This window comes from Pseudarthrobacter sp. NPDC092424 (assembly GCF_044754925.1).
Lineage (GTDB): Bacteria > Actinomycetota > Actinomycetes > Actinomycetales > Micrococcaceae > Arthrobacter.
The window spans coordinates 1-56673 of record NZ_JBIVQC010000004.1 but is presented as its reverse complement, the minus strand read 5'-3'; the positions used below and the strand labels follow the sequence as shown (position 1 = coordinate 56673).

The following is a 56673-nucleotide window of genomic DNA, read 5'->3' as shown; positions in this document are numbered from 1 at the left end:
TCCTCGCCGCATCGCCGCTCGCGGCCATCCACCCCGCGGTGCCGCTGGTGGTTTATGGGATCCTCGCATTCATCTCCCTGCTCATCATCACGGCCACGCCGTTTACTGCGATTCCGCGGCGCCTGCGGGGCGCGTACGAGCACCTCATGGGCATCGACCTGATCGAGCAGGACCCCGAAGACGGCCACGACCGCAGCTACCTGGAACGCACCCCGCCCGCGGCGCCCAAGAAGAAGCGGCGCCGGATGTTCGGCAAGGATGAAGAGCCCGACGCCGGACTCGAGGGTTACGTTGGCGACGAGGCCTTTGAACACGCAGTCATTGACGACGACGAGCCACAACCGCCCAAGCCGGCTCCCGGCGTGCGGCGGCCCACCCAGGCGGAGATCGCCGTCGAAAAGATCAAGGCCGCGCAGGGCCTGGGCGCCGGGGCCCCGGCAGACGGGAACGCCACCGAAGCCATCCCCATGATCACCCCGGGGATGGCTGCGGCGGGGGCGGCCCCTGCCGCCCCGCGGGTGCCCGCGAACCCAGTCAGCCCCGCACCGCCGCCCACGCCCATCCCGCAGCGGACGGAGCAGCTCTCCCTGGCCGGCGACGTCACCTACACCCTGCCGGCCTCGGACTTCCTGACCCCGGGGTCCATTCCGAAGGAACGCACGGAAGCCAATGACGCCGTCGTCGCCGCGCTGACGGATACCCTCCAGCAGTTCAACGTGGACGCCACCGTCACGGGCTTCAGCCGCGGCCCCACCGTGACCCGCTACGAGATCGAGCTGGCGCCAGGCACCAAGGTGGAGCGGGTCACCGCCCTGTCCAAGAACATCTCCTACGCAGTCGCCTCCAGCGACGTGCGGATCCTGAGCCCCATTCCCGGCAAGTCCGCCATCGGCATCGAGATTCCCAACACGGACCGCGAAACCGTGTCCCTGGGCGACGTCCTACGTAGCCAGAACGCCCGGCGCACCGACCACCCCATGGTGATGGGCGTGGGCAAGGACGTGGAGGGCGGCTACGTGGTGGCCAACCTTGCGAAAATGCCCCACCTGCTGGTGGCAGGCGCCACCGGTGCCGGTAAGTCTTCCTTCGTGAACTCCATGATCACCTCGATCCTGATGCGGGCAACCCCGGACGAAGTGCGCATGGTCATGGTGGACCCCAAGCGCGTGGAACTGACAGCCTACGAGGGCGTCCCGCATCTCATCACCCCGATCATCACCAACCCCAAGAAAGCCGCCGAAGCGCTGCAGTGGGTGGTCCGTGAAATGGACGCACGCTACGACGACCTGGCCAACTACGGCTTCAAGCACATCGACGACTTCAACAAGGCAGTCCGCGCCGGCAAGGTCCAGCCGCCGCCGGACTCCAAACGCGTCATCCGGCCCTACCCTTACCTGCTGGTGATCGTGGACGAACTCGCGGACCTGATGATGGTGGCGCCCCGCGACGTGGAAGACTCGATTGTCCGCATCACCCAGTTGGCGCGCGCCGCCGGCATCCACCTGGTCCTTGCCACCCAGCGGCCTTCCGTGGATGTCGTCACGGGCCTCATCAAGGCGAACGTGCCGTCCCGCATGGCCTTCGCCACGTCCTCGGTGACGGACTCCCGCGTGGTACTCGACCAGCCCGGCGCTGAAAAGCTGATCGGCCAGGGTGACGCGCTCTTCCTGCCGATGGGCGCCTCCAAGGCCATGCGTGTCCAGGGCGCGTGGGTAACCGAGTCAGAGATCCATAAGGTGGTGGAACACGTCAAGGGGCAGCTGCAGGCCAGCTACCGTGACGACGTCGCCGCGGAGGCCCCCAAGAAGCAGATCGACGATGACATCGGGGACGACCTCGAGGTGCTGCTCCAGGCAACTGAGCTCGTGGTCACCACGCAGTTCGGCTCCACTTCGATGCTCCAGCGCAAGCTGCGCGTAGGCTTCGCCAAGGCCGGCCGGCTCATGGACCTGCTGGAGTCCCGTGGGGTGGTTGGGCCGTCCGAAGGGTCCAAGGCCCGTGACGTCCTGGTCAAGCCGGACGACCTTGCCCCCGTCCTGGCCGCGATGAAGGGACAGGAAGCACCGGCAACGCCCGACTCCCAGACGGCGGCGCTCAGCGACAACGCCAACGCCAACATCCCCCAGGGAGGCTATGCCGAAGACCTGGTCGCGGCCGACCTGGACCAGCGGAAACAAAATGTCGAGTATTACGATGGCTCCGATTCGGCGCCGGGAGGCTACGGGGAGGACGACGACGGCTCCGAGGACGCCTGGTCCCTCACCGGGCGTTAGCCCAGGGACGGTAGCCTAGAAACGTGACTAGCACTGATGCAACCGCCGCCGGCCGTGGCCGTGCCGGGGTCTGGAACCTTCCCAACGTCCTGACCATGCTCCGCATCGCGCTGGTGCCCTTCTTCGTCTGGTTCCTCATCGCTGACGCTCCCGGGCCCGACAGCGAGGCGGGACCCTGGCGTTGGGCGGCGGTGGCCGCGTTCGCCGTCGCGATTTACACGGACAAGCTCGACGGCGACATTGCCAGGAGCCGCAACCTCGTCACCGACTTCGGCAAGATAGCCGACCCCATCGCCGACAAGCTGCTCATCGGATCGGCGCTGGTCATGCTGTCGGTGCTCGGCGAACTGCCGTGGTGGGCCACGCTGGTGATCCTGGTCCGGGAGTGGGGTATTACCGGGCTGCGGTTCTTCGTCATCCGGTATGGAGTCATCCCGGCATCGCGCGGCGGCAAGCTCAAGACCGTGGTCCAGACAGCCGCGATCTTCCTGTACCTGCTGCCGCTGGGCGTTATCGCGCCCTGGCTGGGGTGGGTAGCCTTTGCCGTGATGATGGCGGCCGTTGCCATCACCGTGTGGACCGGCGTCGAATACGTTGTCCAGGCGCTTCGCCTGCGCGCCGAAGGCAGGCGGCACGCCCAGGCGGCCAAGGAACAGGAGCCCACTTGAGCAACCTCCATCACCTCGCGGCGCAGGCCGTGGAAAACGCGATTGCTGCCGGCCGGACCGTCGCCACCGCCGAATCGCTGACCGCTGGAATGCTTGCCGCGGTGCTGGCGGACACCCCGGGTGCTTCCGGGATGCTGCAGGGCGGCGTGGTGGCATACCAGAATGCCGTCAAGGAGACGCTCCTGGGCGTTTCCGGCGAGCTGCTGGCCGGTGCAGGGTCCGTGGATCCGGACGTTGCGGCCGCCATGGCGGCAGGCGTCCGGGAATCCCTCCGCGCGGACATCGGTATCTCCACCACGGGCGTGGCCGGGCCGGAGGAGCATGACGGCAAGCCGGTGGGCCGGGTGTATGTGGGAGTCGCCACCGCGTCAGGCAGTGTGGCGTTTGAATATTCGTTCACCGGCAGCCGCGCCGACATCCGGGGCCAGGCCTGCGCCGCCGCGCTGGAACGGCTGCTTGAGGCCCTGGCCGGCTGAGCCGCGGCATGTTGCGGCCGATGGCTGCGCGGCAGAAGTTACCGGGAGTCAAGTAGCCGGGAACAAAAGCCGGTACCGATTAGTTATTACATTGTGTCGCTTCCCGGGATGGGAGGCGCCTAGGATGAAATGACCACGACGGTTCGCTGCGGCGGACCCGACCAATGAGGGAGCAAGGCGATACAGATGGTAAAGCAGCCCGTATCCGTAAACGGCGTTGTCCGCTGGAAGGATGTGGGCCTCGCCGATCAGGGCAAGAGCGAACAGAAGGAGCGCAAGATGGTTGTACTTCGTCACGAAATCGGTGATGTCCTGCGCGATGTCCGCCAGCGTCAGGGGCGTACGCTCCGTGAAGTTTCGCACAGTGCCCGTGTCTCTCTGGGTTACCTCAGTGAAGTTGAACGCGGCCAGAAGGAAGCATCATCCGAGCTGCTGTCCTCAATCTGCACGGCCCTGGACGTTCCGTTGTCCAGCATGCTCCGGGAAGTCAGCGACCGCGTTGCAGTGGCCGAAGGCGTCACCGTGCCGGACACCGTCCCGCAGGAATTCTCCCAGCGGTACGGCCGCGACCTGAACGCGGAACTCACCGACGAACTCGCTACCGGTCTGCTGTCCGGCGCCCGCTAGGGCTGCCGGCAGGCAGGGACGGTACCAAAGCCCCCGGCGCTGCCGGGGGCTTTGGCGTGTCGAATTGCACGCATTTCCTACTGCGTGCCTGATCCGCCCGAATCCTGGGCTCCGGCGTCGCGGGGGAATCCGTCGCCTTCATAGGTGGAGTTCAGCCTGGCAATGTAGCGGGCCAGTTCCTGCAGGTCAGAGACCGGCCAGGAACCCAGACGCTCGCGGAACACCTGTTGCCGGGCGTCCTGGACCTGGCGCATCTTTTCTTCGCCTTTTGCGGTCAGCCGGATGGACTGGGCGCGGCCGTCCTGGGGATCCGCTTCCTTGGATACGAGCCCGATGCTTTCGAGGAACGCGATCTGCCGGCTGACGGACGGTTTGCCCACGCCGATGTTCATGGCCAGGTCCGTGAGCCGGATCGGGCCCTCGCGGCGGATCACCGTCAACAGTCCGTAGGCCGCCGGTTCCATGTCCGGATGCACCTGGCGGGAGAGCTGGTTGGAGATGGCCCTGGCCCGCCGCCAGAAAAGGCTGAGCTGGTGTTCAACACTTTGGAGGACCTCGTCCACCGTCGCCTCGCCCGCGGCGGAATCCGGCGAGGAACCCGTTTGCGGGGCATCAGGGGAGTTGCTCATGGCAACAAGTCTAGGCTCCGGGAACATGAGAGGATTTACCGGTGCGAATCAGCGACTACTGGCGGCTAATGGATGACGAGTTCGGTGCGGGCTACTCCCGGGTGCTGAGCAGCACCCTGGTCCTCGCCGGAGTGGGCGGGCGCACCGCGGACCAGGCGCTGGCGGCCGGAGTGGAACCGCGCAGGGTGTGGCTCGCCGTGTGCGACGTCCAGGACGTCCCCGACGAGCGCCGCCTGGGGAGGGACATCACACCGCGCCGCGACTGACACGCCCGCCCGGTTCTTCGAATACCTGTTCGGATAAAGCTATGCTGGGAACAGCGGGTTATCCACATAGCCGATCCCATCCGGGCTGAATGTCAGTGGTTCCCCTTAGCGTCAGAGATGACCAACAAACGGCCGCTGAGGCCACCATCGAGAAAGCATTAGAGGTGTCAACCATGGCCGCAGCCCCGGATCGCGAAAAAGCGCTGGAAGCAGCTCTCGCCCAGATTGATAAGCAGTTCGGCAAAGGTTCGGTCATGCGGCTGGGCGATGAGGTGCGCGCACCCATCGAAGTCATCCCCACAGGCTCCATCGCACTGGATGTTGCGCTGGGAATTGGCGGCCTGCCCCGCGGACGCGTCATCGAGATCTACGGACCGGAATCGTCCGGTAAGACCACCGTGGCGCTGCACGCCGTGGCCAACGCCCAGCGCCAGGGAGGCATCGCAGCGTTCATCGATGCCGAACACGCATTGGACCCCGAGTACGCCGCCAAGCTGGGCGTGGACACGGATGCGCTCCTGGTCTCCCAGCCGGACACCGGTGAGCAGGCCCTGGAAATCATGGACATGCTGGTGGGCTCCGGCTCCCTGGACGTTATCGTGATCGACTCCGTGGCCGCCCTGGTGCCCCGGGCCGAAATCGAGGGCGACATGGGCGACAGCCACGTCGGCCTCCAGGCCCGCCTCATGAGCCAGGCGCTGCGTAAGATCACCGGCCGCCTAAGCCAGACCAAGACCACCGCCATCTTCATCAACCAGCTGCGCGAAAAGATTGGCGTGTTCTTCGGGTCCCCCGAGACCACCACCGGTGGTAAGGCCCTGAAGTTCTACGCTTCCATTCGTATCGACGTCCGCCGTATCCAGACGCTCAAGGAGGGCGCTGACTCCGTCGGTAACCGCACCAAGGCCAAGATCGTCAAGAACAAGATGGCCCCGCCCTTCAAGATCGCCGAGTTCGACATCATCTACGGTCAGGGCATTTCCCGCGAGGGCGGCATCATCGACATGGGCGTGGAACACGGCATTATCAAGAAGTCCGGTTCCTGGTTCACGTACGACGGCGACCAGCTGGGCCAGGGCATGGAGAATTCCCGCCGGTTCCTGCGGGACAACCCGGAACTGGCCGCGGAGCTCGAACGGCTCATCAAGGAAAAGCTTGGGGTCGGCGTCAAGCCAGCCGAGGCGGACGCCAAGGACTCGCCCAAGCTGAAGGCCGTTGACGGGTTCTAGTCCTTGAATGGGAACGGTGACCCCGCGCCGGGATCCAGCAACGCCGAGCCGGACCCCGTTTCAGTGGCCCAAACCATCGTCTATCGGCAACTGACAGCGTCGGCCAAGAGCAGGCTGCAGTTGGCGCGGAAGCTGGCGGAGCGCAACATTCCGGAACACGTGGCGGAGGCGGTCCTGGACAGGTTCCAGGCCGCCGGACTGATCGACGACGCCGAGTTCGCCGCCATGTGGGTTCGGAGCAGGGCGCAGTCACGCAAGCTCGCCCGGGGTGCGCTGCGGCGTGAGCTGGCGGACAAGGGCATCGACCAGGAAGCTGCCGATGCCGCGCTGGCCCAGGTTTCCGACTCCGATGAGGAGGATGCCGCCCGGGCCCTGGTGGAGCGAAAGCTCCGACCCGGCGTGGACCTGCACGACAGAACCGTGCGGGACAAGAACACCCGGCGCCTCGCCTCCATGCTTGCCCGGAAGGGCTACCAGCCCTCCCAGGCATTCAGGATTGTCAACGAGGTCCTCGAAGCCGCAGGAGCCCCGGACCCCGATTAAGGACCACAAACACGTACTTGTAACAGCCGGTACCCTTAACAGGTGAGTTTGACCATTCCTTCCTCCTTTTCCGGTGCCCAGCCCTCCGAAGAGGCCGTGGCCCTGCCGCACGATGCCGCGCCCAGGCCACGCACCTACCAGGTGCGCACGTTCGGCTGCCAGATGAACGTGCACGACTCCGAGCGCATGGCGGGCATGCTCGAGGATGCTGGCTACGTAGCTGCTGACGACGAGCAGGCGGACGTGGTGGTATTCAATACCTGCGCGGTCCGGGAAAACGCCGACAACAAGCTGTACGGCAACCTCGGGATCCTGGCGCCGATCAAGGCCGCCAATCCCGGCATGCAGATCGCGGTGGGGGGATGCCTGGCCCAGAAGGACCGCGAAACCATTCTCAAAAAGGCGCCCTGGGTGGACGCCGTCTTCGGCACCCACAACGTCGGCGCCCTGCCCGCGCTGCTGGACCGTGCCCGGCATAATAACGAGGCGCAGCTGGAGATCCTGGAATCCCTGGACGTCTTCCCGTCCACGCTTCCCACCAAGCGCGACTCGGTCTACTCCGGCTGGGTCTCCATCTCCGTGGGCTGCAACAACACGTGCACTTTCTGCATCGTCCCGGCCCTTCGCGGCAAGGAAAAAGACCGCCGTCCCGGGGACATCCTCGCGGAGATCCAGGCACTTGTGGACGACGGCGCCATTGAAGTCACTCTGCTGGGCCAGAACGTGAACTCCTACGGCGTGGAATTCGGCGACCGGCTGGCATTCTCCAAGCTCCTGCGCGCCTGCGGGGAGATCGATGGCCTGGAACGCGTCCGCTTCACCAGCCCGCACCCCGCAGCTTTCACCGACGACGTGATCGATGCGATGGCGGAAACACCCAATGTCATGCCGCAGCTGCACATGCCGTTGCAGTCCGGCTCCGACAGCATCCTGCGGGCGATGAAACGGTCCTACCGGTCGGCCAAATTTCTGGGGATCCTGGACAAAGTCCGGGAAAGGATCCCGCACGCGGCCATCTCAACCGACATCATCGTCGGATTCCCCGGGGAGACCGAGGAGGACTTCCAGGCCACCCTGGACGTCGTGGAGCAGTCACGTTTCGCAACGGCCTTCACTTTCCAGTACTCCAAGCGCCCGGGCACTCCGGCAGCCGGCCTGCCCGACCAGCTGCCGAAGGCCGTTGTGCAGGAGCGGTTCGAACGGCTCACCGCCCTGCAGGACCGGATCGCCGCCGAGGAGAACCGGAAGCAGTTGGGCCGACGGGTGGAAGTCATGGTCACCGCCCAGTCCGGCCGTAAGGCGGAGGAAACCCACCGGCTGTCCGGCCGGTCCCAGGACCAGCGCCTGGTGCATTTCTCCGTTCCGGACGGTGCGCCCGCGCCACGCCCGGGAGATCTCGTCACGGTCACCATCACCGAGGCCGCCGCCTTCCACCTGGTGGCGGACCCCACGCCGGAGGATTACAGCCTCCGGCGCTCACGGGCCGGCGACGCCTGGGACAGGTCGCAGGCAGACTCCTGCGGCGTCCCTGCGCCGGGTGCAGGCGCCGGCCGTAAGGGCGTCTCCCTGGGAATGCCCTCACTGCCGCTGCGCACTCCCTGACAGGTGCGCACCCCGCCAGTCATCGCCGTCGTCGGTCCCACCGGCTCCGGAAAGTCCGATCTCGCTGTCAGCCTCGCCCTGCGCCTGGGCGGGGAAGTCATCAATGCGGACGCCATGCAGTTCTACCGCGGCATGGACATCGGCACGGCAAAAATCACGGCGGCGGAGCGGCGCGGAGTCCCGCACCACCTCCTGGACACCCTGGACATTACCCAGGAGGCCAGCGTCTCCGACTTCCAGGTGCAGGCCAGGGAACTGATCGCGGACATCCACGGCCGCGGCCGGCGCGCCATCCTCGCCGGCGGCTCCGGCCTGTATGTCCGCGCAGCCCTGGACGTTCTGGAATTCCCGGGGACGGACCCCGCGGTCCGGACCAGGCTCGAGGCCGAACTGGCTGCCCGCGGCAGCTCTGCCATGCTCGAAAAGCTGCGTGCTGTGGATCCTGTCTCCGCGGGCCGGCTTTCGGACGCCCGCCGCATTATCCGTGCCCTTGAGGTGCACGAGTTCACGGGCCGGCCGTTCAGCTCGTTCATGCCACGGCGGGAGTACTTCCAGCCCGCAGTTCAGGTGGGACTGGAGGTGGATCGCGTGCTGCTCAGGGAACGACTGGCAACCCGGGTACACGCCATGGTGGACCGGGGGCTGCTGGAGGAGGTCCGGCGGCTGGACGCCCTGGGGCTGCGCAACGGGAAGACCGCTTCCCGTGCCCTCGGGTACTCGCAGTTCCTGAAGGTGATTGACGGCGTGGCCACCGTGGAACACGCTGCCGAGGAAACGATCGTGGCCACCCGCCAGTTCGCCCGCCGACAGCTCACGTGGTTCCGCGCAGACCCGCGCATCCAGTGGATGGGGTGGCAGGACCCGGACCTGGTGGAGAAGGCGGCAGCGCGCTGCATCTAGCGGGGAAGCAGCCTCTCCTTGACCCGCACTGAGTGGTTTCAGCCGGGCAGCCCACGGCCGGTACGCTTGGAACCATGGAAAACACCCCCGCCCAGCCCATCGAAACCGTCCTCGGCACGCTGGGCGGATTGCGCTTTTCCAAGGGGCATGGGACCGGCAATGACTTCGTTTTGGTGGCCGATCCGGAAGGCCTCCAGGAACTTACCGCAGAGCAGGCAGCTGCGCTGTGCGACCGGCACCGCGGCGTTGGCGGCGACGGCCTGATCCGCGCCGTACCGTCGCGGTTCCTTCCGGAGGGCCGCGACCTGATGGCCACCACGCCGGAGGCCGAATGGTTCATGGACTACCGCAACGGTGACGGCTCGCTCTCGGAAATGTGCGGAAACGGGGTGCGCGTCTTCGTCCACTTCCTGCGGACGGAGGGCCTGATCGACCTGCCCGACGGCGGGTCGCTCACCATTGGCACCCGGGGAGGCGTGAAGACCGTGGTCCGGACCGGCGACGACTACGCCGTGGACATGGGCCCCTGGTCCTTCATCTTCCCGGGCGAAGCCAGCGCGCGGTCCATGGATTCCCTGGTCACGGCAGATGGGCTGGAGGTGCCCCGCCCTGCGCTGTCCGTCAGCATGGGCAACCCACACACCGTGGTGGCCCTCGCCGAACTCGACGAACTGGCCGGAACCAGGCTCTTCACCGCACCTTCAGTGGATCCCCTCCCGGCAAACGGCACCAACGTGGAATTCGTCGTTCCTGCCGAACCGCTGGTGCACGCCGGCGTCGGTTCGGTAACCATGCGCGTGCATGAACGCGGTGTGGGGGAGACACAGTCCTGCGGGACCGGCGCCTGCGCGGCTGCTGTTGCCATCCGGCACTGGGCCGGTGCCGAGGCGCCGGACGAGTGGCAGGTGCACGTGCCGGGAGGCACCGTGGGCGTTAAGTTCTTTCCGGGCGCCGGCGGCCACGAACACGTCGAGCTCAGCGGGCCGGCTGTCATTGTGGCAACAGGGACGCTTTCCTGACTTTCAGGATGCGGAACGACTTTGCGGTTGCTTCGCGGGTAACCGTGAACGAGTCATCCAGTTCCGCCGCCAGCCAGCGCTGCAGCGAATCTGATCCGAGGTTCTTCTGGACTACCAGCCAGGCGGTCCCGCCCGGGGCCAGGCGCGGCAGCCACAGCTTCAGCAGCGAATGCAGTTCGTCCTTGCCGATCCGGATGGGCGGGTTGGACCATATGGTGTCGAAGCGAAGTTCCGGGTCCACTTCCTCCGGGGTGGACGCAGTGACGTTGTCCAATCCCAAGGCTTCGGCATTTTCATTGGTCAGGATGATGCAGCGTTCATTGACGTCCACCGCGTACACCCGCGCGTGCGGTGCCCGCAGCGCCAGGGTCAGGGCAACCGGACCCCAGCCGCAGCCGATGTCCAATAAGTTTCCGGTGGGCGCCGGCGCAGGAACATTGGCCAGGAGGACGGCCGTTCCCTTGTCGATTCCGTCCGGGCTGAAGATGCCGCTTGAGGCGTGGAGCCTGCGCGTTTCCCCGGCGAGTTCCACCGTCAGCGGCTTCCTGGTGAACGGGCCGGCGGGTGACGCGCTGAAATAGTGTGCAGACTCCATAACTGGCCAGAGTAGTTCCCCTTGCAGCGTAAAGGGAAACCCGGGGAAAGCCCCTCTGCTACCCTTGAAGGCATGTTCCTGATCTTCGAGTAGCCGGCGCGGGCTCCGCCCTCCCCGGACCATGTCCCACCAGCGATGCAGGTGCCCCCACCTTCCGCTCGTGCACCGGACCGGCGTCCACCGTCCCGTCCGGCAGCCGGACAATACTCGAAAGACAGCTTCAGGCTGGTTTTCCGCGCTGTTCCCGGCCCTTCAATCTCTGCTCAATCACGGCCGCCCCTCCGGCGGCTTTCCTGCCGTCTGCCCGATCGGGCGGCCGCAAAGACCAGGAGTACTGCATGTCCGCAGGCCGTCAGCCCAGCGCGAATACTTCACCACTTCAGACCAATCAGCATTATTCTGGAACTGCCGAATCTTCAAAGGAGACCATGACCAGCCAGCCCAACACCGGATCCGATCCCGCCGCCCAGGACATGAGTCCGCAGGAAATTCAGGCCGTGATCGACCGGATCCTTTCCAAGGACGTTCCTGCCGGGACCAGCATGCCGGACAACGGCCGCGGCGATGGCGGGGCCGTGCTTGGCAAGGCCCAGGCGATCTCCCGCCTGGACGAAGAGCACAGCGAGTACGACGGCGACCAGCAGGACCTCGAAGAACGGCGCGCACTGCGCCGCACTGCGGGCCTTTCCACCGAACTCGAGGACGTCACCGAGGTCGAATACCGGCAGCTCCGCCTGGAGCGGGTGGTCCTGGCCGGCCTTTGGTCGGAGGGCACCCTCGCGGACGCCGAGAATTCGCTGCGCGAACTGGCTGCCCTCGCCGAAACCGCCGGCTCCGAGGTCCTCGACGGCCTGGTCCAGCGGCGGGCCAAGCCTGATCCGGGCACATTCCTGGGCTCCGGAAAGGCGCAGGAGCTCAAGGACATCGTGATGGCCACCGGCGCGGACACCGTGGTGGTGGACGCTGAGTTGGCCCCGTCGCAGCGACGTGGACTTGAGGACATCGTCAAGGTCAAGGTCATTGACCGTACGGCGCTGATCCTGGACATCTTCGCCCAGCACGCCAAGAGCCGCGAAGGCAAGGCGCAGGTGGAACTCGCCCAGCTCGAATACCTTCTGCCGCGCCTGCGCGGCTGGGGCGAGTCGATGTCCCGCCAGGCCGGTGGCCAGGTGGGCGGCGCTGCGGCCGGTATGGGTTCCCGCGGTCCCGGTGAGACGAAGATCGAACTGGACCGCCGGCGGATCCGCACCCGCATGGCCAAACTGCGGCGTGAAATCGCCGCGATGAAGCCTGCGCGCGAGACCAAGCGCGCCAACCGCCGTCGTAATGCCGTCCCGTCAGTGGCCATTGCCGGGTACACGAACGCCGGAAAGTCGTCGCTGCTGAACCGGTTGACGGACGCCGGCGTCCTGGTGGAGAACGCCCTGTTCGCCACATTGGATCCCACGGTGCGCAAGGCCGAAACAGCTGACGGGCTGGGCTATACACTGGCGGACACAGTGGGCTTTGTCCGCTCGCTGCCCACCCAGCTGGTGGAAGCATTCCGCTCCACGCTGGAAGAGGTGGCGGACGCTGACCTGATCCTGCACGTGGTGGATGTTTCGCACCCCGACCCCGAGGGGCAGATCGCCGCCGTTCGCAAGGTCTTCAGCGAGGTTGACGCCCGCAAGGTGCCCGAAATCATTGTCCTGAACAAGGCGGACGCAGCGGACCCGTTCGTGGTGGAGCGGCTCAAGCAGCGCGAACCGCGGCATGTGGTGGTCTCGGCCCGCACCGGCGAAGGCATTGCTGAACTGCTCAAGGCCATCAGCGATTCGATTCCCCGGCCCAGCGTCAAGCTCGAGCTGCTCATTCCCTACAACCGGGGCGACCTGATCAGCAAGCTGCACGAATCCGATGCCGAAATCATCAGCGTGGACCACATAGAATCGGGAACACGCGCCGTGGTGATGGTCCGCGAAGGCCTCGCGGCCGAGCTGGAACCGTTCGTCACAAATGACTGACGCCGCGCCCGGCGCCACGAAGACGGCGGGCGGACAGTTCGTGACCGAACTGCTGGACCGCGCCGTCGAGGCCATGGGGGGACAAAGCAGGCCTGGCCAGCACGAGATGGCCAGGCAGGTGGCCCAGGCCATCGAAACGGGGACGCACCTTCTTGTCCAGGCAGGAACGGGCACGGGCAAGTCCCTGGCTTACCTGATCCCGCTCATTGCGCACGCCCTGGAAAGCAACAAGCCCGCCCTCGTGTCCACCGCCACCCTGGCGCTGCAGACACAGATCGTGGGAAGGGACCTGCCGCGGCTGCTGAAGGCGATCACACCGGCGCTGGAGCGGCCCGTCAAGGTGTCGCTCGTCAAGGGACGGTCCAACTACGTCTGCCGGCATAAGCTTGAGGGCGGGTTCCCGTCCGAGGAGCCCACGGAAGGCCAGCTGTTCTCGCTGGGCGAGGACACCAGTGTGCCGCACTTCGCCGCGGCCGTGGGCGGACCGTCCTCGCAGTTGGGCAAGGAAGTGGTCCGGCTGCGCGAATGGGCGGCCAAAACCGCCACGGGGGACCGTGATGAACTGCTGCCCGGGGTCACGGACCGCGCCTGGCGCCAGGTGTCCGTCACGTCCATGGAATGCCTCGGCGCGCAGAAGTGTCCGCTGGCCGAGGAGTGCTTCAGCGAGCTTGCACGGCACGATGCGGCCTCCGCGGACATCGTGGTGACCAATCACGCCATGCTGGCCGTGAGCGCCTTCGAGGGCCTGGCAGTCCTTCCCGAGTACGACGTGGTGGTGGTGGACGAGGCCCACGAACTGCAGGACAGGGTGACCGGCGCCGTGTCCGGACAGCTGTCCGTGGCCATGGTCCATGCCGCTGCCTCCGGGGCGCGCAAGCACACCGCCATCACGGTGGACGCGCTGAACGCCGCTGCGGCCAACCTTGAGGCTGCCCTGGCCGGCGCGCCCGGAGGGCTGCTTCCCAACGGCCTCAATGACGAGCAGCTGGACTGCGTGGACCAGCTCCGTGAGGCCTGCCGCGCCGCGCTGTCCGACTCCAAGGGCGACGGCAGCCAGTCGGCCGACGGCGGGCGCCAGCTTGCGAGGTCCCGCCTGATGCTCATCCTGGAACTGTGCGAGCGGCTCCTGGCTGCACGCGAAAACCGGGAGGTGGTCTGGTTTTCCCGGGCAAGCACCTTTGACCCGGGACAGGGCTACTCCCAGCCGGACGATTCGGCGCCGGTACTGATCAACGTGGCGCCGCTTTCGGTGGCCGGCAAGCTACGCGAGGGCCTGTTTGCGGACCATACGGTGGTTCTCACCTCAGCCACACTTGCCATCGGTTCAGCGTTTGAGCCTGCCGCCGGAGGCCTGGGGCTGGTGGGCCAGGGAGCACCAAGCTGGACCGGCGTGGACGTGGGCTCACCCTTTGACTACCCCAGGCAAGGGATCCTTTACGTGGCGGGCCACCTGCCAAAGCCCGGGCGCGGTGTGTCCCCGGAGGCGCTGGACGAACTCGAGGCCCTGATCCGCGCCTCCGGCGGCGGCGCCCTGTGCCTTTTCTCCTCCCGGCGTGCGGCCGAGGAAGCAGCCGATGCCTTGAGGCCCAAGCTGGGAATGACCGTCCTCTGCCAGGGCGAATCCACGATGACGGCCCTGGTGAAGCAGTTCGCGGACGAACCCGATACCTGCCTGTTCGGCACCATGTCGCTGTGGCAGGGCGTAGACGTGCCAGGCGGTTCCTGCCGCCTGGTTGTCATCGACAGGATTCCTTTTCCACGGCCGGACGATCCGCTCATGACGGCACGGTCCCGGGCTGTGGCGCAGGCAGGCGGGAACGGGTTCATGGCGGTCTCGGCCACGCACGCGGCCATCCGCCTGGCACAGGGGGCCGGGCGACTGATCCGGTCTACGAACGACAAGGGCGTGGTGGCAGTCCTGGACTCCCGGCTGGCCACTGAACGCTATGCCGGTTTCCTGCGCGCAGCCCTGCCGCCGTTCTGGCCCACTACCGACCGCAAGACGGCGGTGGCAGCGCTCGAACGGCTGGCCCGGTAAGGCTGGCCGCGGAGCGCCCCTTTAGAGGGCACGCATCCTAGAGGGAACGCAGGACGGACACCACTTTGCCCATGATGGTGGCGTGGTCGCCAAGGATTGGCTCGTACTGGGTGTTCTGTGGCAGCAGCCAGGTGTGGCCGTCGCGCTGCCGGAAGGTCTTGACGGTGGCTTCATCGTCCAGGAGGGCCGCCACGATATCCCCGTTGGCCGCGTCTGCCTGGCGTCGAACCACTACCCAGTCGCCATCGCATATGGCCGCATCCACCATGGAGTCGCCGGCGACCTTCAGCATGAACAGCTCGCCCTGGCCCACCAGTTGGCGGGGGAGGGGCATGACGTCCTCCACCACCTGCTCCGCAAGGATGGGCCCGCCGGCGGCGATCCGGCCCACCAAAGGGACCATGGCCGTGTCCAGCGCGGTAGGCAGTTCGGTGACAGAAGCGGAAATGGAGCCCGGCGCCGGGCTTTCAGCGGACGGGGCTCCGCTGCCGGGCGCGCCGCCCAGCGTCAGCGGCATCAGCACTTCCATGGCGCGGGGCCGTTTGGGATCCCGGCGGAGGTAGCCCAGCTTTTCGAGCTGTGAGAGCTGGTGCGTCACGCTGGAGAGGCTGGCCAGCCCTACCGTGTCCCCGATCTCGCGCATTGAGGGCGGATAACCGTTGTCGTTGACGGAGCGCTGGATGGTTTCGAGGATCTTCTTCTGCCGGGCGGTCAGGCCCTTGGCGGCCTTCTTTGCCTGCGGGAGTGCCCTGCCTCCGGCCGCTGCTGCTGCCATGTTTGCCAATGCCCTTCGGTTGCCACCGGTCCGCTTGCTCTGGCTCCGGCCGTGATGGTCCCGCCCAAATTGTCAGACCCGGCTGATCAACTTTCCGCGTGGTTGTTCTTGTCTTCAAAGCTAGGCCAGCCACAGGGCTTTTTCAAACATTTGTTCTAGCGAGTCTCGACATTGTTCGTTGATAAGTGCTAAAACTGAATCAGTAAAGTTCGAATATGTGTTCTAGTCACTGCAATCGTCGTTCGAAGATCATCTTCGAAGTTGGGAAGGATGCGGCGGCCGGGAACATTCCGGGCAGCACAGTACGGTCCAGGAGGGCTCAGTCCATGTCAGCTATTTCCGCTCATCACTTGTCAGTTTCCGCGCGGCACGCCTCTGCTTCAGCAGGCCGGGCGCAGGCGCCCCTGCCGCCGCTGAGGCTTACGCGCCGGGGCCGGGTAGTGCTGATCGGCATCCCGCTGATCCTGCTTGCTGCGCTGTTGCTGTCCATGGCCGGATTCTTCAATTCGCCCGCCAAGGCCTCAGACTCGGCAGCGGACCTCGTGGCCACGCCGACGGTCACCGTGACGGTCCAGCCGGGCCAGTCCCTGTGGAGCATCGCCGGCAGCCTGGCCCCGGACCGCGACGCCAGGGACGTGGTGGCGGACATCGTCCAGCTGAACAACCTTTCCGGCGGGCCTGTCATCCCGGGCCAGCAGCTGTTCGTTCCGGCAGGATGACGGGATCCCCGGTGCAGGGCAGCAGGGCCGGCTTATTGTCACATTTTCCGGTCCCCGGCACGGGCACTAAACTGTTCAGGTGAATGACCAGCTAGAACGACTGAACCGGCTTCCGCTCCGCGAGAACCTCCGCGGCCTCACTCCGTACGGGGCCCCGCAGCTGGATGTTCCCATTCTCCTGAATGTCAACGAGAACACCCATGGCGTTCCTGCGGATGTGCAGGCGGCCATCACCGCGGCCGTTGCCCGGGCCGCCACAGGGCTGAACCGGTACCCGGACCGGGAATTCAACGGACTCCGCACGGCACTGGCCGACTACCTCGGCCACGGGCTGGACGCCTCAAACATCTGGGCCGCCAACGGCTCCAACGAAGTTCTCCAGCAGATCCTGCAGGCCTTCGGCGGCCCCGGCCGCACCGCGCTGGGCTTTCCCCCCACCTACTCGATGTATCCGCTGCTGGCCAGTGGTACGGACACCCGCTACATCGCGGGACAGCGCGCGGACGACTACGGCCTCACTGCCGAGTCCGCTGCCCGGCAGGTGAAGGAACTGCAGCCCAACATCGTCTTCCTCTGCTCGCCGAACAACCCCACCGGTACCGGCCTTGGACTCGACGTCGTGGAGGAGGTGTACCGTGCCGGCGAGGACAGCCAAACCATCGTGATCGTGGACGAGGCGTACCACGAGTTTGCCCACGACGGGACGCCGAGTGCTCTGACGCTGCTGCCCGGCCGTGAGCGGTTGATCGTATCCCGCACCATGAGCAAGGCGTTTGCCCTGGCAGGGGCGCGCCTCGGCTACATGGCTGCAGCTCCGGAAGTCACGGATGCCCTGCGCCTGGTCCGCCTTCCCTACCACCTCTCCGCCGTGACGCAGGCGACGGCACTGGCTGCACTGGAACACCGCGCAGCGCTGATGGCGGACGTCGAAGACATCAAGAAGCAGCGGGACCGGATCGTTACTGAACTGCGCCGCATGGGCCTCAAGCCGGCCGCGTCGGACTCCAACTACGTCTTCTTCGGCGGTCTCGACCATCCGCACCAGGTCTGGCAGGAGCTTCTTGCGGCGGGTGTCCTGATCCGCGACGTCGGAATCCCCGGCCACCTGCGCGTCACGGCAGGAACTGAGACTGAAACCACAGCTTTCCTGGAGTCGCTGGAAAGCATCCTCACCCGGCAGGCAGCGCTACCGGCCTAGACTTGGAAGAGCGGCGCCCCGCGCCCTGACCACCTATCTTCCCCAAAGGACACTTTGACCATGAGTTCCACCGGATCGAATGCAGCCGTCTCCCGGACCGCCCGCATGGAGCGTGCCACCAGTGAGTCGTCCGTACTCGTGGAGATCAACCTCGACGGCACCGGCGTTTCGGACATCGACACATCCGTGCCCTTCTACGACCACATGCTGACTGCGCTGTGCAAGCACTCGCTGATCGACATGACGGTCAAAGCCACCGGAGACATCCACATCGATGTTCACCACACGGTGGAAGACGTAGCCATCACGTTCGGCGAGGTCCTCCGTACCGCACTCGGGAACAAGGCCGGCATCCGCCGGTTCGGCGAAGCGACCGTGCCCCTGGACGAGGCACTGGCCCATGCCGTGGTTGACGTTTCCGGGCGGCCTTACCTGGTGCACGGGGGCGAGCCGGCTGGCCAGGAATACCACCTCATCGGCGGCCACTTCACCGGGTCGTTGACCCGCCACGTCTTCGAAGCGATTACTCTGCACGCAGGGATCTGCCTGCACATGAACGTCATCGCGGGCCGCGACCCCCACCACATCGTCGAGGCACAGTTCAAGGCGTTCGCCCGCGCACTTCGCGCTGCTGTGGAGCCGGATCCCCGCGTCGAGGGCATTCCTTCCACCAAGGGCGCCCTGTGAGCGGCCAGGTCCTGAAGGACGGCGCCATCCTGGACCCGTCGGCGTCACGGAAGCTGCACTCCCCGGAGGGAAAACCCACGGTCACGGTCCTGGATTACGGCTCGGGCAATGTCCGCTCCGCCGTCCGGGCCCTGGAACGGGCGGGCGCCGAGGTCACCCTCAGCGCCAGGCCTGAGGACGTCCTGAACGCCGACGGCCTGGTGGTTCCGGGCGTAGGCGCCTTCGAAACCGTCATGCGCGAGCTCAAGGCCGTGGACGGAATCCGTCTGATTGGCCGCCGTGTTGCCGGCGGTCGTCCCGTCCTGGGAATCTGTGTGGGGCTCCAGGTCCTGTTCGAAGCCGGGGTCGAACACGGTACTGAGGCCGAAGGCATGGGTGAATGGCCCGGCAAGGTGGAGCACCTGCCGGCGGACGTGGTCCCGCATATGGGCTGGAACACCGTCAAGGTTCCCGAGGGATCCCGGCTCTTCGCCGGCGTCGAAAATGAGCGCTTCTATTTTGTGCACTCCTACGGCGTGCAGGAATGGAACTTCGACGTCGTCCAGCCGCGCATGGCCGCACCACTGGTGACCTGGTCCGAGCACGGCGCACCGTTCATTGCCGCCGTGGAAAACGGACCCCTTTGCGCCACCCAGTTCCACCCGGAAAAATCCGGCGACGCAGGTGCCCGGCTGCTGCGCAACTGGGTGGAAGCCCTCCGCAGGCCCGCGGACTCCGGGACCGGCAGCAGCGCTGCGCCCGCGGCCGGCGGCGCCTAGATGTGGTCCATCGTCCTGATGGGGCTTGCCGGCCTCCTGGTGGGCGGGGCCCTGGCATTCCGCCAGCAGGGGAAGCCGCTCTGGACGCAAGTCTCCTTCTACGTTTTGGCGGGCATGGCTTTGCTCGCCGCCTACCTGTTGACGCTGCCGGCCGCCTGGCCCGCAACCGCCCCGCCTACCTGACTAAGGATGAACATGACCACCGCTAACGATTTGCCGGTCCTCGAACTGCTGCCCGCCGTCGACGTCGTCAACGGGCAGGCCGTGCGCCTGGTCCAGGGCGAGGCGGGCAGCGAAACCAGTTACGGCACGCCGCTCGAAGCGGCCCTGAACTGGCAGGAGCAGGGCGCCGAATGGGTGCACCTGGTGGACCTCGACGCCGCCTTCGGCCGCGGCTCCAACGCTGATCTCCTGCGTGAAGTGGTGGGCCGGCTGGACATCAAGGTTGAGCTCTCCGGCGGCCTCCGGGATGACGAAACACTCGAAGCCGCCCTCGGCCTCGGCGTGGCGCGCGTCAACCTCGGCACCGCGGCGCTGGAGAACCCCGAGTGGACCGGCCGCGCCATCGAGCGCTTCGGCGACAAAATCGCCGTCGGCCTTGACGTCCGCGGCACCACCCTTGCCGGCCGCGGCTGGACCAAGGAAGGCGGGGACCTCTGGGACGTCCTGGGCCGCCTCGAAGAGGCCGGCTGCGCCCGCTACGTGGTCACCGACGTGACCAAGGACGGCACCCTCCAGGGTCCCAACGTCGAACTGCTGCGCCAGATGGTGGAAAAGACCGGCAAGCCCGTGGTGGCATCCGGCGGCATCTCCAGCCTGGACGACCTCAAGGTCCTGCGCTCCCTCGTGCCGCTCGGCGTCGAAGGGGCCATCGTTGGCAAGGCGCTGTACGCGGGCGCTTTCACCCTGCCCGAGGCGCTCGACGTCGCCGGACGGCGTTGACCCCAGCCATGTCCAGTGACGGTTCCGGAGCCCCGGCCCCACGCCACCTGCCCGGCCATATCGCGGCCGCGCTGGCAGGTGCCGGCGGCACGGCCGATTCGGCCGGACGCCCCTGGGCGGGCCGCAGCCTCGCGGGGGATGACGCCAAAATCCATAACTTCGAGGACGACGACGGAGCGGCCGACGCCGGGTACCTCGCCGCCGTCGGCCGGTTGCGTGAGGGGAGCGGAGACGAAGCAGCGGTGGTGCGCTCCCTGGCCACGGCGCGCGTCTTCATTCCAATCGTCGCCCAACTCGCCGATGAGGCGGACGGCGGCCATGGCCTCCAGGCGGACAAACAGGCCGACATGGCCCTGGTGACACTTAAGGCGCCGGACGGACGGGCCGCCCTGCCGGCATTCACCTCGGCCGCTGCCCTCACCGCATGGCACCCGGACGCCCGGCCTGTCGCGGTGTACGCGGCCCGCGCTGCGTTGTCCGCCGTCGCCGAAGGTGCCGAACTGATGGTGCTGGACCCGGGCTCTCCGGTGACCTTCGTCATCCGCCGGCCGGCTGTGTGGGCTCTGGCGCAGCAGCACGAGTGGGTGCCCAGCTACGCTGATCCGGCCCTCGCACCGGAACTGGGGCACGCTGCCTCCGCCTTCCCGGCCGTCCGGAGCATTGAGCTGCTGCCCGGCGGGGGCGTGGCCAGCCGGACGGCGGACGGTGCAGTCCTTGCCGGGGGCGGCCCGGGCCCGGAGCTGCAGGTGGTCCTGTACCTCGAAGATGGCCTGGATGCAGGCGCCCTGCAGCAGCTCGTGGCGTCCCTCCAGCAGGAGTGGTCCCGGAATGTATTGTTTGGGGAACGGGTCGATTCGATGGAGATCAAGCTGAGGCGGGCCCTCAACTAGCGGCAGTGCGGGGCGGAGATCCTCCCGGCCTGCCGCGGCAGACCGTAAGGAAACCTTCGTGAATTTCGCCCTCTACCGGCACCTGCTGGCGGTGCGCCCCATCCGGCGCCTCCTGTTGGTGGGCATGGTGGCCCGCGTCCCCCACTCGGCTGCGGGAGTCCTGCTCACCCTGCACATCGTGCTCTCGCTCGGAGAAGGGTACGCCGCCGCCGGGGCAGCGGCGGCCGTCATGACCATCGGCATCGCGGTTGGCGCTCCGTGGCGCGGACGGCGCGTGGACACCGTGGGCCTGCGCCGCGCCCTCATTCCGTCGGTGGTGTCTGAGGCTGTGGTCTGGTCAGCGGTCCCGCACGTGAGCTATCAGTGGCTGCTGCCGCTGGTCTTCGCAGGTGGCCTGCTCACTCTGCCGATCTTCAGCGTGGTGCGCCAGTCCCTGGGCGTCCTGGCCGACGGCGAACAGCGCCGCACCGCCTTCGCTTTGGATGCCATCAGCACCGAAGTGGTTTTCATGATCGGCCCGGCCGCCGGCGCCATTATTGCCACCAGCGGCTTCACTGTTGCTGGCCTGACGGCGGTAGGGATTTCCACCTCGCTGGCTGGGTTGTTCCTGATCTGGTTCAATCCGCCCACCCGCAGTGCAGAGCCAACGGCGGAGCGCGCAGGGGAGCTGCTGCACGCTGCCGAAATCGCGGTGGTGTCTGCCGCGCCGGCCCACGTGCAGGAGGCCGCGGCGGAGCTGGTGCCGGCTGGCGCCGAAAGCGACGATGCCGCCGCGGGCGGCGGACCGGGACGCCGTCGTGCGTTCCGCACCAGGGTGGCGCACAACTTCGCCTGGTTCACCGCTTCCGTGGCTGCGCTGTTTGCCGTGGCTGCCGGGACGGGAATGGTGCTCAGCGGAACGGACGTGGGAATCGTCGCGGCGCTGGAAACCGGAGGACGGCAAAGCGAAATCGGGATCGTCTTCCTGTTCTGGTGCGCCGCGTCGGTGGTGGGCGGGTTGATCTATGGCGCCATGCACCGTCCCGTCTCGCCGACGCTGCTGCTGCTGGGCATGGCCGCGCTCACGGTTCCTATGGGTTTCGCCACGGATACCTGGACGCTGGCCCTGGCCTCAATCCTGCCGGGCCTCCTGTGCGCTCCGGTGCTGTCGTCAGCCTCCGAGAAGGTGGCGGACCTGGTGTCCGAGGAACGTCGGGGCGAGGCGATGGGCTGGTATGGGTCGGCACTGACGGCGGGCGTGGCGCTGGGTGCTCCATTGGCCGGTGTGTTCATCGACGGCCGTGGGCCTTCCGGCGGCTTCACGGCCGTCGGTATTGCCGGGGTGGTGCTGTGTGTGGCGGGGCTGATCCTGCAGCAGGTGCGCCGCCGCCGGACAACCGCCCCCAACTGACCCCGCCAGGAGTTTGGTCCACTTAGAGGCCTTAAAGCGCTTTCTCAAGCCCTCTAAGTGGACGAAAACTGGGGGGAGTCGGGGGTACTTCGGGGGTGTTGGGCTAGTTGACGGCGCCGGTGTACTTTTCGCCCGGACCCTTCCCCGGGGCATCGGGGATCAGCGATTCTTCCCGGAATGCCAGCTGGAGCGAGCGGAGGCCGTCGCGCAACGGGCCGGCGTGCTGCGAGCCGATTTCCGGTGCGGCGGCGGTGACCAGTCCGGCGAGGGCCGTAATGAGCTTCCGGGCCTCGTCCAGGTCCTTGAGTTCCTCGGCGTTGTCCTCGGCGGCCAGGCCCAGCTTGACGGCGGCGGCGCTCATGAGGTGGACGGCCGCGGTGGTGATGACCTCGATGGCCGGGACCTCGGAAATGTCGCGGATCTCCTGCGAGACGTCGGCGGCCGCGCCCACGGGCTCGAAAACGTGTGAATTACTGTCTGGGGTGCTCATACTGGTAAGCTTGACACAGACCGACTGGATGTCGTTATTTCAGGACAACAGGTTCCCACCGGCGCTTCGCAGCACTGGCGGGGATTTTTTCTGTAGAATGGCATGCAGTTTGCAAGCGGAGTTCTCTCCCACCCGCGTCGGCCGTTGTTTCGGATGTCCAGCAGGATCATCCCGGAACGCAAGGTTGCCGGGTACCTGGTTGGGCATGGTCAACGGCTTACGCCGTGGACCTGCACGCAGTTCCTTAGGGGACCTGTTCCGATCTTTAGAGGCCTTCGATTGCTCCGGCAGTCGGGGGCCTTCTCCTTTTGCCGGATCCCACAACAACACAGGAGCTTTAACATTAGCGAGCCAAGAATCAATGAGCGTATCCGCGTCCCCGAGGTGCGGCTGGTCGGCCCTGCAGGTGAACAGGTAGGCATCGTCCGTATTGAGGATGCCCTGCGTCTGGCTGCCGAGTCCGACCTTGATCTCGTTGAAGTTGCACCTCAGGCCAAGCCTCCGGTGTGCAAGCTGATGGACTTCGGCAAGTACAAGTACGAGGCCGCGGTTAAGGCACGCGAAGCCCGGAAGAACCAGACCAACACTGTTCTGAAGGAAATCCGCTTTCGCCTGAAGATCGACACCCACGACTACGAGACCAAGCGCGGCCACGCACTGCGCTTCCTCGGCGCCGGGGACAAGGTCAAGGCCATGATCCAGTTCCGCGGCCGTGAGCAGCAGCGCCCCGAAATGGGCATCCGCCTGCTCCAGCGTTTCGCGGACGATGTTGCCGAGGTGGGCGTGGTTGAGTCCAGCCCGCGCATCGACGGCCGCAACATGGTCATGGTGGTCGGTCCGCTGAAGAACAAGGCGGAAGCCAAGGCTGAAGCACGCCGCGCCACGCAGCGGGCTGAGGCGAAGGCCCAGAACGAAGCCAAGGCTTCGGGCCGGGTTGACGTTTCGGGCGACGACCAGGCACCCATGACGCAGTCGCTCGCGGACCTGCTCCCGGAGGGCTTCACCGTATCCACGGAACCCGAAGCTCCCCAGGCTGAACCGCAGGAGCCGGCTGCCGCCGTCGAACCTGCCGCGGTTGTTGAGGAAGCCCCTAAGGAAAAGGAAGCTCCCGAGGAGGCGGCACCAAAGCCGGCAGCATCCAAGGCTGCTCCGAAGCAGGAAGCACCGAAGGCCGCCGCGCCCAAGGCTGCTCCGGCTCCGAAGGCCGCTCCCAAGGAAGCTGCCAAGCCGGCGGAAAAGGCTGCGGCTCCCAAGCCAGCGGCTGCTGCGCCGAAGCCTGCTGCTGTCCCTGCGCCGCCCAAGCCGGTGGCCAGGCCCGCCGCGCCCAAGCCCGCCGCACGCCCTGCTCCCAAGGCAGCGCCGAAGCCGGCCGGTAAGAAGACCACGTAGTTCACAGCTGTGGGAAGCTCCGGCTTCCGGCAGTCAGCAACCAGCATGCCACCCCCGCCGGGGAGGCTGCGCGATAGAACTGCAGGCACCGCCTGCGGACACGTAAGGAGATCGGTTCCCATGCCGAAGATGAAGACCCACAGTGGTGCTAAGAAGCGCTTCAAGCTGACCGGCAGCGGCAAGCTGCGCCGCCAGCAGGCCAACCGCCGCCACTACCTGGAGCACAAGTCCAGCCGCCTGACCCGTCGCCTCGCCGGCGACAAGATCGTCTTCAAGGGCGACGCCAAGGTCATCCGGAAGATGCTCGGCATCTAATTTCCAAGTTCTTTGACTGAACACCACCTGGTGTCGGTCACCTGCCAAACAGCCTTCTCAGGCCGCCGGACCTCCGGCAGTAGATGCTTGGGATCAGAATTTTCGAAGGAGTACGCACGTGGCACGTGTGAAGAGGGCGGTCAACGCCCACAAGAAGCGCCGGGTTATCCTTGAACGCGCAAAGGGCTACCGTGGACAGCGTTCACGCCTGTACCGCAAGGCCAAAGAGCAGCTGCTGCACTCGTTTGTGTACAGCTACGGCGACCGCAAGAAGAAGAAGGGCGACTTCCGCCGCCTTTGGATCCAGCGCATCAACGCGGCTTCCCGCGCCAACGGCCTGACCTACAACCGCCTCATCCAGGGCCTGAAGGCCGCTGAGGTCGAGGTTGACCGCCGCATGCTGGCAGAGCTGGCCGTCTCCGACGCCAACGCTTTCGCTGCCCTGGTCAAGGTTGCCAAGGACTCCCTGCCTTCTGACACCTCCGCCAAGAAGGTTGTTGCCTAGCAACAGGCTCTTCCCCCGCCGATGGGGGCGTTCGGGAACCTCTGGTGCCAGCCACTAGAGTTTCCTATATGAACGACACCGGGCGCCCGCAAGATTTTCCACTCTCCAACCCCCGAGCTGATCGGGTACGGGAGGTGGCAAAACTTGCCGGGCGCCCGGTGCGTTTAAAGCGCGGGCAGTTCCTGGCGGAAGGCCCGCAGGCGGTGCGCGAGGCCCTGAAGCTGCACCAGGAGCGGCTGTCGGCGGGCGCGCCCGGCGTTGTCACGGAGGTGTTCGCCAGCGAGGCCTGCCTGGACCGGTTTCCGGAATTCGAGCAACTCGCGGAGGGCACCAACGCGCGCCTTGCCACGGACGAGGTCCTGGCAGCCATGGCGGACACCGTGAACCCGCAGGGGATCATCGCGGTGTGCCGCTTCGTGGACGTCCCGCTCCAGGACGTGCTCGACGGCGGTCCACGCCTGATTGCCGTGCTTTGCCAGGTGCGGGACCCCGGAAACGCCGGTACCGTGCTCCGCGCCGCTGACTCCGCCGGTGCCGACGCCGTAATGCTCACCGCGTCCAGTGTTGACATCTACAACCCCAAGGCAGTCCGCTCCACTGCGGGCTCGCTGTTCCACCTGCCGGTGGTCCTGGGCGTGGATCCCGCCGAACTCGCGGCTGCGTGCCGGGAGCGGGGGATCGGTATCCTCGCCGCGGACGGATACGGGCAGCTCAACCTTGATGCGCTCCAGGACGAGTCTGCCCGCCGCCGGCTGACCGGCAACGGGCCGGAATCCGCTGTGGACCTTGCGGCGCCGACGGCGTGGCTGTTCGGGAACGAGGCGCAGGGGCTGTCCGAAGAGGAGCTCGCCCTGGCTGACCATCGCGTGGCAGTTCCCGTGTACGGCGCGGCGGAGAGCCTTAACCTCGGTACGGCGGCTACCGTGTGCCTCTACGCCAGCGCCCGCTCACAGCAGGGCTGACCCAGGGGCTGCTGGACGGTTGACTAGGGGGCCAGCGGCCTCTTGCGTTCCAGCAGTCCGCTAAGGAGTGCGACGCCGAAGCCCAGGACGGCGAGGACGGCGCCTACGAGCGCCGGGGCAACGTAGCCCCAGCCGAGTGCGATGACCACGCCGCCAAGGAAGGCGCCCAGGGCGTTGGCCACATTCAGCGCCGCGTGGTTGAGCGAGGACGCCAGCGACGGGGCATCCGGGGAGGCATCCAGGAGCCGGGTCTGGAGTGCCGGGACCAGCATGGACCCGGTGGCTCCCACGACGAACACCATTACCAGCGCCGACCACTGCCAGTGAACGGCCACAGCGTAGACCACCAGGGCCACGGCGATGCCCGGCAGGACCCGGTACAGCGTCCCCATGACGGACCTGTCGGCGAACCTCCCGCCCAGGAGGGTACCGGCCACCATGCCCACCCCGTACAGGGCAACCACGACAGGGATCATGGTCTGGGGCATGCCGGCCACGGCAGTCATGGTGTGCGCAATGTAGGTGTAGGTGGCGAAGAACCCGCCGAAGCCCACAATGCCGATCAGGATGGCCAGCCACACCTGGAGCCGCTTCAGGGCGCCGAGCTCCCGCCGGATGCTGGCGTCAGGGTGAGCGGCCTCGAACGGCACAAACCTTGCAATGAGTGCCAGCGTCAGCAGGCCGATCAAGCCCACCAGGATGAACAGCAGGCGCCAGCCGTAAGTCTGGCCAAGCCAGGTGGCGAACGGGACCCCAACCACGTTGGAAATACTCAGCCCGGCCATCACCATGGAGATGGCCCAGCCGCGCCTCGTGGGCGGAACCAGGGACGCCGCAATAACGGCAGCCACCCCGAAAAAGGCTCCGTGCGGCAGGCCCGCGGCGAACCTGGACAGCAGCATGGTCCCGTAATCGGGCGCCACGTACGAGCTGAGGTTGGCCAGGCTGAAGAACAGCATCAGTCCCAGGGCCAGGTATTTCCGGGGCAGCCTGGCGCCCACCGCGGCCAGCAGGGGAGCGCCCACCACCACGCCCAGGGCGTAGGCGGAAATGAGATGCCCGGCCTCGGGCGTGGAAATGCCCAGTCCGGCCTCCACTTCTTTCAGCAGGCCCATCATCGTGAACTCGGTAACGCCGATTCCCGCGCCGCCCATGGCGAGGGCAATGATGGCCATAGTGAGGTTGAAGGACCGGGCGGAAACTGCCGTGGACTTTTCCAGGACGCTGCTCATATGCCTGCTTTTCGGTGGTGGCGGACGGACCGGGCCAGGTCGGGACTAAACGGGTAACCACGCGCCCCGAGGGGCTATTCCCCGGAGGGCAAGGCGCCGGCTTCCCTATTGTCCCCCATACACTGGAACGATGACCGGGCAGACGCAGGCAGACGTAGTGATCCAGGTAGTGGGCGGCGCCGTCGTGGACAGCCTGGCAAGGCCGACCGCGCTGTTGGCGGCCCGCCGCAGCGCGCCGGAAGCGTTGGCCGGACTGTGGGAATTTCCGGGCGGAAAAGTCGAACCCGGCGAGGAAGCGGCGGCGGCGTTGGTCCGGGAGCTCCGGGAAGAACTCGGCGTGGAGGTACGGCTGGGCGAAGAGCTTCGCTCGGGCCAGCCGCAGGGCTGGCCGCTGAACCGGCGGGCCAGCATGCGGGTGTGGTTTGCCCAGGTGACCGCCGGCGAACCGCAACCGCTGGAGGACCACGACGAACTGCGCTGGGTGTCCCTGGCTGATCCTGAAGCCGTGCTGGCGCTGCCGTGGATCCCTGCCGACTATCCGATCGTCCAGGCTCTGCTTGACTCTGCCTGCTGAGACTGAAAGAGCCCGGATCCTAGAAGAGCGCTGACTGCACGCCGGCAGCCGGGGAACCATCCCGTGCGATCCCACCCGGCTGCGCCTCCCGTGGCATGGCCTGCTGTGGGATGCTGCCGTCCGGGTATCGGGCCTCCTCGCCGCGGGGGTCATCCACATCGCGGTGGCTGAAACCCGAGCCCGACTGGAACCCGTGCCGGGCCTTGAAATAGCGCACCTTTCCGGCCAGCCACATCCGGTACTCCTTGGAAGCGTAGGACCCCTGCCCGTAGAGGCGCCGGTACTTGCCCGCCAGGTGCGGATGGTTGGCGGCGAGCCATCCCATGAACCATTCACGCGTCCCAGGTTTCAGGTAGAGCGCCCCGGCGGTGACACCGGTGGCACCCGCTGCAGCGAGGGAAGCAAACAGGGAGTCGAGAGCTTCGTCGCTGTCCGAGAGCCAGGGCAGGATGGGCATGGCCATGACGCCGCAGGGCAGCCCCGCCTCGCGAAGCCGTGAGACGAGCTTCAGGCGTGCCCGCGGCCCCGGGGTTCCCGGCTCGACAGCCTCAGACAGGGTCTCGTCGGTCATGGCCAGCGAGATGCCAAGGCCAACGGGGACCTGCGCTGCCGCACTCTTCAGGAGCGGGATATCCCGGGCAAGCAGCGTCCCCTTGGTGAGGATGGACAGGGGAGTGCCCGAATCGGCCAGCGCCGAGATGATCCCGGGCATCAGCCGGTAGCGGCCCTCGGCCCGCTGATAGGGATCCGTATTGGTTCCCAGGGCAACCTGCTGGCGTGCCCACGACGGCTTGGCGAGTTCTTTGCGGAGCACTTCCGCGGCGTTGACCTTGACCACCACCTGGCTGTCGAAGTCCAGGCCGGCATCGAAGTCCAGGTAAGTGTGTGTCTTCCGGGCAAAGCAGTACACGCACGCGTGGCTGCAGCCCCGGTACGGGTTGATGGTCCATTCGAACGGCATCCGGGAACCGGCGGGCACCTTGTTGAGCACCGATTTGGCGGTGACCTCGTGGAAGGTGACCCCGGCGAACTCGGGTGTGGTGACGGACCGGACCAGCCCTGCCAGGGGAAGGAGTGCCGGCGCGGCAGCGGGAGCCTTTCCGGGTTCCTCCAGCAAAGCCTGCGCGTCCCATCTCATGGCTCTATTCGAAAACATGTTCGAATCAATGTCAAGGACGGCGCGCTGGCGAAACTGCTGCCGTTTCAGCCGTCGACGCCCGGCCGGCCCGGTACCAGCTCCCAGCTGACCGTGACCGCTGCCTCTTCCCGGTTCAGTCCAGGCTCCAGCGGAATGCCTTCGGCCGCGGACATGCGCTGGAGGCCCGCAAGCGGAACCGGGCCTCCCGCAGCCGGCTGTTCCGCTACGGAGACCACCCTGCCCAGTGTGGCGCCTGCGAGGGCGGCGAGCTGGCCGGCCGACCGGACGGCATCCTCCCAGGCCGCAGCCCGTGCCCGCTCCCGGAGTACGGCTGCGTCCTCCACGCAGAGCTGCAGGCTGTTGAGCCGAATGTTGTCGCCGCCGGCGGCAACGGCGGCTGCAAGTATGGCCGGGACTGACTGCAGATCACGCAGCCGTGCCGCCAGTGTTGCCGTGGCGACATACCCCGCCACTTCCTGGCTGCCGCCGTCGCGCCACGCAAGGTCGGCGCGGACAGTGAGCCCGTTGCTTTGCAGATCGCCGTCCGCCGCACCGGCACCGCGCAGCGCGCCGGAAACGGCTGCCAGCGATGCTTCCGCGGCAGAGAAGGCGGCGTCCACCGAGCCGCTGCGGCACTCGACACCCAGGGCGACAGCCGCCAGGTCCGGCGGGCCCTCTGCCCAGCCGTGTCCGGAGACCGTGATGGTTCCGGGCCGCATGGCGCGGGGCCCGCTCATGAGGGTCCCTTCCGTGCGGGGTAGCCGCCCGCGGCCAGTCCCGCCCGCCGCTCAAACGGGTTGGCCGTCCCGGGATTTCCTGTGCGCAGGACGGACCAGCCGGCCGCCGCGAAGTACAGGGGCAGGAACGGGAGGCCAAGGCACCACGCGTATTGCGTGCAGTGCTTCTCCTCGTGCCCCAGCAGGGCGGGCATGGACAGCAGGTCCGGGGCCGGCCCGCGGTACAGCACCACATTCCCCAGCGCGAAGGCGCGGGCGTGCGGCAGCCGCCACCGGTAGCCGCCCGCCAGGAGCAACCCCCGCGGGCCCCGCCGCAGGCGCGTTTGGGCCAGAAGCGCGACGGCGACCCCGGCCGCGGTGCTTCCGTTCAAGAGGTTCGCGGCCTGCCTCAGCCGCTGGGCCGCCGTCGGACGCGTCACCGGCCCGTGGAACTGCTGCGCTGTCATGAGGCCATGGTAGCCGGGGCGTTCTACTAGACTGGAGGGCAGTGGCTGCCGGTTTTCCGGTGGGCCCTGACCTGGTCATTGAATGCGCTGAACCTTGGGCGCCTTCATCCATGACCTGCCAGTGACGGACGCGCCGGCGGGAAACCGTGCAGGCTGACCGCTCGCCGGCAGCCAACGAACTCGTAGCTAAGAACAGTAGATGACTGAAACTTTGCCCGGCGCCGCCCCGAACCCCACGGATGAAGCCGCCATCAACGCCGCTGTAGACCAGGCCGTCGCCGCCATTGCCGGTGCGGCCACCCTTGAGGAGCTGAAGGCGGTGAGGCTGGCGCACGCCGGGGAGAAGTCCCCGCTGAGCCTGGCCAACCGCGGGATCGGCAAACTGCCCAAGGAGCAGAAGGCCGTGGCCGGGAAGCTCATGGGCGCCTCCCGCGGCCGGGTCAACAAGGCGCTCGCGGACCGCACCGCCGAGCTGGAGGCAGAAAACGACGCCCGCATCCTGCTCGAGGAGACCGTGGACGTGACCGCGGCCCCGCGCCGCCGCCGTGCCGGCGCGCGGCACCCGCTCTCCACCCTGCAGGACCGCGTGGCGGACATCTTCGTGGGCATGGGCTGGGAAATTGCCGAAGGCCCCGAGGTGGAATCCGAATGGTTCAACTTCGATGCCCTGAACTTCAAGCCGGACCACCCGGCCCGCGAAATGCAGGACACCTTCTTCGTGGAGCCGCCCGAGGCCCACCTGCTGATGCGCACCCACACCTCCCCGGTGCAGGTCCGTTCCATGCTGGAGCGCGAGGTGCCCATCTACGTGCTGTGCCCCGGCAAGGTGTTCCGCACCGACGAACTCGATGCCACCCACACGCCGGTGTTCCACCAGTTCGAGGGCCTGGCCATCGACAAGGACCTCAGCATGGCCGACCTCCGCGGCACGCTGGAGCACTTCGCCCGGCAGATGTTCGGCGATGAAGCCCAGATCCGGCTGCGTCCGAACTACTTCCCCTTCACGGAACCGTCCGCCGAACTGGATATCTTCCATCCGGGCGCCAAGGGCGGACCGCGCTGGATCGAATGGGGCGGCTGCGGCATGGTCAACCCCAACGTGCTCCGCGCCGCGGGGATCGACCCGGACGTCTATTCAGGTTTTGCCTTTGGCATGGGCATCGAGCGCACCCTCATGTTCCGCAATGAGGTGGGGGACATGCGCGACATGATCGAGGGCGATGTACGTTTCAGCGAGCACTTCGGGATGGAGATCTAACAGTGCGTATCCCACTTTCCTGGCTGCGTGAATTCGCAGAGGTACCGGCCGGAGCAACGGCCGAAGACGTCATGGCCGAACTGGTCAAGGTCGGGTTCGAAGAAGAGGACGTGCACCGTCCCACCGATGCCCTGCAGGGCCCCGTCGTGGTGGGCCAGGTCCTCAGCCTGGTCAAGGAACCGCAGAGCAACGGCAAGACCATCAACTGGTGCCAGGTCCGGGTTGTCCCGGAGGGGCAGGAGCAGAAGCTAACCGGCGAGGGCATCGACCCCTCCGGGGTGCAGGGCATCATCTGCGGCGCCCACAACTTCGTGGAAGGCGACAAGGTGGTGGTCACCCTGCCGGGTGCCGTGCTGCCCGGGGACTTCCGCATCTCCGCCCGCAAGACCTACGGCCACCTTTCGGCCGGCATGATCGCTTCCGTCCGCGAACTGGGCATCGGCGAGGACCACGACGGCATCCTGGTGCTGTCCCGCATCGGCCTTGACCCCGAGGTGGGCACCGACGCCATGGAGCTCCTGGGCCTCTATGACCAGGCTGCCGAAATCAACGTCACACCGGACCGCGGCTACGCGTTCTCCATCCGCGGTGTGGCACGCGAATACGCGCACGCCACCGGGACCACCTTCACGGACCCCGCATCACGCGTCAACGCTCCCGGGGAGCTGTCCGGCGGATACGGCGTCAAGCTCAACGACGACGCCCCCATCTACGGTAAGCCCGGCTGCGACCGCTTCGTGGCGCGCACCGTCCGCGGCGTGGACGCCAACCGGCCTACCCCGCAGTGGATGGTTTCCCGGCTCCGGCTCGCCGGCATCCGGTCCATCTCGCTTCCGGTGGACATCTCCAACTACGTCATGCTCGAGCTGGGCCAGCCCACGCACTGCTACGACCTCGACACGCTTGCCGGCGACATCGTGGTGCGCCGCGCCGCCGCCGGCGAGAAGATCACTACCCTGGACGGCAAGGAACGCACCCTTGACGCCGAGGACCTGCTGATCACCGATGACTCGGGTGCCATCGGCATTGCGGGAGTCATGGGCGGGGCAGCGACCGAGGTGGGCGACTCGACGTCGAACATCCTGGTGGAGGCCGCGCACTTTGACGAGGTATCCATCGCCCGGTCCCGACGCCGGCACAAGCTGCCGTCCGAAGCCTCCAAGCGCTTCGAACGCGGCGTGGACTGGCAGGTTGCCGGTATCGCCGCGCAGCGCGTGGTGGACCTCCTGGTGGAACTTGCCGGAGGCACGGCGGATGAAGCGGGCACCGACGTCGGAACCGCTCCGGACGCGGTCACCATCGATCTCCCTGCGGACTTCGCTGCCGCCCGGATCGGCATCGACTTCACCGAAGAGCAGATCGTCACCTCGCTCGAGGACCTGGGCGCCGCGGTGGAGGAGCGCGACGGCGGCTGGACGGTGACTGCCCCGAGCTGGCGCCACGACCTGGAGACCAAGGAAGACCTTTCCGAGGAGATCGCCCGGCTGGTGGGCTACGACAAGATCCCCGCCACCCTGCCCGTGGCACCTCCCGGCCGCGGCCTGACCCGCGTGCAGCAGCAGCGCCGCCGGCTTATCCAGGCGCTCGCCGACGCCGGGCTCACCGAGGTGCTGTCCTACCCGTTCGTGTCCAGGGCTGCCAACGAGACTTTCGGCGTGCCGGAACAGGGAGCAGAGCGCAGGGCGGTCAAGCTGGCCAACCCGATCAGCGAGGAGCAGGGCTTCCTGCGCACCTCGATCCTGCCCGGGCTGATCGAGGTGGCCAAGCGCAACCACTCCCGCGGCTTCCGCGACCTGGCACTCTTCGAATCCGGCCTGGTGTTCCTGCCGTCCGGGACCGTGGGCACCGCGTCCATTCCGCCGCTGGGCGCCAGGCCCTCCGATGAGGTGCTGGATGAACTGTACGACGGCGTCCCGGACCAGCCCTTCCACGTCGCCGCTGTGCTGACGGGACATGATTCGCCCGCTGCCGCGGCGCACGCTCCCCGGCTGTGGGATTGGGCTGACGCGCTGGACATCGCCCGGCTGGCCGGGGATGTCCTGGGCGTGGAGCTCGTTGTCAGCCAGGGCAGCCACCAGGCGTTCCACCCTGGCCGCACTGCCCGGTTGTCCCTTCGGACGGGCGAAACTGTGGGTTACGCCGGTGAACTCCACCCCAAGCTGCTGGCCGCCGCGGACATGCCCGCGCGCTCCGTGGCGCTTGAGTTCAACGCGGACGCACTGTTCGATGCGGCCCCGGACGTGATCGTGGCCCGCCACCTGTCCACGTTCCCGGTGGCAACCCAGGACGTTGCGTTGGTGGTTCCTGCGGAGGTGCCGGCGGACGAGGTCCTGGCGGCGCTGCGGGAGGGCGCCGGGGAACTCCTGGAAGACGTTGCGCTGTTCGACGTCTACGCCGGCAAGGGCATTGAAGAGGGCAGGAAATCGCTCGCCTTCGGGCTGCGCTTCCGCGCCAACGACCGCACGCTGACCGCGGATGAGGCGTCGGCTGCCCGCGAAGGCGCCGTGGCGCTGGCTGCGGAACGGTTCGGTGCCGTCCAGCGGTAGCGGGTTCCGCTGACGGTCCAGGAAGGGCGGGGCAACGTGTCACAGCTGGTGGTGCGTGCTGTCCCGCCCTTTCTGTTGCCTGGGGACGGGGGCTCCTATGGGGAACTGGACCCGGCCGAGGTGCAGCGGGCCGGCGCCATGGAACCGGCGGCCGCCACCAGGTTCCTGGCGTCACGGCTGGCCCAGCGCAGGTTCGCGGCAGGGTTGCTGGGCCTGCCGTCCGGTGCGCTGGCGGTGTTGTACAGCTGCCCGCGCTGCGGTGACGGCCCGGAGGTGGGGCACGGCCGGCCCGGGTACGCCTACCGCGGCAGCAGGCTTCCGCTCGCCCTGAGCTTGTCCAGGGCCGGCGGCTGGACACTGCTGGCTGCCGTGCCGGAGGCCGGGGACGCGGTTCGGCTCGGCGTCGATATCGAGGACCCTGCGCGGGCCGGTTTTCCCGGCTTCGCGGACGTTGCCCTCACGGCGGCCGAACAACGCGGACTGCACGGGCTCGCTGCCGGAGAGGTGCCCGCCGCACAGACGCGGTTGTGGGCACGCAAGGAAGCCTGGCTCAAGATGACGGGGGAGGGCCTCCGGACCCCGCCGGCGGAACTCGACGTGCGCGCCCTGCCTGGCCTCAGGGACCTTGACCCCGGCGAAAGCGGGCTGCCCGCCCATCTGGCGGCCGCCGTCGCGATTTCCGGCTAGGTGCCGGATTTCCGGTCAGCTTGCCCGGGCAGGCGGAAAGGGAGGGAGGGCTTCCTCATACAGCCAGGGATGAAGCAGCGCCTCCGAGTCGATCGCTGCCGCCCCGTCCGCGGCAAGGATGAAGTCGTGCGTGGACACGGAACCGAGCCGGTGCGTGTTGGTCCAGCTGTTCAGCAGGTTGAAGAAGGCGTCGTCGCCCAGGGCAACGCGGACGGCATGGAGAGCCAGTGCCCCGCGCTTGTACACCCGGTCGTCGAACATGTGTGCCGGTCCGGGATCGCCCACCAGGATGTCCTGCGCCTCGGCCTGAAGGCGCCGCCAGGCGGCCCGGGCGCGATCCTCGACGGGCATCACCCCGGATTCCTCGGACCAGATCCATTCGGCATAGCAGGCAAAGCCCTCGTGCAGCCAGATGTCCTGCCAGGTTGCGGCCGTAAGGGAGTTGCCAAACCACTGGTGCGAGAGCTCGTGGGCAACCAGCCGCTGCGACTCCCAGTCCTGCTCCAGATGGTTGGGGCCAAGAATGGCCAGGCCCTGCGCTTCAAGCGGGATCTCCAGTTCATCGTCAGTGACCACCACGGTGTACCCCGGGAAGGGGTAGGGGCCGAAGCAGGCAGTGAAGGTGCGCATCATGGCCGGCTGCAGGGCCAGCCCGGCCCGCGCCCGGTCTGCGAGGGCGGGCGGCACGGCCACGTGCTGGGGGACCTGGCCGGGGTGCCTCCCGGTGTCGAGCTCAAGCAGTCCGTAGCGGCCGATCTGGACGGTGGCCAGGTAGGGTGCCATCGGCTCGGCTTGCTCGTAGACCCAGGTTTCACGGCTGGACCGCGTGGTCCGCGAAAGCAGGGTGCCGTTACAGACGGCCCGGTAGTTCGCATCCGTGGTGATGCTGAACCGGTAGCTGGCCTTGTCCCGCGGGTGGTCGTTGCAGGGGAACCAGGACGGGGCACCATTGGGCTGTCCGGCCACGAGCGCGCCGTCGGTCAGCTCTTCCCAGCCCACTTCGCCCCAGAGGCCCCGGCGGGGCGCGGGGTTGCCCTCGTACCGGATCTCCAGGGTGAACCGCTGGCCGGGCTGCAGGGGTGCCGGGGCTGAGACCACCAGCTGGCCGGCCCGCTGGCTGAAGCGGACGGCCTTCCGCCCGTCCAGTTGGACCTTGGTGGCGCGCAGGCCAACGAAGTCAAGGACAACGGCCGACGCCGGCACCTGGGCCACCCCGTGCAGCACCGCCGTGCCGCCGAGCCGGTTGCTGGCAACCCGGTAGTCCAGGTCCAGTTCGTAGCGCTCCACACGGTAGGCGTTCGTGCCGGCTCCAGGCATGTAGGGATCAGGAGCGGCGCCGCTGGACGCGGACACGCTGCCGGGGGCGGCTGGCACTCGAGAACTCATTGGGACCTTCGGTTGCTGGGCAGCGGTGCTGCGGGACCTTCCCACGGACTGACGGGGTTGCCCATCCAGTACGTCGCGGCGGGGACGGATTCGCCGCGCATCACCAGGGATGCGGGTCCCACCGTTCCACCGGCGCCCACACTGGCCTGGGGCAGGATGACTCCGTGCGGGCCCATGGTGGCCCCGTCTTCGAGCGTAACAGCGTCAATGCTCATGACCCTGTCGTGGAACAGGTGCGTCTGCAGCACGCAGCCCCGGTTCACGGTGGCGTTCCGGCCGAGCGTCACCAGGTCCGCCTCTGGGAGCCAGTAGCTCTCGCACCACGTGCCGCTGCCGATCTTCGCGCCCAGCGCCCGCAGCCACCACACCAGTGCCGGGGTGCCCGAGGCGGCGCGGGCGAACCAGGGTGCGCTGACCAGTTCGATGAAGCTGTCGACCACTTCGTTCCGCCAAATGAACGAGCTCCAGAGGGGATGCTCGCCAGGTTGGATGCGTCCCACCAGGATCCACTTGGCGGCGACCGCCGACGCCGCTGCCACCAGGCCGGCCAGCAGGATCACCACTCCGCTGAGCAGCGCAGCCACGCCGTAATTGAACGTTGCAGCGAGCCAGTCGAAGGCCAGCATGGTGCCCGCGGCTATTCCTGCCGTGAGCATGACCGGAACAAACCTGCACAGCTCCCAGAGGGCCCGGGCAACCTTGAGCCTCGGGGGCGGCTGGAAGGTGCGGGCGTCATCGGAGGCGATGGCCGTGCGGCGCAGCCGGACCGGCGGGCTGCCCAGCCAGGACGTGCCCGACTTGGCCTTGGCCGGTGTTGCCGACAAGACTGCCACCAGCGAGTTCTTGGGGACGTTGCGCCCCGCTGCGGTCATGCCTGAGTTACCCAGGAAAGACCGTTTTCCGATCTTCGCAGGCGCCACCCGGAGCCAGCCGCCGTCCAGTTCGTAGGACGCCACCATCGTGTCGTCTGCGAGGAAGGCCCCTTCGCCCACCGTGGTCATCTTTGGGATCAGCAGCACGGTGGAAGCTTCGACGTTCTTGCCGATCCTGGCACCGAGAAGCCGAAGCCAGACCGGCGTAAAGAGGCTGGCGTAGATGGGGAAGAGCACGTCCCTGGCCAGATCCAGGACGCGTTCGGTGGCCCAGACCTGCCAGCCCACCCTGCTGCGGACCCGGTGGTACCCCTCCGTGATACCGATGCTGAGCAGCCTTGTCACGGCCAGGACCAGCAGGGCGTTGGCCGCAAACCACACGAAGGCGGCAGGCGCGAGGGCAGGCAGGAGCCTGGGAAGCGCGTCGTTCAGTGATGCACTTCCCTGGATAAAGAGGTATGCCACCCAGACCGCCGCTGCCCCCGAGATGTAGGGGATCAGGGAGAGCGCGGCGGAGGCCAGGGCGAAGCCGCCGATCCAGGCCTTTTCCGCTACGCGCCCTAGGACGGGCGCGTCGGGAACCGCATGCTTGGCCTTGCCCTGCCGGGCGGCGGGGGAACCGGCCACCTGGTGCCCGGCCTTCACCTTGCCCGACACTGCCGAGCCCGGCTCGACGTGCGCACCCGCACCTATGGCGGTTCCAGGCATGAGCGTGCTGCGCGCGCCCACCGAGGCGCCGGCGCCGATGTGGACTGCGCCGATGTGGACGTGGTCCCCGTCGATCCACCAGCCGGAAAGATCGACTTCCGGCTCCACATTCGCACCACTGCCCAGCGTCAGCAGCCCGGTCACCGGCGGCAGCGAGTGCAGTTGGACGTCACGGCCGATCTTCGCACCCAGAGCCCTGGCGTAGTACGGCACCCAGGGGGCGCTGGCCAGGCTGATGGCCCCGGCCAGGTCCTGGATTTGCTCGGCCAGCCACAGCCGGAGGTGGACCCGCCCCGAGCGTGGATACCTGCCCGGTTTGACTCCCCGCAGCAGGAGCCGCGCGGCGGCAACCGCGGTCAGCATCCGGCCTGCGGGGCTGACGAAGACCAGCCAGGATGCCGCCACCCACCACCAGGAGATGGTGGGTGCTGCAGTGAACCCGGCCCCCGCGGAGAGAACGTTGTTGGCCGCCATCAGGTACGTCAGCCAGCGCATGCCCACCAGGATGTGCAGGGGAACGCCCATCAGGGTTTGGAACAGCTGTGACTTCAGGGCGGTGGGACGAACTGACCGGTCCGGCGCCGGGCCGGAAGCGCCTCCCGGCAGCGATTGCCGTGCCACTTCAATGAGGGCTCCAACCCGGGGCGTGGCGTAGATATCAGCCACTGTAACTGTCGGATAGCGGCGGCGGAGGGCAGATACCAGCTGCGCCGCGGAGAGCGAGCCGCCGCCGTACGCGAAAAAGTCGGCATCGAGGGATGTCACGGGGCTGCCCAGGACGGCGCTCCATTGCTCCACGATCCAGGCAGCGTCATCGGGAAGGTTCAGCGGAGCCGCGTCGGCCTCTGCCGCGCCGGCACCGGCCAGGGGCCAGGGCAGGGCGTGCCGGTCCACTTTGCCGCTGGTCTTTGTGGGCAGTGAATCCACGACAGTCAGCATCGGCACCAGCGCCGCCGGCAAGCTCGCGGTGAGCTGCCCGCGGGCCGCTTCCAGGTCCAGTTCCCGCCCGCCGGCAGGGGCAAGATACCCCACCAGGATCTGGTTTCCGGCAGCGGTGGTCTGGACCGCGGCTGCAGCACCCCCAACCATGGGGAGTGACTGGAGGGCTGCGTCGATTTCGCCGAGTTCAATCCTCCGCCCGCCAAGCTTGACCTGTTCATCAGCACGGCCCTGGAAGATGAGTCCGGCTGCCTCGTAGCGGACCAGGTCTCCGGACCGGTAGGCCCGATCCCAGCCAAGGCTGGGCATCGGAGCGTACTTCTCGGCGTCCTTGGCCGGGTCGAGGTAGCGGGCCAGCCCCACGCCGCCGATGATCAGTTCGCCCACTGCGCCTTCCGCGACGGGGACGGCGTCGGGGTCCACGACGGCCAGGTCCCAGCCGTCGAGCGGCAGTCCGATCCGCACCGGTCCAGGCTCTCCCAGCGGAGCAGCGCAAGCCACCACGGTGGCCTCGGTGGGGCCGTAGGTGTTCCAAACTTCTCGGCCCTCCACGGCGAGCCGCTCGGCGAGTTCCGGGGGACAGGCCTCGCCGCCGAAGATGAGCAGCCGCACGTTCTCCAGCGATTCGGCAGGCCACAGCGCTGCCAGGGTGGGGACGGTGGACACCGCGGTGATGCCATGGTTGATCAGCCACGGCCCAAGGTCCATGCCCGTCCGAACCAGTGCGCGCGGGGCAGGAACCAGGCAGGCACCGTGCCGCCAGGCCAGCCACATTTCCTCGCAGGAGGCATCGAAAGCGACGGACAGCCCGGCCAGCACGCGGTCCTGCGGGCCCAGCGGATCGTCCTGAAGGAAGATCCGGGCTTCGGCGTCCACGAAGGCGGCGGCCGAGCGGTGGCTGACGGCCACTCCTTTCGGGGTCCCGGTGGAACCCGATGTGAAGATGACCCAGGCGTCGTCCTCCGGGACCGGCTGCCTGGCGCTTTGTTCACCGGGGCCGCCGTGTTCCCCGACGGCAGAGCCCGGCCGGGCCTCCCGGATGACGCCGCCGCCTTCCAGGATCCCTGACACCCGGGCTTCGCCGAAGACCAGCCGGGCCCGCTCGTCGGGATCGTCCGCGTCTACAGGCACATACGCCGCCCCCGCCATGAGCACGCCCAGGATTGACACGTAGAGTTCACTCGTGCCCGAAGGTATGCGGACGCCGATCTTGTCGCCCGCGCCGAGCCCGGCCTGGTCCAGCCGCCGGGCAACTGCGCGGACTTCAGCCATCAGCTGGGAGTAGCTGAGTGAACGGCGGCCGTCGTCCAGCGCCGAAGCCTCGGGAAACCGGGCCGCGGTCTCCTGCAGGATGTCCACGAGCGTCCGGACCGGGGGCGCGGACAGGGAACCGGGCATCTGGGGCGCGAAAATGGTAGGGACATCCTTCGGTTGGACCTGCTGGTGAGTCACGTGGCTATTCTGCCTTCCCCAGGTGAACAGCAGATGGGTCGGGAACTACGGCACCAGGAGCACCTTGCCCGTGGTCTTGCGGCCCTCGAGGTCCCGGTGTGCCTGGCCGGCTTCTGCGAGCGGATACTTGGCCCCGATGCGGACCTTGAGGCTGCCGTCCGCCGCGGCGGCAAAGATTTCATCCGACCGCCAGCGCCGCTCCCTGGCATCCTGCAGGTAGTTGACCAGGGTGGGCCGGGTCAGGAACAGCGAGCCACCTGCATTCAGCCGCTGCGGATCGACCGGCGGCACCGGGCCGGAGGCCGCGCCGAACAGTACCAGCGTTCCCCGGACGCGCAGCGCCGCAAGTGAGTCGTCGAACGTGTCCTTCCCGACGCCGTCGTACACCACGTGGGCGCCCGCGCCGCCGGTGAGCTCCCGGACCTGTCCGGCAAAGCCGTCATACCGCAGCACGTGGTCCGCGCCGGCCTCCAGCGCGAGCTGTTCCTTCTCATCCGTGGAAACGGTGGTGATGACCTTCGCCCCGCGCAGCTTCAGCATCTGGATCAACAGCAGGCCCACGCCACCGGCCCCGGCATGCAGCAGTACGGTGTGCCCGTCCTCCACCTTGAACGTGGAGTTCATCAGGTAGTGGGCGGTCATGCCCTGCAGGGGGAGGGCGGCCGCGGTGAAGTCGTCCAGGCCGTCCGGAACGGGCAGCGCGGCATCGGCATCCACCAGCGCGTAATCGGCGTAGCAGTTGATGCCCTCGGCAGTGGCCACCCTGTCTCCGGCGGAGTAACCGGCAACGCCCTCGCCGAGTTCCTCCACGGTGCCGGCCAGCTCGGAGCCGGGGGTGAACGGGAACGGAACCTTGTACGTGCCGCTGCGCTTGTAGGTGTCGATGAAGTTCACGCCGGCTGCGCCCACTTTGACCAGGAGCTGCCCGGGGCCCGGGACGGGGCGGCCGATTTCCGTGTACGCAAGGACTTCCGGCCCGCCGGCCTCCCGTGCGACGATTGCGTGCGTCATGGATCTCCTTTCCCGGGTTCCGGCCTCTCCGGCCCGGCTGCTGCACCCATCGTAGGGACATCCCGGCCGGCGCGGACAGTCATGTATAAATATCGGGACTAATGCATAACTATTGTTGTATAGTCGGAGACATGACTATTTCAGTGGCAGTGTCCGGCGCCAGCGGCTATGCGGGGGGCGAAGTCCTCCGCCTCCTGGCTGCGCATCCCGGCGTGACCATCGGCGCCATCACCGCACACAGCAACGCGGGCTCGCGGCTGGGCGAACTGCAGCCCCACCTGCACGGACTCGCCAGCCGCATCCTGGAAGACACCACAGTGGAGAATCTCTCCGGCCATGATGTGGTCTTCCTCGCCCTCCCGCACGGGGCGTCCGCGGAAATCGCCGCGCAGCTGCCCGAAGGCACCGTGGTGATTGATGCCGGCGCCGACCACCGGCTCGAGGACCCTGCCGTCTGGGAAAAGTTCTACGGTTCCGCGCATGCCGGCACCTGGCCCTACGGACTGCCGGAGTTGCCCGGCCACCGCGAGGCACTCAAGGGCGCCACCCGCATCGCCGTACCCGGCTGCTACCCGACGTCCGCACTGCTCGCCTTGACGCCAGGGTTCAGCGCAGGACTCCTGGCGCCCGACGACGTCGTGATCGTTTCGGCCTCCGGCACCTCGGGCGGGGGCAAGGCAGCCAAGGTCAACCTGATCGGCGCAGAAGTCATGGGCTCCATGAGCCCCTACGGCGTGGGCGGCGCACACCGGCACACGCCGGAGATCGAGCAGGGCCTGTCCAAGGCTGCGGGCGAACAGGTCACCGTTTCCTTCACCCCCACCCTGGCACCGATGAGCCGCGGCATCCTCACCACGGCGACCGCCCGGGTTAAGCCCGGCACCACCGCCGAGCAGCTGCGCCAGGCCTGGGCCGATGCCTACGACGACGAGCCCTTCGTGCACCTCCTGCCGGAAGGCCAGTGGCCCGCCACCAAGGCCGTCCAGGGCTCCAACCATGCCGCCATGCAGCTCGCGTTCGACAGCCACACCGGCCGCGTCATTGTCACCTGCGTGATCGACAATCTCACCAAGGGAACCGCCGGCGGCGCGGTCCAGTCCATGAACATCGCACTCGGCCTGCCCGAAACCGACGGCCTCAACCTGCAGGGAGTAGCCCCGTGACCATCACCGCACCCTCGGGATTCCGGGCCGCAGGCGTCAGCGCCGGGCTCAAGGCATCCGGCAACCCCGACCTGGCACTGGTGGTCAACGACGGCCCGTCCAAGGCCGCCGCCGCCGTGTTCACCAGCAACCGCGTGGCCGCGGCGCCGGTGCACTGGTCACGCCAGGTGGTCTCCGACGGGCGCGTGGACGCGGTGGTTCTCAACTCCGGCGGGGCCAACGCCTGCACCGGCCCCCAGGGCTTCCAGAACACGCATAGCACCGCCGAGAAGGTGGCGGACGTTCTGGGCATCTCCGCCACGGACGTCTTTGTCTGTTCCACCGGCCTCATCGGCGAGCACCTGCCGATGGACAAGCTCCTGCCCGGCGTCGAAGCTGCCGCCGCTGGACTGAGTACCGACGGCGGTCCGGCGGCCGGCGCCGCCATCATGACCACCGATTCCGTGCCCAAGTCCGCCCTGTTCATCGGCAGCGACGCGGACGGCCGGGAATTCAGCATCGGGGGCATAGCCAAGGGCGCCGGCATGCTCGCTCCCGGCCTGGCCACCATGCTGGTGGTCCTCACCACCGACGCGGATGTGCAGGCGGATATGCTCGACGTCGTCCTCCGCGACGCCACGCGGGTCACCTTCGACCGGGCTGATTCGGACGGCTGCATGTCCACCAACGACACCGTGGTCCTCCTGGCCTCCGGCGCGTCCGGAGCGGTTCCCTCCGCCGAAGCCTTCGGGGCAGGGCTGACCCAGGTGTGTGCGGAACTGGCCCGGAAACTCATCGCGGACGCGGAAGGCGCCAGTCACGACATCGCCATCCGGACCTTCAACGCCGCCAGCGAAGCCGACGCCGAGGCCGTCAGCCGCTCGGTGGCCAGGTCCAACCTCTTCAAGGCCGCCATCTTCGGCAAGGACCCCAACTGGGGCCGCGTGCTTTCAGCCGTGGGGACCACGGACGCCGCGTTCGAGCCGGACAAACTGAACGTGGCCATGAACGGCATCCAGATCTGCCGCAACGGCAGCATCGGCGACGACCGCGGCCTGGTGGACCTGGAGCCGCGCGAGGTGCTGGTGGAGATCGACCTGCAGGCCGGCGACGCCGAGGCCACCATCTGGACCAACGACCTGACCCACGACTACGTGCACGAGAACAGCGCCTACTCAAGCTAGGCAGCGACCCTCCGCCACACCAGGAAGACAGGCCATGAACACCCGAACCCGCGAAAACACCTCGATGCTGGACGCCCAGGACAAAGCCGCCACGCTGATCGAAGCGCTGCCCTGGATCCAGCGCTTTGCCGGCACCACCATGGTCATCAAGTACGGCGGCAACGCGATGGTCAACGATGAACTTCGGCGCGCGTTCGCCGAGGACGTGGTGTTCCTGCACCATGTGGGCATCCACCCCGTAGTGGTCCACGGCGGCGGTCCGCAGATCAACTCCATGCTGGCCAGGCTGGGCATCGAGTCCGAATTCAAGGGCGGCCTGCGCGTCACCACGCCCGAGGCCATGGATGTGGTCCGCATGGTCCTGACCGGCCAGGTGGGCCGGGAGCTGGTAGGGCTCATCAACTCCCACGGCCCCTACGCCGTGGGCATGTCCGGCGAGGACGGCGGACTGCTCCGCGCGGTCCGCACCGGCACCGTCATCGACGGCGAAGAGGTGGACCTGGGCCTGGTGGGCGAGGTGGTGGGCGTGAACCCGGAAGGCATCCTGGACATCCTGGCGGCCGGCCGCATTCCGGTGATTTCCACCGTGGCGCCCGAAATCGCGGACGCAGGAGCGGCCGTCGACGGCCGTGCCCAGGGTGAGACGCACCAGACCACCGGCCAGGTGCTCAACGTCAATGCGGACACCGCTGCCGCCGCGCTGGCCGAAGCACTCGGTGCCTCCAAGCTGGTGATCCTCACGGACGTGGAGGGCCTGTACGCCAACTGGCCGGACCGCTCTTCGCTGATTTCCTCGCTCAAGGCTTCCGACCTGCGTGAACTGCTGCCCACCCTGGAGTCCGGCATGATCCCCAAGATGGAAGCGTGCCTGAAGGCCGTGGACGGCGGAGTTGAACGTGCCCACATCGTGGACGGGCGCCTGCCGCACTCCATGCTGCTGGAAACCTTCACCACCGCCGGCATCGGCACCCAGGTTGTTCCGGACGAGGAGGCCAACGCATGAACCGCACTGTCGACGTCAACCCCGCCGCCGGCGCCGAAGCCGCGCTGATCACCGGCAACGGCAGCGGAGCGGACTGGCTGGCCCGCTATTCCGGCTCCCTGATGGGGGTTTTCGGCACCCCGCAGCGCGTCCTGGTCCGGGGCGCCGGTTGCCTGGTGTGGGACGCCGACGGCAAGGAATACCTGGACCTGCTGGGCGGCATCGCCGTTAACGCGCTGGGCCACGCCCACCCGTTCGTGACCTCGGTCATCTGCAGCCAGCTGGCCACCCTGGGGCACGTCTCCAACTTCTTCACCAGCCCCACCCAGATTGCCCTGGCCGAGAAGCTGCTGGCCCTGGCCAAGGCGCCCGCCGGGTCCAAGGTGTTCTTCACCAACTCCGGCACCGAAGCCAACGAAGCCGCCTTCAAACTGGCCCGCCGCAACTCGGGGGCCGCGGCAGGGGAGGCTCCGCGGCGGACCAGGATCATTGCGCTCGAGGGTGCCTTCCACGGCCGGACCATGGGGGCGCTTGCACTGACGGCCAAGGAAGCGTACCGGACCCCGTTCGAGCCGCTGCCCGGCGGCGTGGTCCACATTCCGTTTGGTGACATCGCAGCCCTGGAAGCGGCGGTGGATGACACCGTTGCTGCCGTCTTCCTCGAACCCATCCAGGGCGAGGCCGGGGTACGGCCGTTGCCGGCCGGCTACCTCCAGGCGGCCCGCGCCGCCACCACCAAAGCGGGCGCCCTGCTGATCCTCGATGAGGTCCAGACCGGCATCGGACGTACCGGCAAGTGGTTCGCCAGCGAAGACGCCGGCATCGTTCCGGACGCCATCACCCTGGCCAAGGGATTGGGCGGCGGTTTCCCCGTCGGTGCGCTGATCACCCTGGGCGAGGCGCCGTCGTCGTTGTTGTCCGCCGGCCAGCACGGCACCACGTTTGGCGGGAACCCGGTGGCCACCGCAGCCGCCCTCGCAACGCTGCACGCGCTGGAGAACCAGCAGGTGCTGGCCAACGCGGCAGCGGTGGGGGAGCACCTGCGGTCCGGGCTGCGCGCCATTCCCGGCGTCACCGAGGTCCGCGGCGAAGGCCTGCTGATCGGCTTCGACCTGGACGCCGACGTCGCACCCGCGGTGGTGCAGGCAGGCCTCAACGCCGGCTTCATCGTCAACAGCCCCGGCCCGCGGACTCTCCGCCTGGCCCCGCCACTGATCCTCACCGAGGCCCAGTCCGACAGCTTCCTCGCCGCTTTCCCCGCCATCCTTCAAACCGCTAAGGACGCCCAGTGACCCCCTCATCCACCCGGCACTTCCTCAAGGACACGGACCTCAGCCCCGCAGAACAGGCGGAAGTCCTGGACCTGGCTGCGCGCATGAAAGCGGCACCGTACAGCGTCCAGCCATTTGCCGCACCAGGAAACGGGCGCAAGACCGTGGCCGTCATTTTCGACAAGACCTCCACCCGGACCCGCGTCTCCTTCGCCACCGGCATTGCGGACATGGGCGGCAACGCGCTGATCGTCAACCCGGGCGAGGCGCAGATCGGCCACAAGGAGTCCGTGGAGGACACCGCGAAGGTCCTGGAACGCATGGTCTCCACCATCGTGTGGCGCACCGGCGCGCATGCCGGCCTGGTGGCCATGGCGGAAAACTCCCGCGTTCCCGTCATCAACGCGCTGTGCGACGACTACCACCCGTGCCAGCTGCTGGCGGACCTGCTGGCCGTCAAGGAGCACAAGGGTGAACTCAGGGGTCTCACCATGAGCTATCTGGGCGACGCTGCCAACAACATGGCCAACTCCTACCTGCTCGCCGGCGTCACCGCGGGCATGCACGTCCGGATCGCGGGTCCGGAGGGGTACCTGCCGGCCGCGGACGTCGTTGCCGAAGCTGAGGAACGCGCCGCCGAGACCGGCGGTTCCGTACTCATCACCACCGACGCGGCCAAAGTCCTGCAGGGTGCCGACGTGGTAGCCACCGATACCTGGGTGTCCATGGGCCAGGAAGCCGAAAAGGAAGCCCGGCTGCAGCTGTTCCGGGAGTACGCCGTGACTGAGGAGGCCATGGCACTCGCCGCGGATGACGCCGTCGTGCTTCACTGCCTGCCCGCCTACCGCGGCTACGAAATCTCCGCCGGCGTGATCGACGGTCCGCAGTCCATCGTCTGGGACGAGGCCGAAAACCGGTTGCACGCGCAGAAGGCGCTCATGGCGTGGCTGATGCACCGCTCCGGCCTGGCCTTCGTGGACGGCCTCGCGCCGGTCGAGGGCACCGGGGAGAGCACGTTCTAGTGTCCGCCCAGCCCACCGCTGCAGGCTCCAGCCCGGCCACCAAGACAGCCCGCCAGGCGCGCATCACCGCGATCCTGACGGGCCAGTCGGTGCGTTCCCAGGCCGAACTGGCGGCCCTGCTCGCGGACGACGGCGTGCAGGTCACCCAGGCGACGCTGTCGCGGGACCTCGTGGAACTCGGCGCCGTTCGGGTCCGCGGGCAGGAGGGCGCGCTGGTCTACGCGGTTCCGGGCGAAGGCGGCGAACGCGCGGCCAAGGCGGGGGTGAGCCAGGAAATCCTGGACGCCCGCCTGGCCCGGCTCTGCAGCGAACTTCTGGTCACCGCCGAAGCGTCGGCAAACCTCGTGGTGCTGCGGACCCCGCCCGGCGCCGCGAACTTCCTCGCCCTGGCGATCGACCACTCGGTCATGCCGTCCATCCTGGGCACCATCGCCGGTGACGACACCGTGCTGCTGGTCTCCCGCGACCCGCTCGGCGGCCCGGACCTTGCCGCCCGCTTCCTGCAACTGGCTGAGGAAGCCGGGCAATAAGCTTGAAGACAATCATCAAAACAACCCCCAACAAGGAGCAACAAAGTGACTGAACGCATTGTGCTGGCCTACTCCGGCGGCCTGGACACCTCCGTCGCCATCGGCTGGATCGGCGAAGCGACCGGGGCAGAGGTCATCGCCGTGGCCGTGGACGTCGGACAGGGCGGCGAATCGCTGGAAACCATCCGCCAGCGTGCCCTCGGCTGCGGCGCCGTGGAGGCGTACGTGGCCGACGCCTCGGACGAGTTCGCCAACGAATACTGCGTCCCCACGCTGAAGGCCAACGCCCTCTACCAGGGCCACTACCCGCTGGTCTCCGCCATCTCCCGCCCGGTGATCGTCAAGCACCTGGTCAAAGCCGCCCGCGAATTCGGCGCCACCACGGTCGCGCACGGCTGCACCGGCAAGGGCAACGACCAGGTCCGCTTCGAGGTGGGCATCCAGACCCTCGGGCCGGACCTGAAATGCATTGCGCCGGTCCGCGACCTCGCCCTCACCCGGGACAAGGCCATCGCCTTCGCCGAGGAAAAGGGCCTGCCCATTGAGACCACCAAGAAGAACCCGTACTCGATCGACCAGAACGTGTGGGGACGCGCCGTCGAGACCGGCTACCTGGAAGATATCTGGAACGCGCCCACCAAGGACATCTACGACTACACCGCCACCCCGGAGTTCCCGCCGGCACCGGATGAGGTCACCATTTCCTTCGAAGCCGGCGTGCCGGTAGCGATCGACGGCGTCAAGGTCACCCCGCTGCAGGCCATCCAGGAACTCAACCGCCGCGCCGGCGCCCAGGGCGTGGGCCGCATCGACGTCGTCGAGGACCGCCTGGTGGGCATCAAGTCCCGCGAAATCTACGAGGCACCGGGCGCCATGGCGCTGATCACCGCCCACAAGCACCTCGAAGACGTCACCATCGAACGCGAGCAGGCCCGCTTCAAGGCCACCGTTGGCCAGCGCTGGGCGGAGCTGGTCTACGACGGCCAGTGGTTCTCCCCGCTGAAGCGCTCCCTGGACGCGTTCATCGAGGACACGCAGAAGTACGTCTCAGGCGACATCCGCATGGTCCTCCACGGCGGCCAGGCCATCGTCAACGGACGCCGCTCCGAGACCTCGCTGTACGACTTCGACCTCGCCACCTACGACACCGGCGACACCTTCGACCAGTCCATGGCCCGGGGCTTCATTGAACTGTGGGGCATGTCAGCCAAGGTTGCCTCCGGCCGCGACATCCGCGTCGCAGGGAAGTAGCCCGCGTGGCTGACGCAAAGTCTGAAGCTACCAACACCGGCGCACTGTGGGGCGGCCGGTTCGCCGGCGGCCCCGCTGACGCCCTTGCAGCCCTGAGCAAGTCCACGCACTTCGACTGGCGGCTGGCCCGCTACGACATCGCCGGCTCCAAGGCGCACGCCCGCGTGCTGCACAAGGCCGGCCTGCTGGACGGCGCTGAGCTGGAAGGCATGCTCGCCGCGCTCAAGCAGCTGGACGAGGACGTGGCCTCCGGCACCTACCTGCCGGCGGAGTCCGACGAGGATGTGCACGGTTCCCTGGAGCGTGGCCTGATAGAGCGCGCGGGCGCCCAGCTGGGCGGCAAGCTCCGTGCCGGCAGGTCCCGCAACGACCAGGTGGCCACGCTGGGCCGGATGTTCCTGCGTGACCACGCCCGGATCATTGCCCGTGGCGTGCTGGACACGGTGGACGCGCTGGTGGCACAGGCCAGGGCGCACCACGGGGTGGCCATGCCCGGCCGTACCCACCTCCAGCACGCCCAGCCGGTACTGCTCAGCCACCACTTGCTGGCCCACGCCTGGGCGCTGCTGCGCGACGTGCAGCGGCTGCAGGACTGGGACAGGCGCGCAGGTGTTTCGCCATACGGTTCCGGCGCCCTGGCCGGCTCCTCGCTGGGCCTGGACCCGGAGGCGGTGGCCGCGGACCTGGGCTTCTACTCCGCGGTGCACAACTCGATCGATGGCACCGCGTCCCGCGACGTCTTCGCCGAGTTCGCCTGGGTGTGTTCCATGATCGGCGTGGACCTGTCCCGGATCTCCGAGGAAGTCATCTTCTGGGCCACCAAGGAGTTCTCCTTCGTCACCCTGCATGATTCGTACTCCACTGGATCGTCCATCATGCCGCAGAAGAAGAACCCGGACGTGGCGGAACTTGCACGCGGCAAGGCAGGGCGCCTGATCGGCAACCTGACCGGGCTGCTCGCCACCCTCAAGGGCCTGCCGCTGGCGTACAACCGCGACCTGCAGGAGGACAAGGAACCGGTCTTCGACGCGGCGGACACCCTGGAGCTCCTGCTTCCGGCGGTCTCCGGCATGATCGCTACCCTGAAGTTCAACACCGAACGGATGGAGTCGCTGGCACCGCAGGGCTTCGCGCTGGCCACGGACATCGCCGAGTGGCTGGTCCGGCAGGGCGTGCCGTTCCGGGAGGCGCATGAACTTTCCGGGGCTGCGGTCAAGCAGGCCGAATCCCGCGGCGTGGAGCTGTGGGACCTGACGGATGAGGAGTACGCCGCCATCTCGGGGCACCTGACGCCCGAGGTCCGCACGGTCCTGTCCACGGAGGGCTCGCTCAACAGCCGCAACTCCCAGGGCGGAACGGCACCGGCCGCCGTCGAACGCCAGCTCGTGGCGCTGGAAAGCGAGCTGGAGACGGCCCGCACCTACGCCGCCTAACCCCCCCCGACGCTCTCTCACTTAATGCGGCTTTTGGGGCAACGCTCTCTCACTTTCTTCAGGAAAATGAGAGAGCGTTGGTGTTTTTCAGGCATTAAGTGAGAGAGCGTCCGGGTATGTGGACGTCCGGGTACGCGGACGACGGCGGCTGGCTGGCTTCGCGGGCCAGCAGGCTCTCTTTGATGGCGAGCCCCCAGCGGAATCCGCCCAGCGAACCATCCGTCCGGATCACCCGGTGGCACGGCACGAACAGTGCTGCAGCGTTGAAGGCGCACGCACTTGCGGCCGCGCGCACGGCCTTTGGGTTTCCAGCCAGCGCGGCGTACTCGGTGTACGTGACCGGGGACCCGGGCCGGACTTCCCGCAGCACATTCCACGCGTGGGCACGGAACGGACCCGACTGTTGCCGGACCGGAACTGCCATGGCCGGCGCAGGGTCCCCGCTGTAGAAGGCCTCCACAGCGGGCGAAATCCCGTCCATCCGGCCGACCTCTTCCACGGAGTCCGGCCGCAGCGCGGGATGGATCTGGCCGGTCAGTTCCTCCAACCGTGCGGTCCACCCGGATGCAAGGACCACCCCGTCGTGTGCCAGAACCGTGAACGGCCCGTCGGGTGTGAACATTTCCAGCAGTTGGGCTCTCATTTCATGACTTTCAGGTCGGCGGGCCGGTGCCCGGTGGATGGTGCGGCGGCTGCCCGCCAGAGGTGCATGGTGGCGTAGGAACGCCAAGGACTGGTCTCGCGGAAATCCGGACTCAGGACGCCGCCGGCATTAATGCCGCTGCCATTAGTGCCGCCGGTCAGCGCGCGGATCCCGTTGCGTACCGCCGCGTCGTTGGCCAGGAAGATGTCAGGCGCGCCGAGGACCCGCATGGCCACGTAGCCCACCGTCCAGGGTCCCACCCCCGGCAGCGGCAGGAGGGAGGCTTCGAGCCCCGGCACGTCGCTGCCGTAGCCAAAGTCCAGCTCCCCCGAAGCCATGACTGAGGCCGTGTGCAGGAGTGCGTCAATCCTGCGCTGCGGACCGGCCAGGAGGTGCCCGGCGCCGGCAACCTGCGCCGGCGTGGGGAACAGCCGCTCCAGCCCGTCCCCGGCTGCGGTGCTGGGACTGCCGGCGACAGACAAGCGGGTGAGGGCGGTGCGGGCAGCAGCGACCGTGACCTGCTGACCCGCCATCGCCCGGACCAGCAGTTCCTGCGGGTCCACGGCTCCGGGCATGCGCATGCCGGGCGCGGCGGCCACGGAGGTGGCCAGCCTGGGATCAGCACGGAGGGTGCCGTCGATCGCTTCGGGGTCTGCGTCCAGGTCGAAGAGCCTGCGCACCCGGCTCAGCAGCGCCGGCAGGTCGCGCAGGTCCACCGCGCCCACAGTGAGGGTCAGCGGCCTGGTCCGGGAGCCGGCGTCGTAGTCGACTCGGAACCTGGCATCCCCGTGCTGCAGCCGCAGCGTGCGTGCGTAGGAGCGTGCCGTCCCTGCCTCGACGCCGGGAATGGCGCGCGCCGCCAGGAAGGAGAAGATTCCGGGGTCGAAGGGGTGCCTGTACGGGAGTGTGAGCGTGAGGGCGGTGGTCCCGCCGGCCGGCCGGTGCGGCCGGGCAGCGAGGCGAAGCGCGCCGGGGGTCATGGCAAAGACCGCCAGCATGGTTTCGTTGAACTGCCGCACGCTGCTGAAACCGGCCGCAAACGCGACGTCGGCCAGCTTCATGGACGTGGACACCAGCAGTGTTCGTGCGGTCTGGGCGCGGCCGGCCCGGGCCAGCGATAAAGGGCCGGCGCCGAGTTCCTGGGTGAGGATCCGGTTAAGCTGCCGTGCGGAGTAGCCCAGCCGTGCGGCAAGCCCCGCCACTCCGTCCCGGTTCACCACACCGTCGTTGATCAGGCGCATGGCGCGTCCGGCGACGTCCTGGCGTTGGTTCCACGCCGGGGTGCCGGGGACCGCTTCGGGGAGGCACCGCTTGCAGGCCCGGTAGCCGGCGTCGTGCGCCGCCGCGGACGTCTCGTAGAAGGTGACGTTCTCCGCTTTGGGGGTCCGCGCCGGGCACGACGGGCGGCAGTAGATGCCCGTGGTCCGCACGGCAGTGTAGAACTGTCCGTCGAAGCGGGTATCCCGGGCGTCGATGGCCCGGTAGCGCTGCCAGAAATCCATGCCTCCATCCTGCCAGCCCGCGGAGGCTGCACCTAGCGGAAATCGGACACGGCTCCGAAGGGCGAAGTGCTGCCGTCCTCGATAGAGTCTGCCCATGAGTGACCAGTTGCCTACAGACCCGGAAGACCTGCGCCGGATGCTGTCCGGAGATGCCCGCGACCTTGCCCCGCTGCTGCTCGGCGCCGTCCTGACGCATGAATCACGCGAAGGTCCGGTGTCCGTCCGGCTGACCGAGGTGGAGGCGTACCTGGGGCCGGAGGATTCGCTTCATCCGGACCCAGGCTCCCACACGTACCGCGGCCCCACACCGCGCAACGCCCCCATGTTCGGTCCGGCCGGTCACCTCTACGTTTACTTCACGTACGGAATGCACCACTGCACCAACATCGTGTGCGGGCCTCCGGGCACAGCCTCGGCCCTGCTGCTGCGGGCCGGTGAAATCGTAGACGGCCTCGAGCTGGCCAGGAAGCGCCGGCACACGTCCAGGACCGCCGCGGATCTTGCCAGCGGCCCCGCGCGGCTCGCCAAGGCGCTGGGGCTTACGACGGCGGACAGCGGCCGGGATGCCCTGGCGCCCCCTTTCGCGCTGGTGCTTCCGCCCCGCGCGGCTGAGGCGGTCAGTTCCGGACCGCGGGTGGGGGTATCCGGCGCGGGAGGGTCGGAGCAGTACGCATGGCGGTACTGGATCACGGGCGATCCCACCGTGTCCCGGTACAAGGCCGCCAAAGCCCGCCCGGTGAAGGTCAGACCGAACACGTTTGGCGACCGTTAACGGAAATGGTTGTAGAATGATAGGTCTGTCTTTTGCGATAGGGGAACGTTAATGCTCGACGCGGATTTGGCCCACGAACGGGAGTACGTGGCCGGCCTGTATGCCCGGCTTGAAGAGCTCCGCGAGGAAAAACGCCGGCAGCTCGCGCAGGTCCGCCGGGCCGGAGCCGTGGGCACCATGCAGAATGTTTCCGAACGTGACGCGTTCGCAGCCCTCTACGAGGACCGCCTGGCGCAGTTGGACGCCGTGGATGACCGGCTGGTGTTCGGCCGTCTGGACCTGGACTCGGGGGAAGCGCAGTACATCGGCCGTATCGGCCTGTCCACCGAGGACCTGCAGCGGCTCATGGTGGACTGGCGCGCGCCGGAAGCCGGCCACTTCTACCAGGCCACCGCTTTTGACCGCCAGGGCGTGCGGCGCCGCCGGCACCTGATCCTGCAGGGCCGCGAGGTCAAGGCCATTGAGGACGACGTCCTGGACGCCTCCATGCTCGCGGACAACGAATCGCTCCAGGGCGAAGGTGCCCTGCTGGCGGCGCTGAACTCGAAGCGGACCGGCCGCATGTCCGACATCGTCAGCACCATCCAGTCCGAACAGGACCGGATCATCCGCTCCTCCATCTCCGGCGCCCTCGTGGTGCAGGGCGGGCCGGGTACCGGCAAGACCGCCGTGGCGCTGCACCGTGCCGCCTACCTCCTCTACACCCACCGGGACCGGCTCAAGAGCGCAGGTGTCCTGCTGGTGGGCCCGTCGTCGTCGTTCATGAAATACATCGAGCGGGTGCTGCCCTCGCTGGGCGAAACGGGCGTCGTGATGGCCAGCCTTGGCCGGCTCATGCCGGGCATCCAGGCGGTCCCGGAACCGGAAGCCGCCGTTGCCGCCATCAAGGGACGCCTGGACATGGCCACCGTGGTGGCCAACGCCGTCTCCAACCGGCAGCGGGTCCCGGCCGCGAACCAGATCCTGGAGGTGGACGGCCGCAAGCTGGTGCTGACCCCGCGCCAGGTGCGCCGCGCCCGTGAACGCGCCCGTTCCACCGGAAAGCCGTACAACGAGGCCAGGGTGACCTTCGTGAAGATCCTGTTGCGTGAGCTGACCGAACAGCTGACGGACATGGTCGAGGCCGGGAACATCGGCAACAACGCGGACCGCTCCTATCTGGCTGAGGATGTCCGCACCGCCCGGGACGTGCGGATCGCGCTGAACCTCTGCTGGATGCCCATGACGCCGGAGAAGCTGATTTCCGAGCTGTTCAGCAAGCCCGCCGTACTGGAGTTCTGCACCCCGCACATGTCTCCCGGCGAACGGAAACTGCTGCTGCGGCCGGCGGACGCCCGCTGGACCGAATCCGACGTCCCGCTGCTGGACGAGGCAGCCGAACTGCTCGGCGAACTCGACCCGGCGGCCGGCCGCGGCCTGGCCCAGCAGGAGCACGACCGCGCCCGGGACCTGGCCAACGCAAAGCAGACCCTGGTCAACATGGAAACGGCCGGCGTCGATGCGCTGATGACGGCTGAGGACCTGATGGAGCAGAACCAGGAGCGTGAGGCCAGGCTTACCGCGGCCGAGCGGGCCACCACGGACCGGACCTGGGCGTTCGGGCACATCGTGGTGGACGAGGCCCAGGAGCTGTCCCCGATGCAGTGGCGGCTGCTGGTGCGCCGGTGCCCGCTGAAGTCCTTCACCATCGTGGGTGACATTGCCCAAACCAGCTCCGTGGCCGGCGCCAACTCGTGGCAGGGCGCGCTGGCGCCCATGTTCGGGGAACGCTGGCAGCTGGAGGAGCTGACCGTCAACTACCGCACGCCCACACAAATCGCCGAGGCCGCGGTGCGGATGGCCAACGCGGCCGGCCTGGTGGTGTCGGCGCCCAAGGCGGTCCGGGAGGGCCGCTGGGCACCGGTCGTGGACCAGGTGGAGCCGGGTGCGCTGGTGGACCGCCTGGTGGAGGTACTGCCGGAGGAGCTTGCAGCGCTAGACGGCGGCCTGCTTGCGGTGATTGCCGACGGCCCCCTTCTCGCTGAAGCTGCTTCAGCCCTGCGCGCCTCCTACGGCCGGCGCATCGGCAACGGTGCGGGCAGCTATGAGCAGGACATTGTGGTGATCAGCCCACGGGAGGCCAAGGGCCTGGAGTTCGACGGCGTGGTGATCCTGGAGCCTGCCATGATGCTCAACCATGAGCACGGCAAGGTGGGGGACCTGTACGTCGCCATGACCCGTGCCACGCAGCGCCTGCGGTTGATCGCCGGCCGGCCGGTCCCTGCCGGCATCGTCCGCTGATATCGGGGGCGGTACGCTGCGCTGATGGGGCCGCCGGCAATCCTGCTAACTTAGAAGGCGTGCCAGAACTAAGCAGCCTCGAATCGCAGCAGAACGACCCGACCTTTGCCAATATCTGGCAGGAGCTGAAGTGGCGTGGACTGGTCCATGTCTCCACCGACGAAGAGGAGCTGGAAAAGCTCCTCGCCGGTGAACCGGTTACGTATTATTGCGGCTTCGACCCCACCGCTCCGAGCCTGCACCTGGGCAACCTGGTCCAGCTGCTCCTGATGCGCCGGCTCCAACTGGCGGGGCACCGGCCCCTCGGCCTGGTGGGCGGTTCCACCGGCATGATCGGCGATCCGCGTCCGACGGCGGAGCGCACATTGAACACCAAGGACACCGTTGCTGAGTGGGTTGGGTACCTCCAGGCCCAGGTCCGCCGTTTCCTCAGCTTCGAGGGCGGCAATGCCGCCCGGATGGTCAACAACCTGGACTGGACCGCGCCGCTAAGCGCGATCGACTTCCTGCGCGAGGTGGGCAAGCACTACCGCGTCGGAACCATGCTCCGCAAGGACGCCGTGGCCTCGCGCCTGAGCTCGGATGAGGGCATCAGCTATACCGAGTTCAGCTACCAGATCCTGCAAGGCATGGACTACCTAGAGTTGTACCGCGAATACGGCTGTGTCCTGCAGACCGGCGGCTCTGACCAGTGGGGCAACCTCACCAGCGGCACGGAACTGATCCGCAAGGTGGAAGGCAAGAGCGTCCACGCGCTGGGAACCCCGCTCATCACCAATTCGGACGGCACCAAGTTCGGCAAGAGCGAGGGCAATGCGATCTGGCTCGATGCCGGCATGTGCAGCCCGTACGCCTTCTACCAGTTCTGGCTGAACACGGCCGACGCTGACGTGGTGGACCGGCTGAAGGTCTTCACCTTTCTCTCGCGCGCCGAGATCGAGGAAATCGCGGCCGCCGTGGCGGAGCGCCCGTTTGCCCGTGAGGGCCAGCGGAAGCTTGCCTTCGAAGTGACTTCGCTGGTCCATGGTGTCGCGGCTACGGAAAAGGTCATCGCCGCCTCCGCCGCCCTGTTCGGCAATGGCGACCTCTCCGCATTGGACAAGCAGACCCTGCAGGCAGCCACCTCCGAACTTCCTTCCGCGACGGTCCAGGTGGACGCCCTCGGAATCATCGACTTGCTCGTCGCCTCCGGCTTGTCGGACAGCAAGTCCGCAGCCCGGCGCACTGTGGGGGAGGGTGGTGCCTACGTGAATAACGAGAAGGTGCTGGACCCCGAGGCCGTTATTTCGGAGTCCGAACTGCTCCATGGGCAGTACCTCCTGCTCCGCCGGGGCAAGAAGAACCTTGCCACTGTCGAGGTCCTCGTTCCCTAGGCCGGCAGCCTGCCGGCCCGCCCGATGCACGCCCCTCCGAAGCCGATTTGCACGGCCGCGGAGGGGCGTGTATTGTTTTCTGAGTCGCCGCCGCTGAGCGGTGACAAACCCCCAACAAATGAGAAGCGATTCTTGGCCGTGCAGGGCACGGATTGAAGAATTCTTCGACATTTTGCTGGGCGGATTCATCTCGACCGGGTGAATTCCGGGAAAACAACCGGATTTGCAAAAGCGAATGAAGATGAAATAAGATAAAAACATCGCAGCGAAGAAATACGAAGCGGAATTCATTGAATGAATTGCTTCGGGAATATTCGAATGTGTCTGTTGTTTGAGAACTCAATAGTGTGCCAAGTTTATTGATACCGATTTTTTATGAATTGGTTGGATTTGCTGTGCCGCCACCCCGTGGTG

General features: G+C 67.5%; 52 protein-coding genes (1 of these 52 only partly in view). 39 read left to right on the top strand and 13 right to left on the bottom strand.

The genetic code is table 11. The features are described 5' to 3' along the window. The 4 genes from ACIQCN_RS08115 to ACIQCN_RS08100 form a co-directional block, all read left to right on the top strand. Nucleotides 1-2273 carry the 3' portion of a DNA translocase FtsK gene (locus tag ACIQCN_RS08115; protein WP_400606289.1) on the top strand. Its footprint begins 604 nt before the window's first position, so only the last 2273 of its 2877 coding nucleotides appear in the window; its start codon lies off the left edge, out of view; the stop codon is at nucleotides 2271-2273. A 23-nt stretch (nucleotides 2274-2296) separates the two neighbouring features. Then, nucleotides 2297-2941 (top strand): CDP-diacylglycerol--glycerol-3-phosphate 3-phosphatidyltransferase, encoded by a 645-nt coding sequence (pgsA, locus tag ACIQCN_RS08110; protein ID WP_400606291.1) that lies wholly within the window; start codon nucleotides 2297-2299, stop codon nucleotides 2939-2941. Then, a complete protein-coding gene (locus ACIQCN_RS08105) occupies nucleotides 2938-3417 on the top strand; it encodes a CinA family protein (protein ID WP_400606293.1) in 480 nt (159 codons plus the stop codon). Before pgsA ends, ACIQCN_RS08105 begins: the two co-directional genes overlap by 4 nt. A 186-nt stretch (nucleotides 3418-3603) precedes the next feature. After that, on the top strand, nucleotides 3604-4044 hold the full coding sequence (locus tag ACIQCN_RS08100) for a helix-turn-helix domain-containing protein (protein WP_400532148.1): 441 nt from the start codon (nucleotides 3604-3606) through the stop codon (nucleotides 4042-4044). 77 nt (nucleotides 4045-4121) lie between these two features. Here ACIQCN_RS08100 and ACIQCN_RS08095 read toward each other — a convergent pair whose 3' ends face one another. Further along, on the bottom strand, nucleotides 4122-4673 hold the full coding sequence (locus tag ACIQCN_RS08095) for a MarR family winged helix-turn-helix transcriptional regulator (RefSeq protein WP_400610346.1): 552 nt from the start codon (nucleotides 4671-4673) through the stop codon (nucleotides 4122-4124). A gap of 41 nt (nucleotides 4674-4714) precedes the next feature. On the opposite strand from ACIQCN_RS08095, the gene ACIQCN_RS08090 reads away from it, so the two are divergent. The 6 genes from ACIQCN_RS08090 to dapF all read left to right on the top strand — a co-directional run bounded on the left by ACIQCN_RS08090 (nucleotide 4715) and on the right by dapF (nucleotide 10232). Further along, on the top strand, nucleotides 4715-4939 hold the full coding sequence (locus ACIQCN_RS08090; RefSeq protein ID WP_400610344.1) for a DUF3046 domain-containing protein: 225 nt from the start codon (nucleotides 4715-4717) through the stop codon (nucleotides 4937-4939). Between the two features lie 173 nt (nucleotides 4940-5112). Next, nucleotides 5113-6168, top strand: coding sequence for a recombinase RecA (recA, locus tag ACIQCN_RS08085; protein ID WP_400606300.1), 1056 nt, complete (start codon nucleotides 5113-5115; stop codon nucleotides 6166-6168). Nucleotides 6169-6231: 63 nt separating this feature from the next. Further along, entirely contained in the window at nucleotides 6232-6711 is a 480-nt protein-coding gene (locus tag ACIQCN_RS08080; protein WP_400610342.1) for a regulatory protein RecX, read from the top strand. A gap of 42 nt (nucleotides 6712-6753) precedes the next feature. Beyond that, nucleotides 6754-8313 (top strand): tRNA (N6-isopentenyl adenosine(37)-C2)-methylthiotransferase MiaB, encoded by a 1560-nt coding sequence (gene miaB / locus ACIQCN_RS08075; RefSeq protein WP_400610340.1) that lies wholly within the window; start codon nucleotides 6754-6756, stop codon nucleotides 8311-8313. Between the two features lie 3 nt (nucleotides 8314-8316). After that, complete coding sequence (gene miaA / locus ACIQCN_RS08070; protein WP_400610338.1) at nucleotides 8317-9213, top strand: tRNA (adenosine(37)-N6)-dimethylallyltransferase MiaA; 897 nt, start codon at nucleotides 8317-8319, stop codon at nucleotides 9211-9213. A 74-nt stretch (nucleotides 9214-9287) separates the two neighbouring features. Continuing rightward, nucleotides 9288-10232: a diaminopimelate epimerase gene (gene dapF, locus ACIQCN_RS08065; RefSeq protein ID WP_400606309.1), complete on the top strand. Its 945-nt coding sequence runs from the start codon at nucleotides 9288-9290 to the stop codon at nucleotides 10230-10232. On the opposite strand, the gene ACIQCN_RS08060 is transcribed toward dapF, so the two are convergent. Then, nucleotides 10204-10827 (bottom strand): class I SAM-dependent methyltransferase, encoded by a 624-nt coding sequence (locus ACIQCN_RS08060; protein WP_400606311.1) that lies wholly within the window; start codon nucleotides 10825-10827, stop codon nucleotides 10204-10206. The two genes, dapF and ACIQCN_RS08060, sit on opposite strands and share 29 nt — an antisense overlap. Before the next feature lie 428 nt (nucleotides 10828-11255). Between ACIQCN_RS08060 and hflX the strand changes: the two genes are divergently transcribed. Together hflX and ACIQCN_RS08050 are read left to right on the top strand one after the other, a co-directional pair. Then, nucleotides 11256-12830 carry a GTPase HflX gene (gene hflX, locus ACIQCN_RS08055; protein WP_400610336.1) on the top strand — a complete coding sequence of 525 codons (1575 nt, stop codon included), beginning with the start codon at nucleotides 11256-11258 and terminating at the stop codon, nucleotides 12828-12830. Further along, nucleotides 12823-14868 carry an ATP-dependent DNA helicase gene (locus tag ACIQCN_RS08050; protein ID WP_400606315.1) on the top strand — a complete coding sequence of 682 codons (2046 nt, stop codon included), beginning with the start codon at nucleotides 12823-12825 and terminating at the stop codon, nucleotides 14866-14868. The genes hflX and ACIQCN_RS08050 overlap by 8 nt, the downstream gene beginning before the upstream one ends. A gap of 37 nt (nucleotides 14869-14905) precedes the next feature. On the opposite strand, the gene lexA is transcribed toward ACIQCN_RS08050, so the two are convergent. Continuing rightward, nucleotides 14906-15643, bottom strand: a complete 738-nt coding sequence (gene lexA, locus ACIQCN_RS08045; RefSeq protein ID WP_400610334.1) for a transcriptional repressor LexA — start codon at nucleotides 15641-15643, stop codon at nucleotides 14906-14908. Between the two features lie 350 nt (nucleotides 15644-15993). On the opposite strand from lexA, the gene ACIQCN_RS08040 reads away from it, so the two are divergent. The 8 genes from ACIQCN_RS08040 (at nucleotide 15994) to ACIQCN_RS08005 (ending at nucleotide 22227) form a co-directional block, all read left to right on the top strand. Then, on the top strand, nucleotides 15994-16362 hold the full coding sequence (locus ACIQCN_RS08040; protein ID WP_400606320.1) for a LysM peptidoglycan-binding domain-containing protein: 369 nt from the start codon (nucleotides 15994-15996) through the stop codon (nucleotides 16360-16362). A 79-nt stretch (nucleotides 16363-16441) separates the two neighbouring features. Then, on the top strand, nucleotides 16442-17560 hold the full coding sequence (locus ACIQCN_RS08035; RefSeq protein WP_400610332.1) for a histidinol-phosphate transaminase: 1119 nt from the start codon (nucleotides 16442-16444) through the stop codon (nucleotides 17558-17560). Nucleotides 17561-17620: 60 nt separating this feature from the next. Beyond that, entirely contained in the window at nucleotides 17621-18247 is a 627-nt protein-coding gene (hisB, locus tag ACIQCN_RS08030; protein WP_400606324.1) for an imidazoleglycerol-phosphate dehydratase HisB, read from the top strand. Beyond that, the gene (hisH, locus tag ACIQCN_RS08025) at nucleotides 18244-19005 is read left to right on the top strand and encodes an imidazole glycerol phosphate synthase subunit HisH (protein ID WP_400610330.1); all 762 of its coding nucleotides are present in this window, start codon (nucleotides 18244-18246) and stop codon (nucleotides 19003-19005) included. The genes hisB and hisH overlap by 4 nt, the downstream gene beginning before the upstream one ends. After that, the gene (locus ACIQCN_RS08020) at nucleotides 19006-19188 is read left to right on the top strand and encodes a hypothetical protein (protein ID WP_400606328.1); all 183 of its coding nucleotides are present in this window, start codon (nucleotides 19006-19008) and stop codon (nucleotides 19186-19188) included. A gap of 12 nt (nucleotides 19189-19200) precedes the next feature. Next, nucleotides 19201-19947, top strand: coding sequence for a bifunctional 1-(5-phosphoribosyl)-5-((5-phosphoribosylamino)methylideneamino)imidazole-4-carboxamide isomerase/phosphoribosylanthranilate isomerase PriA (priA, locus tag ACIQCN_RS08015; protein WP_400606331.1), 747 nt, complete (start codon nucleotides 19201-19203; stop codon nucleotides 19945-19947). A gap of 8 nt (nucleotides 19948-19955) precedes the next feature. After that, the gene (locus tag ACIQCN_RS08010) at nucleotides 19956-20837 is read left to right on the top strand and encodes an SseB family protein (protein ID WP_400610328.1); all 882 of its coding nucleotides are present in this window, start codon (nucleotides 19956-19958) and stop codon (nucleotides 20835-20837) included. 58 nt (nucleotides 20838-20895) lie between these two features. After that, complete coding sequence (locus ACIQCN_RS08005; protein ID WP_400606335.1) at nucleotides 20896-22227, top strand: MFS transporter; 1332 nt, start codon at nucleotides 20896-20898, stop codon at nucleotides 22225-22227. 103 nt (nucleotides 22228-22330) lie between these two features. Here the strand turns inward: ACIQCN_RS08005 and ACIQCN_RS08000 are convergent, their stop codons facing one another. Next, on the bottom strand, nucleotides 22331-22717 hold the full coding sequence (locus tag ACIQCN_RS08000) for a DUF1844 domain-containing protein (protein ID WP_400606338.1): 387 nt from the start codon (nucleotides 22715-22717) through the stop codon (nucleotides 22331-22333). A 384-nt stretch (nucleotides 22718-23101) separates the two neighbouring features. Here ACIQCN_RS08000 and infC point away from each other — a divergent pair, with 384 nt between their 5' ends. The 4 genes from infC to ACIQCN_RS07980 all read left to right on the top strand — a co-directional run bounded on the left by infC (nucleotide 23102) and on the right by ACIQCN_RS07980 (nucleotide 25888). Next, a complete protein-coding gene (gene infC / locus ACIQCN_RS07995) occupies nucleotides 23102-24106 on the top strand; it encodes a translation initiation factor IF-3 (protein WP_400606340.1) in 1005 nt (334 codons plus the stop codon). Nucleotides 24107-24226: 120 nt separating this feature from the next. Continuing rightward, nucleotides 24227-24421, top strand: coding sequence for a 50S ribosomal protein L35 (gene rpmI, locus ACIQCN_RS07990; RefSeq protein WP_009358635.1), 195 nt, complete (start codon nucleotides 24227-24229; stop codon nucleotides 24419-24421). A gap of 118 nt (nucleotides 24422-24539) precedes the next feature. Further along, complete coding sequence (gene rplT, locus ACIQCN_RS07985; protein WP_400606343.1) at nucleotides 24540-24926, top strand: 50S ribosomal protein L20; 387 nt, start codon at nucleotides 24540-24542, stop codon at nucleotides 24924-24926. Between the two features lie 68 nt (nucleotides 24927-24994). Next, nucleotides 24995-25888, top strand: coding sequence for a TrmH family RNA methyltransferase (locus tag ACIQCN_RS07980; protein WP_400610326.1), 894 nt, complete (start codon nucleotides 24995-24997; stop codon nucleotides 25886-25888). Nucleotides 25889-25911: 23 nt separating this feature from the next. On the opposite strand, the gene ACIQCN_RS07975 is transcribed toward ACIQCN_RS07980, so the two are convergent. Further along, complete coding sequence (locus ACIQCN_RS07975; RefSeq protein ID WP_400610324.1) at nucleotides 25912-27120, bottom strand: MFS transporter; 1209 nt, start codon at nucleotides 27118-27120, stop codon at nucleotides 25912-25914. Nucleotides 27121-27250: 130 nt separating this feature from the next. Here ACIQCN_RS07975 and ACIQCN_RS07970 point away from each other — a divergent pair, with 130 nt between their 5' ends. Next, nucleotides 27251-27694: a (deoxy)nucleoside triphosphate pyrophosphohydrolase gene (locus ACIQCN_RS07970; RefSeq protein WP_400610322.1), complete on the top strand. Its 444-nt coding sequence runs from the start codon at nucleotides 27251-27253 to the stop codon at nucleotides 27692-27694. A gap of 19 nt (nucleotides 27695-27713) precedes the next feature. Here ACIQCN_RS07970 and ACIQCN_RS07965 read toward each other — a convergent pair whose 3' ends face one another. The 3 genes from ACIQCN_RS07965 to ACIQCN_RS07955 form a co-directional block, all read right to left on the bottom strand. Beyond that, complete coding sequence (locus tag ACIQCN_RS07965; RefSeq protein ID WP_400610320.1) at nucleotides 27714-28832, bottom strand: Rv2578c family radical SAM protein; 1119 nt, start codon at nucleotides 28830-28832, stop codon at nucleotides 27714-27716. A 65-nt stretch (nucleotides 28833-28897) separates the two neighbouring features. Then, nucleotides 28898-29569: an SIMPL domain-containing protein gene (locus tag ACIQCN_RS07960; RefSeq protein ID WP_400610318.1), complete on the bottom strand. Its 672-nt coding sequence runs from the start codon at nucleotides 29567-29569 to the stop codon at nucleotides 28898-28900. Continuing rightward, nucleotides 29566-30015 carry a hypothetical protein gene (locus ACIQCN_RS07955; protein WP_400610316.1) on the bottom strand — a complete coding sequence of 150 codons (450 nt, stop codon included), beginning with the start codon at nucleotides 30013-30015 and terminating at the stop codon, nucleotides 29566-29568. The genes ACIQCN_RS07960 and ACIQCN_RS07955 overlap by 4 nt, the downstream gene beginning before the upstream one ends. A gap of 199 nt (nucleotides 30016-30214) precedes the next feature. On the opposite strand from ACIQCN_RS07955, the gene pheS reads away from it, so the two are divergent. The 3 genes from pheS to ACIQCN_RS07940 are packed head-to-tail and all read left to right on the top strand — an operon-like array spanning nucleotide 30215 to nucleotide 34506. After that, nucleotides 30215-31273: a phenylalanine--tRNA ligase subunit alpha gene (gene pheS, locus ACIQCN_RS07950; RefSeq protein WP_400606359.1), complete on the top strand. Its 1059-nt coding sequence runs from the start codon at nucleotides 30215-30217 to the stop codon at nucleotides 31271-31273. Nucleotides 31274-31275: 2 nt separating this feature from the next. After that, nucleotides 31276-33819 (top strand): phenylalanine--tRNA ligase subunit beta, encoded by a 2544-nt coding sequence (gene pheT, locus ACIQCN_RS07945; protein ID WP_400606361.1) that lies wholly within the window; start codon nucleotides 31276-31278, stop codon nucleotides 33817-33819. A 36-nt stretch (nucleotides 33820-33855) separates the two neighbouring features. After that, nucleotides 33856-34506 carry a 4'-phosphopantetheinyl transferase family protein gene (locus ACIQCN_RS07940; RefSeq protein ID WP_400610314.1) on the top strand — a complete coding sequence of 217 codons (651 nt, stop codon included), beginning with the start codon at nucleotides 33856-33858 and terminating at the stop codon, nucleotides 34504-34506. Nucleotides 34507-34521: 15 nt separating this feature from the next. Here the strand turns inward: ACIQCN_RS07940 and ACIQCN_RS07935 are convergent, their stop codons facing one another. The 3 genes from ACIQCN_RS07935 to ACIQCN_RS07925 all read right to left on the bottom strand — a co-directional run bounded on the left by ACIQCN_RS07935 (nucleotide 34522) and on the right by ACIQCN_RS07925 (nucleotide 40874). Continuing rightward, complete coding sequence (locus ACIQCN_RS07935; RefSeq protein ID WP_400610312.1) at nucleotides 34522-35892, bottom strand: M1 family metallopeptidase; 1371 nt, start codon at nucleotides 35890-35892, stop codon at nucleotides 34522-34524. Next, complete coding sequence (locus tag ACIQCN_RS07930; protein ID WP_400610513.1) at nucleotides 35889-39809, bottom strand: Pls/PosA family non-ribosomal peptide synthetase; 3921 nt, start codon at nucleotides 39807-39809, stop codon at nucleotides 35889-35891. Before ACIQCN_RS07930 ends, ACIQCN_RS07935 begins: the two co-directional genes overlap by 4 nt. A gap of 99 nt (nucleotides 39810-39908) precedes the next feature. Then, entirely contained in the window at nucleotides 39909-40874 is a 966-nt protein-coding gene (locus tag ACIQCN_RS07925; protein ID WP_400610310.1) for a quinone oxidoreductase family protein, read from the bottom strand. Between the two features lie 131 nt (nucleotides 40875-41005). Between ACIQCN_RS07925 and argC the strand changes: the two genes are divergently transcribed. The 8 genes from argC to argH are packed head-to-tail and all read left to right on the top strand — an operon-like array spanning nucleotide 41006 to nucleotide 49689. After that, nucleotides 41006-42037, top strand: a complete 1032-nt coding sequence (argC, locus tag ACIQCN_RS07920; protein WP_400610308.1) for an N-acetyl-gamma-glutamyl-phosphate reductase — start codon at nucleotides 41006-41008, stop codon at nucleotides 42035-42037. After that, on the top strand, nucleotides 42034-43200 hold the full coding sequence (argJ, locus tag ACIQCN_RS07915; RefSeq protein WP_400606370.1) for a bifunctional glutamate N-acetyltransferase/amino-acid acetyltransferase ArgJ: 1167 nt from the start codon (nucleotides 42034-42036) through the stop codon (nucleotides 43198-43200). The genes argC and argJ overlap by 4 nt, the downstream gene beginning before the upstream one ends. A gap of 34 nt (nucleotides 43201-43234) precedes the next feature. After that, a complete protein-coding gene (gene argB, locus ACIQCN_RS07910; protein WP_400606373.1) occupies nucleotides 43235-44203 on the top strand; it encodes an acetylglutamate kinase in 969 nt (322 codons plus the stop codon). Continuing rightward, the gene (locus ACIQCN_RS07905; RefSeq protein WP_400610306.1) at nucleotides 44200-45474 is read left to right on the top strand and encodes an acetylornithine transaminase; all 1275 of its coding nucleotides are present in this window, start codon (nucleotides 44200-44202) and stop codon (nucleotides 45472-45474) included. Before argB ends, ACIQCN_RS07905 begins: the two co-directional genes overlap by 4 nt. After that, nucleotides 45471-46475 carry an ornithine carbamoyltransferase gene (gene argF / locus ACIQCN_RS07900; protein WP_400610304.1) on the top strand — a complete coding sequence of 335 codons (1005 nt, stop codon included), beginning with the start codon at nucleotides 45471-45473 and terminating at the stop codon, nucleotides 46473-46475. Before ACIQCN_RS07905 ends, argF begins: the two co-directional genes overlap by 4 nt. Beyond that, entirely contained in the window at nucleotides 46475-47005 is a 531-nt protein-coding gene (locus ACIQCN_RS07895) for an arginine repressor (protein WP_400606379.1), read from the top strand. The genes argF and ACIQCN_RS07895 overlap by 1 nt, the downstream gene beginning before the upstream one ends. 45 nt (nucleotides 47006-47050) lie before the next feature. After that, complete coding sequence (locus ACIQCN_RS07890; protein ID WP_400606380.1) at nucleotides 47051-48256, top strand: argininosuccinate synthase; 1206 nt, start codon at nucleotides 47051-47053, stop codon at nucleotides 48254-48256. Between the two features lie 5 nt (nucleotides 48257-48261). Beyond that, nucleotides 48262-49689, top strand: coding sequence for an argininosuccinate lyase (gene argH / locus ACIQCN_RS07885; protein ID WP_400610302.1), 1428 nt, complete (start codon nucleotides 48262-48264; stop codon nucleotides 49687-49689). 94 nt (nucleotides 49690-49783) lie between these two features. On the opposite strand, the gene ACIQCN_RS07880 is transcribed toward argH, so the two are convergent. After that, nucleotides 49784-50332, bottom strand: coding sequence for a methylated-DNA--[protein]-cysteine S-methyltransferase (locus tag ACIQCN_RS07880; RefSeq protein ID WP_400610300.1), 549 nt, complete (start codon nucleotides 50330-50332; stop codon nucleotides 49784-49786). Continuing rightward, nucleotides 50329-51834 (bottom strand): DNA-3-methyladenine glycosylase 2 family protein, encoded by a 1506-nt coding sequence (locus tag ACIQCN_RS07875; protein WP_400610298.1) that lies wholly within the window; start codon nucleotides 51832-51834, stop codon nucleotides 50329-50331. Before ACIQCN_RS07875 ends, ACIQCN_RS07880 begins: the two co-directional genes overlap by 4 nt. 94 nt (nucleotides 51835-51928) lie before the next feature. Between ACIQCN_RS07875 and ACIQCN_RS07870 the strand changes: the two genes are divergently transcribed. Genes ACIQCN_RS07870 through tyrS form a run of 3 tightly spaced genes read left to right on the top strand, consistent with a single transcriptional unit; the run spans nucleotide 51929 to nucleotide 56259 of the window. Beyond that, nucleotides 51929-52606 (top strand): DNA-3-methyladenine glycosylase, encoded by a 678-nt coding sequence (locus ACIQCN_RS07870; RefSeq protein ID WP_400610296.1) that lies wholly within the window; start codon nucleotides 51929-51931, stop codon nucleotides 52604-52606. A gap of 51 nt (nucleotides 52607-52657) precedes the next feature. Continuing rightward, a complete protein-coding gene (locus tag ACIQCN_RS07865) occupies nucleotides 52658-54886 on the top strand; it encodes a HelD family protein (protein WP_400610294.1) in 2229 nt (742 codons plus the stop codon). A gap of 59 nt (nucleotides 54887-54945) precedes the next feature. Beyond that, nucleotides 54946-56259, top strand: coding sequence for a tyrosine--tRNA ligase (gene tyrS / locus ACIQCN_RS07860; RefSeq protein WP_400606390.1), 1314 nt, complete (start codon nucleotides 54946-54948; stop codon nucleotides 56257-56259). The last annotated feature ends 414 nt before the right edge of the window (nucleotides 56260-56673 follow it).

What these genes read in the sequence shown, in the direction of transcription:
- ACIQCN_RS08100 (WP_400532148.1), top strand. Translation starts at nt 3,604, where the DNA reads ATGGTAAAGCAGCCCGTATCCGTAAACGGCGTTGTCCGCTGGAAGGAT.
- ACIQCN_RS08095 (WP_400610346.1), bottom strand. Translation starts at nt 4,673, where the DNA reads ATGAGCAACTCCCCTGATGCCCCGCAAACGGGTTCCTCGCCGGATTCC.
- recA (WP_400606300.1), top strand. Translation starts at nt 5,113, where the DNA reads ATGGCCGCAGCCCCGGATCGCGAAAAAGCGCTGGAAGCAGCTCTCGCC.
- dapF (WP_400606309.1), top strand. Translation starts at nt 9,288, where the DNA reads ATGGAAAACACCCCCGCCCAGCCCATCGAAACCGTCCTCGGCACGCTG.
- ACIQCN_RS08060 (WP_400606311.1), bottom strand. Translation starts at nt 10,827, where the DNA reads ATGGAGTCTGCACACTATTTCAGCGCGTCACCCGCCGGCCCGTTCACC.
- hflX (WP_400610336.1), top strand. Translation starts at nt 11,256, where the DNA reads ATGACCAGCCAGCCCAACACCGGATCCGATCCCGCCGCCCAGGACATG.
- ACIQCN_RS08050 (WP_400606315.1), top strand. Translation starts at nt 12,823, where the DNA reads ATGACTGACGCCGCGCCCGGCGCCACGAAGACGGCGGGCGGACAGTTC.
- lexA (WP_400610334.1), bottom strand. Translation starts at nt 15,643, where the DNA reads ATGGCAGCAGCAGCGGCCGGAGGCAGGGCACTCCCGCAGGCAAAGAAG.
- hisB (WP_400606324.1), top strand. Translation starts at nt 17,621, where the DNA reads ATGAGTTCCACCGGATCGAATGCAGCCGTCTCCCGGACCGCCCGCATG.
- ACIQCN_RS08020 (WP_400606328.1), top strand. Translation starts at nt 19,006, where the DNA reads ATGTGGTCCATCGTCCTGATGGGGCTTGCCGGCCTCCTGGTGGGCGGG.
- priA (WP_400606331.1), top strand. Translation starts at nt 19,201, where the DNA reads ATGACCACCGCTAACGATTTGCCGGTCCTCGAACTGCTGCCCGCCGTC.
- ACIQCN_RS08010 (WP_400610328.1), top strand. Translation starts at nt 19,956, where the DNA reads ATGTCCAGTGACGGTTCCGGAGCCCCGGCCCCACGCCACCTGCCCGGC.
- ACIQCN_RS08000 (WP_400606338.1), bottom strand. Translation starts at nt 22,717, where the DNA reads ATGAGCACCCCAGACAGTAATTCACACGTTTTCGAGCCCGTGGGCGCG.
- rpmI (WP_009358635.1), top strand. Translation starts at nt 24,227, where the DNA reads ATGCCGAAGATGAAGACCCACAGTGGTGCTAAGAAGCGCTTCAAGCTG.
- ACIQCN_RS07980 (WP_400610326.1), top strand. Translation starts at nt 24,995, where the DNA reads ATGAACGACACCGGGCGCCCGCAAGATTTTCCACTCTCCAACCCCCGA.
- ACIQCN_RS07975 (WP_400610324.1), bottom strand. Translation starts at nt 27,120, where the DNA reads ATGAGCAGCGTCCTGGAAAAGTCCACGGCAGTTTCCGCCCGGTCCTTC.
- ACIQCN_RS07970 (WP_400610322.1), top strand. Translation starts at nt 27,251, where the DNA reads ATGACCGGGCAGACGCAGGCAGACGTAGTGATCCAGGTAGTGGGCGGC.
- ACIQCN_RS07965 (WP_400610320.1), bottom strand. Translation starts at nt 28,832, where the DNA reads ATGAGATGGGACGCGCAGGCTTTGCTGGAGGAACCCGGAAAGGCTCCC.
- ACIQCN_RS07960 (WP_400610318.1), bottom strand. Translation starts at nt 29,569, where the DNA reads ATGAGCGGGCCCCGCGCCATGCGGCCCGGAACCATCACGGTCTCCGGA.
- ACIQCN_RS07955 (WP_400610316.1), bottom strand. Translation starts at nt 30,015, where the DNA reads ATGACAGCGCAGCAGTTCCACGGGCCGGTGACGCGTCCGACGGCGGCC.
- pheS (WP_400606359.1), top strand. Translation starts at nt 30,215, where the DNA reads ATGACTGAAACTTTGCCCGGCGCCGCCCCGAACCCCACGGATGAAGCC.
- ACIQCN_RS07935 (WP_400610312.1), bottom strand. Translation starts at nt 35,892, where the DNA reads ATGAGTTCTCGAGTGCCAGCCGCCCCCGGCAGCGTGTCCGCGTCCAGC.
- ACIQCN_RS07930 (WP_400610513.1), bottom strand. Translation starts at nt 39,809, where the DNA reads ATGCCCGGTTCCCTGTCCGCGCCCCCGGTCCGGACGCTCGTGGACATC.
- ACIQCN_RS07925 (WP_400610310.1), bottom strand. Translation starts at nt 40,874, where the DNA reads ATGACGCACGCAATCGTCGCACGGGAGGCCGGCGGGCCGGAAGTCCTT.
- argC (WP_400610308.1), top strand. Translation starts at nt 41,006, where the DNA reads ATGACTATTTCAGTGGCAGTGTCCGGCGCCAGCGGCTATGCGGGGGGC.
- argB (WP_400606373.1), top strand. Translation starts at nt 43,235, where the DNA reads ATGAACACCCGAACCCGCGAAAACACCTCGATGCTGGACGCCCAGGAC.
- ACIQCN_RS07905 (WP_400610306.1), top strand. Translation starts at nt 44,200, where the DNA reads ATGAACCGCACTGTCGACGTCAACCCCGCCGCCGGCGCCGAAGCCGCG.
- ACIQCN_RS07880 (WP_400610300.1), bottom strand. Translation starts at nt 50,332, where the DNA reads ATGAGAGCCCAACTGCTGGAAATGTTCACACCCGACGGGCCGTTCACG.
- ACIQCN_RS07875 (WP_400610298.1), bottom strand. Translation starts at nt 51,834, where the DNA reads ATGGATTTCTGGCAGCGCTACCGGGCCATCGACGCCCGGGATACCCGC.
- ACIQCN_RS07870 (WP_400610296.1), top strand. Translation starts at nt 51,929, where the DNA reads ATGAGTGACCAGTTGCCTACAGACCCGGAAGACCTGCGCCGGATGCTG.
- ACIQCN_RS07865 (WP_400610294.1), top strand. Translation starts at nt 52,658, where the DNA reads ATGCTCGACGCGGATTTGGCCCACGAACGGGAGTACGTGGCCGGCCTG.